43 protein-coding genes and 3 tRNA genes are annotated in these 46710 nt (G+C 56.7%); 16 read left to right on the plus strand and 30 right to left on the minus strand.

The window, feature by feature from the left end:
- Positions 1-1161 (plus strand): aldehyde dehydrogenase (NADP(+)) (locus GHO41_RS13320; protein WP_153433801.1); only part of this gene is annotated, 1161 nt, incomplete at its 5' end.
- Positions 1162-1164: 3 nt separating this feature from the next.
- Here the strand turns inward: GHO41_RS13320 and GHO41_RS13325 are convergent.
- The 3 genes from GHO41_RS13325 to GHO41_RS13335 form a co-directional block, all read right to left on the minus strand.
- Entirely contained in the window at positions 1165-1614 is a 450-nt protein-coding gene (locus GHO41_RS13325) for a hypothetical protein (RefSeq protein ID WP_153330413.1), read from the minus strand.
- A gap of 544 nt (positions 1615-2158) precedes the next feature.
- Positions 2159-3439, minus strand: coding sequence for a sensor histidine kinase KdpD (locus GHO41_RS13330; RefSeq protein WP_048368908.1), 1281 nt, complete (start codon positions 3437-3439; stop codon positions 2159-2161).
- Positions 3436-4122 (minus strand): response regulator transcription factor, encoded by a 687-nt coding sequence (locus GHO41_RS13335; RefSeq protein ID WP_048368907.1) that lies wholly within the window; start codon positions 4120-4122, stop codon positions 3436-3438. The genes GHO41_RS13330 and GHO41_RS13335 overlap by 4 nt, the downstream gene beginning before the upstream one ends.
- Before the next feature lie 230 nt (positions 4123-4352).
- Between GHO41_RS13335 and bamA the strand changes: the two genes are divergently transcribed.
- On the plus strand, positions 4353-6719 hold the full coding sequence (gene bamA / locus GHO41_RS13340; protein WP_153376062.1) for an outer membrane protein assembly factor BamA: 2367 nt from the start codon (positions 4353-4355) through the stop codon (positions 6717-6719).
- Between the two features lie 21 nt (positions 6720-6740).
- Here the strand turns inward: bamA and GHO41_RS13345 are convergent, their stop codons facing one another.
- Together GHO41_RS13345 and GHO41_RS13350 are read right to left on the minus strand one after the other, a co-directional pair.
- A complete protein-coding gene (locus tag GHO41_RS13345) occupies positions 6741-8087 on the minus strand; it encodes a glutamine synthetase family protein (RefSeq protein WP_153391414.1) in 1347 nt (448 codons plus the stop codon).
- 16 nt (positions 8088-8103) lie between these two features.
- Entirely contained in the window at positions 8104-8661 is a 558-nt protein-coding gene (locus GHO41_RS13350; protein ID WP_048368902.1) for a helix-turn-helix domain-containing protein, read from the minus strand.
- Positions 8662-8978: 317 nt separating this feature from the next.
- Between GHO41_RS13350 and GHO41_RS13355 the strand changes: the two genes are divergently transcribed.
- Positions 8979-9053, plus strand: a tRNA-Gln gene (locus GHO41_RS13355).
- 139 nt (positions 9054-9192) lie between these two features.
- Here the strand turns inward: GHO41_RS13355 and GHO41_RS13360 are convergent.
- From GHO41_RS13360 to GHO41_RS13410, 11 genes are all read right to left on the minus strand, one after another.
- On the minus strand, positions 9193-10269 hold the full coding sequence (locus GHO41_RS13360) for an alkene reductase (protein WP_153433802.1): 1077 nt from the start codon (positions 10267-10269) through the stop codon (positions 9193-9195).
- Positions 10270-10415: 146 nt separating this feature from the next.
- Positions 10416-11558 carry a cell division protein FtsQ gene (locus GHO41_RS13365; RefSeq protein WP_178126510.1) on the minus strand — a complete coding sequence of 381 codons (1143 nt, stop codon included), beginning with the start codon at positions 11556-11558 and terminating at the stop codon, positions 10416-10418.
- Positions 11559-11569: 11 nt separating this feature from the next.
- Positions 11570-12985 (minus strand): MBOAT family protein, encoded by a 1416-nt coding sequence (locus GHO41_RS13370; protein WP_153433804.1) that lies wholly within the window; start codon positions 12983-12985, stop codon positions 11570-11572.
- An 18-nt stretch (positions 12986-13003) separates the two neighbouring features.
- Positions 13004-13657, minus strand: a complete 654-nt coding sequence (locus GHO41_RS13375) for an alginate O-acetyltransferase AlgF (RefSeq protein WP_153433812.1) — start codon at positions 13655-13657, stop codon at positions 13004-13006.
- A 17-nt stretch (positions 13658-13674) separates the two neighbouring features.
- Positions 13675-14340 carry an SGNH/GDSL hydrolase family protein gene (locus GHO41_RS13380; RefSeq protein ID WP_153433805.1) on the minus strand — a complete coding sequence of 222 codons (666 nt, stop codon included), beginning with the start codon at positions 14338-14340 and terminating at the stop codon, positions 13675-13677.
- A 16-nt stretch (positions 14341-14356) separates the two neighbouring features.
- Positions 14357-18289: a cellulose biosynthesis protein BcsC gene (locus tag GHO41_RS13385; RefSeq protein ID WP_153433806.1), complete on the minus strand. Its 3933-nt coding sequence runs from the start codon at positions 18287-18289 to the stop codon at positions 14357-14359.
- Complete coding sequence (gene bcsZ, locus GHO41_RS13390; RefSeq protein WP_153329816.1) at positions 18265-19503, minus strand: cellulose synthase complex periplasmic endoglucanase BcsZ; 1239 nt, start codon at positions 19501-19503, stop codon at positions 18265-18267. The genes GHO41_RS13385 and bcsZ overlap by 25 nt, the downstream gene beginning before the upstream one ends.
- A 6-nt stretch (positions 19504-19509) precedes the next feature.
- Positions 19510-21798, minus strand: a complete 2289-nt coding sequence (gene bcsB / locus GHO41_RS13395; protein ID WP_153329814.1) for a cellulose biosynthesis cyclic di-GMP-binding regulatory protein BcsB — start codon at positions 21796-21798, stop codon at positions 19510-19512.
- Positions 21798-24020: a UDP-forming cellulose synthase catalytic subunit gene (bcsA, locus tag GHO41_RS13400; RefSeq protein ID WP_048368895.1), complete on the minus strand. Its 2223-nt coding sequence runs from the start codon at positions 24018-24020 to the stop codon at positions 21798-21800. The genes bcsB and bcsA overlap by 1 nt, the downstream gene beginning before the upstream one ends.
- Positions 24020-25588, minus strand: a complete 1569-nt coding sequence (gene bcsQ / locus GHO41_RS13405) for a cellulose biosynthesis protein BcsQ (protein ID WP_256678750.1) — start codon at positions 25586-25588, stop codon at positions 24020-24022. Before bcsQ ends, bcsA begins: the two co-directional genes overlap by 1 nt.
- Before the next feature lie 1028 nt (positions 25589-26616).
- Positions 26617-26693 (minus strand) — tRNA-Val (locus GHO41_RS13410).
- A gap of 184 nt (positions 26694-26877) precedes the next feature.
- On the opposite strand from GHO41_RS13410, the gene GHO41_RS13415 reads away from it, so the two are divergent.
- Positions 26878-28161 (plus strand): FAD-binding oxidoreductase, encoded by a 1284-nt coding sequence (locus GHO41_RS13415; protein WP_123750512.1) that lies wholly within the window; start codon positions 26878-26880, stop codon positions 28159-28161.
- Positions 28162-28371: 210 nt separating this feature from the next.
- Here the strand turns inward: GHO41_RS13415 and GHO41_RS13420 are convergent, their stop codons facing one another.
- Positions 28372-29040: a peptidase C39 family protein gene (locus tag GHO41_RS13420; protein ID WP_178126511.1), complete on the minus strand. Its 669-nt coding sequence runs from the start codon at positions 29038-29040 to the stop codon at positions 28372-28374.
- Positions 29041-29260: 220 nt separating this feature from the next.
- On the opposite strand from GHO41_RS13420, the gene GHO41_RS29830 reads away from it, so the two are divergent.
- Positions 29261-29428: a hypothetical protein gene (locus tag GHO41_RS29830; RefSeq protein WP_164488140.1), complete on the plus strand. Its 168-nt coding sequence runs from the start codon at positions 29261-29263 to the stop codon at positions 29426-29428.
- A 58-nt stretch (positions 29429-29486) separates the two neighbouring features.
- Here GHO41_RS29830 and GHO41_RS13425 read toward each other — a convergent pair whose 3' ends face one another.
- Positions 29487-30242 (minus strand): TerC family protein, encoded by a 756-nt coding sequence (locus tag GHO41_RS13425; RefSeq protein WP_048388577.1) that lies wholly within the window; start codon positions 30240-30242, stop codon positions 29487-29489.
- Between the two features lie 30 nt (positions 30243-30272).
- The gene (locus tag GHO41_RS13430; RefSeq protein ID WP_153329811.1) at positions 30273-30515 is read right to left on the minus strand and encodes a hypothetical protein; all 243 of its coding nucleotides are present in this window, start codon (positions 30513-30515) and stop codon (positions 30273-30275) included.
- Positions 30516-30651: 136 nt separating this feature from the next.
- Between GHO41_RS13430 and nhaR the strand changes: the two genes are divergently transcribed.
- Positions 30652-31554: a transcriptional activator NhaR gene (nhaR, locus tag GHO41_RS13435; protein WP_153433807.1), complete on the plus strand. Its 903-nt coding sequence runs from the start codon at positions 30652-30654 to the stop codon at positions 31552-31554.
- On the opposite strand, the gene GHO41_RS13440 is transcribed toward nhaR, so the two are convergent.
- A complete protein-coding gene (locus GHO41_RS13440) occupies positions 31555-32709 on the minus strand; it encodes an MFS transporter (RefSeq protein WP_153329807.1) in 1155 nt (384 codons plus the stop codon).
- Between the two features lie 365 nt (positions 32710-33074).
- Here GHO41_RS13440 and sstT point away from each other — a divergent pair, with 365 nt between their 5' ends.
- On the plus strand, positions 33075-34295 hold the full coding sequence (sstT, locus tag GHO41_RS13445) for a serine/threonine transporter SstT (protein ID WP_048368887.1): 1221 nt from the start codon (positions 33075-33077) through the stop codon (positions 34293-34295).
- 66 nt (positions 34296-34361) lie between these two features.
- Here the strand turns inward: sstT and GHO41_RS13450 are convergent, their stop codons facing one another.
- Complete coding sequence (locus tag GHO41_RS13450; protein ID WP_123750508.1) at positions 34362-34871, minus strand: DUF1993 family protein; 510 nt, start codon at positions 34869-34871, stop codon at positions 34362-34364.
- A 168-nt stretch (positions 34872-35039) separates the two neighbouring features.
- Here GHO41_RS13450 and GHO41_RS13455 point away from each other — a divergent pair, with 168 nt between their 5' ends.
- Together GHO41_RS13455 and GHO41_RS13460 are read left to right on the plus strand one after the other, a co-directional pair.
- On the plus strand, positions 35040-35681 hold the full coding sequence (locus tag GHO41_RS13455; RefSeq protein ID WP_048388584.1) for a YceH family protein: 642 nt from the start codon (positions 35040-35042) through the stop codon (positions 35679-35681).
- 188 nt (positions 35682-35869) lie between these two features.
- Positions 35870-36793, plus strand: coding sequence for an LD-carboxypeptidase (locus GHO41_RS13460; protein WP_153433808.1), 924 nt, complete (start codon positions 35870-35872; stop codon positions 36791-36793).
- 47 nt (positions 36794-36840) lie between these two features.
- Here GHO41_RS13460 and GHO41_RS13465 read toward each other — a convergent pair whose 3' ends face one another.
- Positions 36841-37659 (minus strand): shikimate 5-dehydrogenase, encoded by an 819-nt coding sequence (locus tag GHO41_RS13465; RefSeq protein ID WP_153433809.1) that lies wholly within the window; start codon positions 37657-37659, stop codon positions 36841-36843.
- Positions 37660-37878: 219 nt separating this feature from the next.
- Here GHO41_RS13465 and GHO41_RS13470 point away from each other — a divergent pair, with 219 nt between their 5' ends.
- The 3 genes from GHO41_RS13470 to GHO41_RS13480 all read left to right on the plus strand — a co-directional run bounded on the left by GHO41_RS13470 (position 37879) and on the right by GHO41_RS13480 (position 38897).
- Positions 37879-38223 carry a hypothetical protein gene (locus GHO41_RS13470; RefSeq protein WP_048368882.1) on the plus strand — a complete coding sequence of 115 codons (345 nt, stop codon included), beginning with the start codon at positions 37879-37881 and terminating at the stop codon, positions 38221-38223.
- Between the two features lie 172 nt (positions 38224-38395).
- Positions 38396-38590 (plus strand): hypothetical protein, encoded by a 195-nt coding sequence (locus GHO41_RS13475; protein WP_048368881.1) that lies wholly within the window; start codon positions 38396-38398, stop codon positions 38588-38590.
- 112 nt (positions 38591-38702) lie between these two features.
- Positions 38703-38897, plus strand: a complete 195-nt coding sequence (locus GHO41_RS13480) for a hypothetical protein (protein WP_082148659.1) — start codon at positions 38703-38705, stop codon at positions 38895-38897.
- Here the strand turns inward: GHO41_RS13480 and GHO41_RS13485 are convergent.
- Both GHO41_RS13485 and GHO41_RS13490 read right to left on the minus strand, forming a co-directional pair.
- Entirely contained in the window at positions 38845-39159 is a 315-nt protein-coding gene (locus tag GHO41_RS13485) for an AzlD domain-containing protein (protein WP_048388591.1), read from the minus strand. The two genes, GHO41_RS13480 and GHO41_RS13485, sit on opposite strands and share 53 nt — an antisense overlap.
- Positions 39156-39851, minus strand: coding sequence for an AzlC family ABC transporter permease (locus GHO41_RS13490; RefSeq protein WP_048368879.1), 696 nt, complete (start codon positions 39849-39851; stop codon positions 39156-39158). The genes GHO41_RS13485 and GHO41_RS13490 overlap by 4 nt, the downstream gene beginning before the upstream one ends.
- Positions 39852-40057: 206 nt before the next feature.
- Here GHO41_RS13490 and GHO41_RS13495 point away from each other — a divergent pair, with 206 nt between their 5' ends.
- Positions 40058-40576, plus strand: a complete 519-nt coding sequence (locus GHO41_RS13495; protein ID WP_048368878.1) for a Dps family protein — start codon at positions 40058-40060, stop codon at positions 40574-40576.
- A gap of 224 nt (positions 40577-40800) precedes the next feature.
- Here GHO41_RS13495 and GHO41_RS13500 read toward each other — a convergent pair whose 3' ends face one another.
- A complete protein-coding gene (locus GHO41_RS13500; protein WP_153433810.1) occupies positions 40801-41742 on the minus strand; it encodes a class I SAM-dependent methyltransferase in 942 nt (313 codons plus the stop codon).
- A 237-nt stretch (positions 41743-41979) separates the two neighbouring features.
- Here GHO41_RS13500 and GHO41_RS13505 point away from each other — a divergent pair, with 237 nt between their 5' ends.
- The 3 genes from GHO41_RS13505 (at position 41980) to pbpG (ending at position 44038) form a co-directional block, all read left to right on the plus strand.
- Positions 41980-42531, plus strand: a complete 552-nt coding sequence (locus GHO41_RS13505) for a DUF2975 domain-containing protein (protein ID WP_048368876.1) — start codon at positions 41980-41982, stop codon at positions 42529-42531.
- A gap of 9 nt (positions 42532-42540) precedes the next feature.
- Positions 42541-42750 (plus strand): helix-turn-helix transcriptional regulator, encoded by a 210-nt coding sequence (locus GHO41_RS13510; RefSeq protein ID WP_048368875.1) that lies wholly within the window; start codon positions 42541-42543, stop codon positions 42748-42750.
- A 349-nt stretch (positions 42751-43099) separates the two neighbouring features.
- Positions 43100-44038 carry a D-alanyl-D-alanine endopeptidase gene (gene pbpG, locus GHO41_RS13515; protein WP_048368874.1) on the plus strand — a complete coding sequence of 313 codons (939 nt, stop codon included), beginning with the start codon at positions 43100-43102 and terminating at the stop codon, positions 44036-44038.
- Between the two features lie 69 nt (positions 44039-44107).
- On the opposite strand, the gene GHO41_RS30355 is transcribed toward pbpG, so the two are convergent.
- From GHO41_RS30355 to GHO41_RS13535, 5 genes are all read right to left on the minus strand, one after another.
- A complete protein-coding gene (locus GHO41_RS30355; protein ID WP_256665494.1) occupies positions 44108-44236 on the minus strand; it encodes a hypothetical protein in 129 nt (42 codons plus the stop codon).
- Between the two features lie 168 nt (positions 44237-44404).
- Positions 44405-44890, minus strand: coding sequence for an Hsp20 family protein (locus GHO41_RS13520; protein WP_153433811.1), 486 nt, complete (start codon positions 44888-44890; stop codon positions 44405-44407).
- Positions 44891-45002: 112 nt separating this feature from the next.
- On the minus strand, positions 45003-45962 hold the full coding sequence (locus GHO41_RS13525) for a tRNA-dihydrouridine synthase (protein ID WP_153329790.1): 960 nt from the start codon (positions 45960-45962) through the stop codon (positions 45003-45005).
- 63 nt (positions 45963-46025) lie between these two features.
- The gene (locus GHO41_RS13530; RefSeq protein WP_048388601.1) at positions 46026-46460 is read right to left on the minus strand and encodes a thioesterase family protein; all 435 of its coding nucleotides are present in this window, start codon (positions 46458-46460) and stop codon (positions 46026-46028) included.
- A 173-nt stretch (positions 46461-46633) separates the two neighbouring features.
- A tRNA-Glu gene (locus GHO41_RS13535) sits at positions 46634-46709 on the minus strand.
- Position 46710: the final 1 nt, after the last annotated feature.

A 46710-nucleotide genomic window follows, 5' to 3' on the forward strand; every position in this document is an offset into this window, starting at 1 on the left:
GACCTGCGCCAATACCGCATCGGCGTCGGCCCGGTCGCCGTCTTCGGCGCCAGTAACTTTCCGTTGGCGTTCTCCACCGCAGGCGGCGACACCGCAGCGGCACTGGCCGCCGGTTGCCCTGTGGTGTTCAAGGCCCACAGCGGCCACATGGCAACCGCCGAATGGGTCGCGCAGGCGATTATTCGGGCTGCTGAGCGTACCGGTATGCCTGCGGGCGTGTTCAACATGATCTACGGCGCCGGGGTTGGCGCAACGCTGGTCAAGCATCCGGCGATTCAAGCAGTCGGCTTTACCGGCTCACTGTCGGGCGGTCGCGCTCTGTGTGACATGGCGGCAGCACGCCCGCAACCGATCCCGGTGTTTGCCGAGATGTCGAGCATCAACCCGGTGGTGTTGCTGCCAGAAGCCTTGCAACAGCGCGGCGAACAGATCGCCAAAGAGTTGGGTGGCTCGGTGATGCTCGGCGCTGGTCAGTTCTGCACCAGCCCGGGCCTGGTGCTGGGGATTGCCTCACCAGCGTTCAGCGCCTTTGTCGATGCGCTGGGCTCGTTTTTCAGCGCCCAACCGGCGCACACACTGCTCAATGCCGGTGGCCTGAAAAGCTATGTCAAAGGTCTCAGCCATTTGGCTTCGGTCGAAGGCATTCGCCATCTCGCAGGTTCGCAACAACAGGGCAATCAGGCGCACCCGCAGTTGTTCCAGGCCGATGCCAGCCTGCTGATCGGCGGTGCCGAGGTGCTGCAAGAAGAAGTCTTTGGCCCGACCACCATCGTCATCGAAGTGGCCGACAAAGCGCAGTTGCTGCAAACGCTGCACAGCCTGCACGGTCAACTCACGGCCACGCTGATCAGTGAACCCGCTGACTTGCAAGCCTTTGCCGAAGTGGTGCCGGTGCTTGAGCACAAGGCTGGCCGCTTGCTGATCAACGGCTACCCGACCGGGGTTGAGGTGTGTGATGCCATGGTCCATGGCGGGCCTTATCCGGCGACATCGGATGCCCGTGGCACATCGGTCGGCAGCCTGGCCATCGACCGTTTCCTGCGTCCGGTGTGTTTCCAGAACTACCCGGACAGCCTGCTGCCCGATGCGCTCAAGAACGCCAACCCGCTGGGGATCCAGCGCCTGCTCAACGGTCAGCCAAGCCGTGAGGCGCTGAACTGACGCTTACTGGTCAGCCGCGTAAATAACCGTTTGCGCGCTGTCCGGGGCCACGGACTTGAGGGTGAAGTAGGTGTCACCCTCATCCGTGAGAATCTCGTACTGCACCTTGCCGGGTACGCGATTCGCCATGCTGACGTGCTTAATGATTTTCAGCACGCGCTGGAATTTCACATTCTGGGTGCCGTTCTGGGCGGGGCCGGTGAGCACGTTGACGGTCTGAAACCAGTCTTGATTCTTCTTGTGCGACACCAACGTATCGGTCAATGCCTCAAAGCGTTCAAGGCGGGTAAACCCCCACAAGGTTTGCTCTGCCGACGCCTTGCCCTGGGCGTTTGAGCCGGTAAACACAAACAGATTAATGGCCGGATTGTCTTCGCAAAAAAAATCGTAGGGCACCAGCCCATCGACCATTTTCTTGCCCGCGACAAAGCCTTTTTTATGCACCAAAAACATGTTCACCTCCACTCAATGGCATCACCAAAACCTCAGACAGTGCTGAGCGGGAAGTCTACGGGGGCAAGGCGTACAGAGCCGTCAAGGCTATGTAATATCGTGTAAAGATCACAAAACCTGTAGGAGCGAGCTTGCCTCGCGATCTTTTGATCTTGGCTCTTTTTTCGGCCGCTGCGCGCCCGGACGTAGCCTCGCAAAGCTCGTCAACTGCTACGGGGTGTACGCGATACAAACTGTAGGAGCGAGCTTGTCTCGCGATCTTTTGATCTTGGCCCTTTTACGGCCGCTGCGCGCCCGGACCTAGCCTCGCAAGGCTCGTCAACTGCTACGGGGGGTGTTTGCTCGCAGCCTTCGTGCCTTGTCAGCGACTACAGGGTGTACGCGATTCAAACTGTAGGAGCGAGCTTGCCTCGCGATCTTTTGATCTTGGCCCTTTTACGGCCGCTGCGCGCCCGGACGTAGCCTCGCAAGGCTCGTCAACTGCTACGGGGGTGTTTGCTCGCAGCCTTCGTGCCTTGTCAGCGACTACAGGGTGTACGCGCTCCTACACGGGGTCTTTGGGCAGGCTGATTTCTACGGTGAGGCCGCCCGAGGGCTGGTTGTAGGCGACGATGGTGCCGCCGTGCATTTCCACCGAGCGTGAAGCAATTGCCAGCCCCAACCCAAAACCGCCACCGGGTTCGCTGGCGCCGCGCTCGAAGGGCTGGAAAATGCTCTTCAGGCGCTGTTCTTCAACCCCCGGCCCATGGTCGGTAATCTGCACCTGCAAGCTGTTGCCCGCCAGACTGGTCTGGGTGGTTACCCGCACACGCGTGCCGGGGCGGGTATGGCGAACGGCGTTGCGAATCACGTTTTCAAAACAGCGATACAGCAGTTCACCGCTCACCCGACTGACAAAAGGTGGCCCCGCCTGCAAGGTGACTTCGCAGTCTTTGACCCCGGCCTCAAACTGCGCATCTTCAACGATCAATCTGAGCAACTCGATGATGTCGACCAGCTCCCGCTCGATGCTGTCGGGCCGCCCCTGAACGCGGGCCAGGGTCAGCAGCGCTTCAATCAGGGTGTCCATGCGTACCGACTCGCGCTCGATGCGCTCGACCATTTCTTTGCGTCCGGGGTCTTGATGCAATAGCCCGATCGCCACTTGCATGCGGGTCAGCGGTGAGCGCAATTCGTGGGAAATGTCATGCAGCAAGCTCTGTTGCGCCTCGACCAGCAGCCTCAGTTGGTTGGCCATGCGGTCACAGTCTTCGGCCAGGTCGACGATTTCATCACGGCGCCCGCCCATCATTGGTTTGACACGCGTACCGAATCGGCCCTGGGCTACGTCACTCATGGCGCGGCGCAAAAAGGTCAACGGCCAGGTCAGGTAAAAGGCCATGTAACCGCTAAATAACGCGCTCATCACCGTGCCGATAATCAACGGCATCAGGCCCGGCCCTTCGCCAAACTCCGGCCCTGGTTCGCCGTGTTCACCCGGCGCGCGGGTCGAGCGGATAAACAGTTCGATGCCTTCTTTGCTCAGCACCGCGCGCTCAAACACCGGGTGCAATACGGGTGACCCGGCCAGCAATTGCCCGCTGCTGTCATACACGCCAATGGCTTGATCATCGGGGTGGCGCCAGACCGTGAGCAGTTGCATGCCCGACTCGACACCAAAGGTTTCAAGCAGGTGGATTTCGCTGGTCAAGATGGTGTCGAGATGCGGGTCCCCCGGTTTTGATTTGCTCAGGATCACAAAGCCCATGCCGACAAAAAACGTCAGCGTGGTGGCCAGCCAGAACGCCAGAAACAGCTTCCAGAACAGTCGACTCGCTTTCATTATTCAGCGATCAACAAGTAGCCCAGGCCGCGCACGCTCTGGATCCAGGCTTTGGCATCAGGACGCGGGCCGAGCTTTTGCCGAATGCTGCTGATGTGCACGTCGATGCGCCGGTCGTAGCGGGTCAACGGGCAGCCCAGGGCATTGAGCGACAAATCTTGCTTGCTAACCACTTGCCCGGCGCAGCGGGCCAGTTCTTCGAGCAGGCTGAACTCCGTACTGGTCAGGCCCAGCTCATTGCCTTGCCACAACGCCTGGCGTTTGCCGGGCCAGAGCACCAGTTGGCCGGTTTTGATCGCTTCGGTGGCGGTCTGATCAGGGGCGGGATTGACCCGACGCATGATCGCCCGCAAACGCGCCACCAGTTCACCCGGCGAGCTGGGTTTGGGCACGTAGTCATCCGCGCCCAGCTCAAGGCCGGTAATGCGGTCAATGTTGTCACCACGGGCGGTCAGCAACACCACCGGCACCTGGCTGCGCGCACGAATGCGCCGCAGCACTTCGATCCCCGACAACCGGGGCAACATCACGTCCAGTACAACAATGCTGTAGCGACCGGACAACGCCTGGACTTCGCCCTCTTCGCCGCTGTGCACGGCGGTCGCAGCAAAACCTTCGCGCTCCAGATATTCACTGAGCAGTGCAGTCAGTTCCTGGTCATCGTCGACGAGCAATACACGGATCATGGCGAACTCTTGCAAAGGGGGGCCAGGCATTATCGTAGCTGAACCGTGCAGCGTCATCGCGTAACGCCAACCTTTACCTAACTTGACACTGGGTTAACCGCACCAAACGCCCCGAGCTTTTATGCTGGCGCTCCACCCGCTTGCGTGGCTCGCGGAGCATGGCGTCTGCTCGAGCCATCCGCACGCCCGCCAGCGCTGCTTGTCGATGTGTTCTGGAAATAAAGATCTTGATGAATTTTCCGCGCCTGCTCTGCTCGGTTGCACTGCTGCTCAATGCCACCCTTGCACATGCCCAGGGTTTCAAAATTTCTGATATTCGAATCAACGGCTTGCAGCGGGTTTCCGCCGGTAGCGTGTTCGGCGCCCTGCCCTTGAATGTCGGCGAAGAAGCGGATGATCAGCGCTTGGTAGAATCCACCCGCGCACTGTTTAAAACCGGGTTTTTCCAGGACATTCAGTTGGGTCGCGATGGCGACGTTCTGGTCATTACCGTGGTTGAACGCCCGTCTATTTCCAGCATTGATATAGAAGGCAACAAGGCCATCTCCACCGACGACCTGATGAAAGGCCTCAAGCAATCGGGGCTGGCCGAAGGCGAGATTTTCCAGAAGGCCACCCTTGAAGGCGTACGCAACGAGTTGCTGCGCCAGTACGTGGCCCAAGGCCGTTACTCGGCCTCGGTAGACACCGAAGTCGTCTCCCAACCGCGTAACCGCGTGCAGTTGAAGATCAAGATTGACGAAGGCCAGGTGGCGGCGATCAAGCACATCAACGTGGTCGGCAATAGCGTGTTTGATCAGGCAGAGCTCGACGACCAGTTCACCCTCAAGACCACCAACTGGCTGTCGTTCTTCAAGAACGATGACAAGTACGCCCGCGAAAAGCTCACCGGTGACCTTGAGCGCCTGCGTTCTTATTACCTGGACCGCGGCTACATCAACATGGAGATCATCTCGACTCAGGTCTCGATTTCGCCTGACAAAAAGCAGGTGTTCATCACCGTCAATATCAATGAGGGTGAAAAGTACACCGTGCGCGACGTGTCCTTGCGCGGCGACCTGAAAATCCCCGAGGAGCAGATCAAAGCCTTGTTGCTGGTGCAAAAGGGCCAGGTGTTCTCGCGCAAACTGATGACCACCACCTCTGACTTGATTACCCGGCGCCTCGGCAACGAAGGCTATACCTTTGCCAACGTCAACGCCGTGCCAACACCGAATAAAGACGACCACACGGTTGATATCGTGTTTGTGGTCGATCCGGCCAAACGCGCGTACGCCAACCGCATCAATTTCCGCGGCAACACCAAGACCGAAGACCAGGTGCTGCGCCGTGAAATGCGCCAGATGGAAGGTGGCTGGGCCTCGACCTACCTGATTGACCAGTCCAAGGTGCGCCTTGAGCGTCTGGGCTACTTCAAGGAGGTCAACGTTGAAACACCGGCCGTGGCGGGTGTCGACGATCAGGTGGACGTGAACTACACCGTTGAAGAACAGGCCTCGGGCTCGATCACTGCCAGCGTGGGCTTTGCCCAGAACGCCGGATTGATCCTCGGCGGCTCGATCACCCAGAACAACTTTTTGGGCACGGGTAACTCCGCCAGCCTTGGCCTGACCCGCTCCGAATACCAAAGCAAATACAACATCGGCTTCACTAACCCCTACTTCACCCCGGACGGCGTGAGCCTTGGCTACAACGCGTTCTACAACAAAACCGACTACAACGATTATTACGACGATGGCGTGTCGTACTACTCGATCAACAGCTACGGTGCCGGGATCACCCTGGGTTACCCGATCAACGAAACTTCACGCGTCAGTTTTGGCCTGACTGCGCAGCACGACGAACTCAAGCCCGGCACTTACAGCGCCGATGAGATCTATGACTTCATCCAGCGCGACGGCAAATCCTTCACCAACTTCAAGGCCAACCTGGGCTGGTCGGAATCGACCCTGAACAAAGGGATTCTGGCGACACGCGGTTACTCGCAAAACCTCAACCTGATGGTCACGGTGCCCGGCAGCGACCTGAGTTTCTACAAAATCGATTACAGCGGCCAGACCTTCCTGCCGCTGACACAGTCCACCTCGCTGCGTTTTCATACCAACCTGGGCTACGGCAATGGCTACGGCTCAACCGACGGCCTGCCGTTCTATGAAAACTACACCGCAGGCGGTGAAGGTTCGGTGCGCGGCTTTGAAAGCGGCACCCTCGGCCCACGCAACACCCCGGCCACCGGCAAGTACGCGAGCATGGGCCAGGAGTACTACACCGACCGTAAAACCGACGCGCTGGGCGGCAACATCATGATCACCGGCGGCGTCGAATACCTGTTCCCGATTCCCTTCATCAAGGACAACAAATCGCTGCGGACCTCGTTGTTCTGGGACGTCGGTAGCGTGTATTCAGACAAGTGCTACTTGAGCACCACCACCGGCTGCGACGGCGTAGACCTGAGCCAGATGGCCAGCTCGCTGGGCGTGGGCGTGACGTGGTACAGCCCGATGGGCCCGCTGAGCGTCAACCTGGCCTTCCCGGTGCGCAAACCGACCGATGCCGAAACGCAAATCTTCCAGTTCTCGCTGGGGCAAACGTTCTAACCCGCCCAGCGAGAACGTTATTTACATAAACCAGCGGTACTCCCGCGCGCTGATGTCTTGCATAAACGCCAGATGGTCCTGGCGTTTGTTTTCGCAATAAACGTCGACGAACTCGGCCCCCAAACCTGCGCGCAACTGCGGTTGGGGCTGCATGGCGCGCACGGCTTCGAGCATGTCCAGCGGGAAGTCGACGCCGCTGTTGCGGTCTTCGTTAAGTGGCGCAATCGGCTCTTTGGCCGATTCAAGCCCGTGCTCAAGCCCCACCAAAATCGCCGCCAGCACCAGGTACGGGTTGGCATCGGCGCCCGCCAGACGGTATTCCACCCGCAGGTTTTTGCTGTCTGACTCGGGAATCCGCAAGCACGCGTCGCGGTCTTCAAAGCCCCAACTGGCGCGGGTGGCGATGTTGGTGGTGCCGCCCAGACGGCGAAAGGCGTTGTGGTTGGGGGCAAAAATCGGCATGCACGCAGGCAAGAGTTCCAGACAACCCGCAATGGCATGGCGCAGCGGTTGCTGTTGATTGGCCGCCAGCAGGTTGTTGCCCGCCGCGTCATACAGGCTGACGTGCACATGCATGCCGCTGCCCGGCTGATGCAGGTAGGGTTTGGACATAAAACTGGCCCGGTAACCGTGCTTCATCGCAACACCCCGGGTGCTGCGGCAGAACAGCGCTGACCAGTCGGCGGCACGCAAACCATCGTCAAGGTGGCCAAAGTTGATTTCAAACTGGCCCGGGCCCAGTTCGGCGGTAATGACCGTGGCATCGATACCCTGGATTTGCGCCGCCTCAACCATTTCATTGAGCACCGGGGCAAAACGCGACAGGCGCTCGATGTGCATGTTGGGCTGGTCATCGGTGTCGTCGGTGAACGGGTCACGGGCAAATTGCGGCAGGCCATCACGCAGGTGCTTGTCGAAGAGATAAAACTCCAGCTCAAACGCCACCACCGGATGAATGCCTTTGCTGGCCAACCGGTTAAGCACTTGCGCGAGGACTTCACGCGGCTCGAATTCGATGGGTTTTGCCGTCCCGTCAGAGGTAATCAGCATTTGCCCCAGCGGCTGGCCTTCCCAAGTCACCGGCTTGAGTGTGCCGGGCACCAGACGGCGCACGGCATCAGGGTCGCCATCGTTAAAGCAATAATCACCGATCTTGAACAACCCGCCCTGCGCCCCCAGCAACACACAGTTTTGCGGCAACTTGAGCGCGCTGCCCCCTGCGACTTTTTCCAGCATGTCGATCGGATAACGTTTGCCGTAAAAATGCCCCGGTATGTCCAGGGAAATCAGGTCGACATACCGCACATCCGGGTAGCGCTGGCGAAAGGTCCGCACTTCGGCCAGCAGGTCAGAGCACGCAGCATCCATCGTATTCATCCTTAAATCAGGTGTAGACCCACAGCACGCGTGTGAGCTGCTCGGTCAGGTTGGCGTAACGGCACAAAGTGTTGCTGTCGAACTGAAAGCTGTCGCCGGCGCGCAAGGTCACCGGGTCTTCGTCGTCGCCCAGCCATAAGGTCAGCTCGCCCTCCAGCACATAGCCGCCCTGCTCGGAGCTGTCGAGCATATGCCGCTCGCCGCTGGTGGCACCCGCCTCCAGCAAACTTTCGAGCATGGAAAACGATGCGCGGATTTTCGGCGAAACCAGAATGTCGGTGATGCCGTTGGCCAGGTACAAGGTGCGGCGCTCGTCCGGCCGGGTAACCCAGGACAAGGCTTTGGGCTTGGGCATGTTGTAGAAATAGGTGGTCGGCACGTCCAGCGTTTCGCTGATGGCGGTGAGATCTGCCACCGTCGGCCGCGACAGACCGCGTTCGACCTGGGACATAAAACCCACCGAGCGGCCAATTTTGTCGGCCAGTTCCGTGAGGGTGACTTTTTTATGCTTGCGCAGATCGTGAATGAGGATCGCCAGCGCAGCGATTTCTTCTTGTTTATTCACGCCCTGATTCCACACAGGCTGGAAGGCACATTTATACCGCCATGAAATTTATTTAGCTTAATTTCATGAAAAATTACTCGGTAAATTTCACAAGCGCAAGGTTATTTTTTGACCAGACAACCGTTGGCTGGGGCAAAAAACCTCTCGGCATGCCCTAAAAAAGCACTAAGCGGCTGTTTTTACGTGATTTTTTTCATTCAGGGGGTTCACAGGTCGAGAAAATGTCGATATATTCTCGCCCACTCTTACAGCAGATCTTAAAGACCTCGCAGTAAGCAGCGTCACACAGAGTGCAAGGCACTCTTCGCAACAGATACAGGGGCGTCGCCAAGCGGTAAGGCAGCAGGTTTTGATCCTGCCATGCGTTGGTTCAAATCCAGCCGCCCCTGCCATTTTCCAGTGTTATTCAGCCGCCAGGCACCCAACGAATAACTAAAAAAAATTCGCAATACCTGTAGTCGCTGCCGAAGCATGAGGCTGCGAAAACCGTTTTATTTACCTCTTCTCGCAGCCTTCGTGCCTCGTCAGCGACTACAACGTCGGGTAGTCGATATATCCGGCAGCGCCCCCGCCATACAGGGTGTTCGGATCCAGCTCAGCCAGAGGCGCACCGGTTTTCAGGCGCTCGACCAGATCCGGATTGGCAATAAATGGCCGCCCGAAAGCGAACAAATCTGCCTTGTTTTCTGCCAATTGCTGCTTCGCCAGCGCCAGGTCATAGCCGTTATTGGCGATGTAGGTGTTTTTGAAACGTCGACGCAACCCGGCATAGTCAAAGGGCGCAACATCACGCGGTCCGCCGGTCGCACCCTCCACTACATGCAGATACACCAGGTCGAGCGCCGATAACTGGTCGACGATGTAATCAAACTGCGCCTGCGGATCGCTGCTGGTTATCCCGTTGGCCGGGGAAACCGGCGAAATACGGATACCGGTACGCTGCGGGCCGATCTCGCTGGCCACCGCCGACGCCACCTCCAGTAACAAGCGGGCACGGTTGACGATGGAACCGCCATAGGCGTCGTCACGCAGGTTGGCGCCGTCTTTGGCGAATTGGTCCAGCAAGTAACCGTTTGCGCCATGGATCTCGACCCCGTCAAAGCCTGCCTTGATGGCATTGGCGGCGGCCTGACGAAAATCGTTGATGATGCCCGGCAGTTCCTCAAGCTCCAGCGCCCGAGGTTCAGAGACGTCCACAAAACTGTTATTGACGAAGGTTTTACTCTCGGCCCGCAGCGCAGAAGGTGCTACCGGGGCATCGCCATCGGGTTGCAGGTCTACGTGGGAGATCCGCCCCACATGCCATAACTGGGCAAAGATCCGCCCGCCCTTCGCATGTACGGCATCGGTCACTGCACGCCAGCCGTCAATTTGCGCCGGGGAATAAATACCGGGCGTGTCCTGATAGCCCTGCCCTTGCTGAGAAATTTGCGTGGCTTCTGAGATCAGCAAACCGGCCGAGGCCCGCTGGCCGTAATACTCTGGCGCAAACTCACTGGGCACAAACCCTTTACCCGCACGGTTACGCGTCAGCGGCGCCATCACGATGCGGTTGGCAAGCGTAAGGTGCCCAAGGGCGTAAGGCTCAAACAACGTCTTTTCGGTCATGGCTGCGGTCCTTTTGAGGAATGGCGAAGGACTGTGAGCATAGACCGCGGCGCCTCATGCTGCCGGTGCCAGTAAAAGATCTTTACGACTGCTTCGCAGCCGAACGTAGCCTCGCTGAGCTCGTCAACTGCTACGGGGGTTGTTACCTACTTGGCCCACTCAATTGTTTCGCTGTAAGGCGTCTGGATGTCGCGCTCGGGGATTTCCCAGATCACCAGTTTGGGCGGGGTGTCTTTGAAGGCCGGGTTGTTGAAGTAGGTGTTCGCACCACCGGAAAACTCGCCGCCATCCTTGGAGAAGTTGCCCACCGGCGCGGCCAGCGCCTGTTGCAGGAAACCCAGGAAGTTGGAGTTACGCGAAAAGGAGGTGCCGATCAGCGCGATGTTGGGCAGGTTGTCGTCGCCAAACAGGTCATCTTCGCTGGCCGCCCCGCTGCTACCTTCGGTCTTTTTCTCGCTGAATTCGCTGGCCGCCACTGTTTCCGGGGCGGGCTGGGCGCTCACCGGCAACCAATCAAGACCCGCCAGGTGCACCAGGTCGCCCGGTCGGCGGGCCGGGCTTTGCACGGTGCGCTCGTAGTCTGTGTGCGGGGTGGCGTTGATGCCCATGGCCTGCACGTGCTGGGCAATCGCTTTGGCAGCCGCCGATGAGCCCACTTCGCTCCAGTGAGTGTCAGTGCGCAGAAACGCCTCGGCGCCCAACGGTTGCAGGGTGGGCGCCAGGTCGATGGCCTTGACGCCCGCCCTGTTCAACGCCGCGACCCAGGCAACCGCGCGGTCCTGCAATTGCGCCGGGCGACGCAAATCGCACAGTTGTGAAGCGCCAATCCGGCTCTTGTCCGGTACCACCGCTACCAGCAGTTGAATCCCGCGTTTGGCCAAGCGCTGTTGAATGTCGACCACCGCTGCCGCTTTGGTGTTGGCATTGTCCTGGGCGTGACGGTTGATGCGCATTTCGTCGGTCAGGAATAACCAGCCGTCACAGCCCGGACGCACCCGCGCGCCGGTGTCATGGAAGGTCAGCCAACTGGCCGCGCGTTCCAGATCAGCGGCGCGTTCCGGCATCGCCGCCATCGATAATTGCTTGGCGATTTTATGAGTCACCTCGCCGTGCAGCACTTGGTCCTGGGTGAGGTTGGGCGGCAACAGTTGTACCTTGCCGCTGACCATTAACCAGACAACCGAAGCAAAGCTTGCCAGCAAAAACGCGGCGAATACCCAGCCGGAGAGCTTGCTGATACGGGCCGTGAATTCACTCGGCATAACCGCTTTTGGAGATGAGTCAGGCATGGGCTCGGCCATCAGAACTGGAAGTACAGGAAAGGCACCGCTTCACGGCTCGCGATCAACGCGAACGAGAGCAGAAAACCCGCCACCGGCCACACGGCCGCTATCGGTGCATACAGCGCTGAGCCGCTGAAGCGTTGCTCATACCGGCTTTTAAAGGCCGGCGCGAGGATGCAGGCGATCCCCAGCAAAGCCGCCAGGCCATGGGCCGAACGCAGGGTCACGGCCAGCGCGTCGCCCAGTGCAAAGTCGTGCAAACCAATCTGCCCCGCGTACATGTTCAACGCCGAATGGAAGTCCGGCGCGCGGAACAGCGTCCAGGCCATAAACACAAACAACAGGGTCAAGGTGTGCGCCAGCACCGGCGGAATACTCGGCAAGGTCGAGCGTGACCACAGGCGGTCCACACACAATGCAATACCGTGCGCAGCGCCCCACAGCAGGTAATTCCAGCTGTCGCCGCCATGCCACAGACCGGCGATGGCCATGGTCAGGAACAGGTTGCGATAGGTTTTCCAGGCGCCATTGCGGTTGCCACCCAAGGCGATGTACAGGTAGTCGCGCAACCAGCTGGACAGCGACATGTGCCAGCGGCGCCAGAAGTCTTGAATGCTTCGGGCCAGGTACGGCTGATTGAAGTTTTCCGGGAAGTGAAAGCCCAGCATCAAGCCCAGACCGATGGCCATAGCGCTGTAGCCGGCAAAGTCGAAAAACAGTTGCAGCGAGTACGCCAGGCAGCCGATCCAGGCATCGACAAAGGACGGGCTGTCCAGATGAAACGCCACGTCCACCAACGGCGACAGGGTGTCGGCCACCAGCACTTTCATGCACATGCCGATCATGAAACGGCGGGCACCCAGCGAGAAGTTCTGCCAGTCGAAGTAACGCTTGACTAGCTCGCGGCGCACCCAGTCGTAACGAATAATCGGCCCTGCAATCGAGTGGCCGAACATCGAAATGTAGGTGGCGTAGTTCACAAAGCTGCGCTCGACCGGCACGGTTTTGCGGTGCACATCCACCAGATAAGAGATCGCCTGCAGCACGATAAACGACAGCCCGGCAGGCAGCGCCACGCGCTGCCATTCCAGCGGCATGGCACCCGGATAGGTGATCCACTCCATCCAGGTGGCCGCAAGGATGTTCGCGTACTTGTACCAGCAGAGCACGGCGGTGTTGAACACGATCAGGGCGACCAACAACCGCACACGGCCCTTCGAATCTTCCCGCGAGCGGTCAATCAGCAGCCCGCCGACCCACGCGACCACGGTCAACGCCATGTGCAACGCGAGAAACATCGGGTTCAGCCAGCCGTAAAACAACCAGCTGCCGATCAACAAAATAACGTTACGCCACTGCGGCTTGCCCAGCGCATAGATGAGCAGGAACGCTGGCAGAAATAACGTCAGAAACTCGAGAGAGGCGAAGACCATGGCGGCGGCAGAATCCGATCAGTGGGATAGAGTGTCCGTTGCGTGCAACAACCGCGGCCCGTTGGCAGACGGCACCAACATCACGCTGTAACGCTCGCCCGCCTTGAGTTGGCCCAGATCCAGCGCAGCGCCGACATTGGCATTCGCGCACACCAGTTGCACCGACAATTGCACCGGATTGATCAGGCGGCGCTGGGCGGTGTTGACCGGGACAGACTTGAACAACTCAGCGTTGCGGCCCGCAGCAAGCAGCGCGGCATCGGCACACGACGCATCAACGTTAAAAAACGCCAGCGAGGCCTTTAAAGCGTTGAAGTCATTCTCGGGTTCGCGCACCACCGCCTGCTGAATACCCGCACCATCAGGTACTGCAAACACCGTCACAAATTCACTGGGCTCGATCTTCAAATCGATGGGCAACTTCTGCCCGCCACTGACCAGCGTGCCCTTGATCGGTTTGCTGGAGTCCACGGGAAACAACAGCGACACCGGCTGCGCCGTCTCCAGACGCAGCGGCGCCTGCCCAGGCTGAGCAACCACCTCCAGCGGCGCAGGGCTGGCGTTGACGAAGCGTATGAATGCCGAGTCTGCACTTGGCCCTGTCGGATACAGGGCGAACTCTGCAGCCATTAGCGTCGTACTGACCCCCATCGCTGCAATAGTGGTAAACATGGGAAATAAACGAGTCACTATTTAGCCCCTTTATTGCCGACAGCGTCCGCGGGTAATTTGCCCAACGCCTCACCAATTGCATTAGCCCAGGACTTATAACCGGCCACAGTAAAATGCTGCCCATCTGTAGTGACCCATTGACCGGGCTTGGAGAACTGCAACGAGTCGATATAAGTGCACGGTGCAACGTTGGACGCCAGAAATGCCGACATCAGCTTGGTGCGTGGATCGTTCTTTTTGTACTGGCCGCCCTCCTTACCCCATGCAGGACCTACCCATGCGCACTTGGCACCGTTCGCTGTAATTTCTTTGACCAAATTTGAAACGTTCTGCCATGCCCAGGCCTTCGGAAAAACCGGGTTGTCATAGGAAGCCATCGTATCTCCAATCACCAGCACTACCAGATCAGGCTTGTCAGCAGCAATCAAGTCCTTGATAGGGGTTGTCGTCGCATCGCGTCCCTTGATCACTATTTTGCTATTGCCTTTTTCTTCGGCACCGCAATCGACTTTTTTCGTGACCAGCCAATCCCCGGCACTGGCACCGCAGGCACCAATCGAATGCACATTAGCACCCTGCTGGGTCAAGTTGGCATGCAACGGCTCCATCAAATGGTCCGCCAGACTCATGTGGCTTTCTCCAAGCACCAATAAGGTCATACCAGCAAGAACAGAAGAAGGCATTGAAGGCTCCAGATAATTAATTTGAATAAGGGGAACGGTAAGGACTTACCGGTAGTTCCATCGCACCATTCATGTCCTCAAACATGTAGCGCAGGTACAGTGCGCCTGTGTATTGCTTATAGTCTTGCGCGTTATCCAGTCCCAGGTTGCCACCCAGGAAAAAGTTTGAGCCGAACTTGTATTCCCCAGCCGCACTCAAACTGTAGCCGATGCCGGTTTTGTTCTGGCCTGAATAGCGCTTGCCGCTGGCTGCTTGCAGATTCTTGTCATTCGGGAAGTAGTCCGCAGCATCTTGTTCAAAGTGTTGAACACCCACCGAACCTTTTAGCTGATAAGTCAAACGGTCATTACGCTGAGACCATGTGACCGGTACACCGAGAGCAAAGTAACTCTGGGGGCTGAAATAGCCACCATGCCCATATGTAAAAAAATCCTGATTGTTTTCAAAACTCAAACTGGTAGCACTTAAGCCGAGAGTCAGCTTGGAGTCTTCGACATTTTGCAGATACCAGTACACTCCGCCGCCCAATTCCGTGCGACTGTTGGATTCAACATTGTGTCCAACCAGCTTGTGCCACGAACCATAGCCATAGGCACCGACTTCCTGGTCGTCATAGCTCAACTGCCCGCGCCCGCCGTTGGCTGTAACCCCACCCCATGACTGCCCCGTCCGGCCATCAGTAGTACCGGCAAATGAGGTCACACTATCGACGACAGGGCGCCGAGAGACGTTGACGCCGTATCGAACATTAGAGTTGCTCTCAAGCGGGCGATCGACGCTAACACCACCAGCCATCGTGCTGTACTTGAAGCCCATTGGAGTGGTCCCGATATCGGCTTTGATGCCTTCATCCGGGCGCGCGTAGCCCACACTCACACCCACACCCTGATCGCGCTGCGAGCCAATACCGTCGGCCGATTCGCCACCGCTGCCAAAACGCTCGGCAGCATCAGTGCCTACTCGGCCGGCAGTCAGTGAAACAGGGGTTACGCGAACAGAGTAACGATCATCCCCGACCGGAATATTCACCTCAAGAGGCGCTTCGACGTCTGTTAGCTTACTCAAGCCGGATTCACTGTCATTGCTGCGGATCGTAACGCCTTGGGTAACGTATCCACTGCGTTCCTGCAGGATACTGTCCAAAGCGCGCTGAGCAGAGCTGACTTGCTCTACAGCAACGTTGACCGTCCCTGAAGGCGCAAATGGGTTAGCTGTATCGCCGCCCAGACGAACACCAGGGACCACAGCAACTGTCGAGCCTGCCGGCGCCCTGCTGCGTGTTAACGGGTCGGCATACAGGTCCGCCGGTAACGGCACTGAACTGGACGACGTATATGAGGAGGACTCCAGAAGCGCCTGCGTCGGCGCAGGGATAGTATCCAGCGCTGCGCGCCCCTCTTTAAAACGCTGCGAAGATGTGCCAGCAAAAGGGTTACCAGGTGTATTGGACGTTGCCATCTGAGACGCCAGGCTACGTTTTTGCTCGCTCTGCTCAATGCCTACGGCTTTGCGTAGCAAATCGGTTGCCTTACTGCTTTTACCCATGCTGCGATAAATACGTGCCGCCTGCTCCAATGACTGCGGATCGAAGTTTTGCAGCTTCTCATACTGCTCCAGAGCCCGTTCGGCATAACCGTTGTCATGCGCCAATACAGCTGCATCGGCCGCATTGAGGAGCATCTGCGGATCATTGGGCTGACGCTGCAACAAAGGCTTGTATAACTCGAAAGCTTTGGCATTGTCACCGCTGGTGGCGTACATACGGGCCAGGGCTGAAACAGCACCGACATCATCGGGACGCGAGGCCAGAGCCGGCGCGAGGGTCTCGTAAGCACCCGCCAGGTCACCCGCTTCGCGCAGCAAATCAGCTTGGCGAATCCGATATTGATAAAGCACATCATCGTAGCGTTTGCGGGTGGCAACACTCATACGCTGGTTTTGTAAACCACGCAGGATTGAGTTGACCTGCGCATCATTGCCGGTTTTCAGCAGCAGGTTGGCATACTGCAGCATGAGATCGGCAGACGGGGTTGGCGTCTGATTGATGACGTCACGCATCATGGTCAACGCCCGCTGCGAGTCTCCCGCATCCACATAAGCGGAAGCCAAAGTTGCCATGCGATCAGGGCTGCGGGTGGCCATTGGTTGCAAGCGGTCAAGCAAAGCCAGCGCTTCTTGTCTCTGGCCCCGACGAGCCATCGCAGCTGCAATCTTGATCTGCACTGTCAGCGTTATCTGATCAGCCAACTCGTTCATATCAGCAGTGCGACGACCAACCGGGATTCGGCTGATAGCAGCTTGCGCGGCATCCCACTGCTCCATCTCAACAGACAACAAAGCACTGGTGTAGAGTGCATCGACATCTGTCGGGTGCGCCTTGAGGTAACTGTCGATCAGATCACGCGCTTTCTGAGGTTCGCCGGTCTTAAGGTAAAGCCTTGCCAGGTCAAACCGGGTCCATACGTTATCAGGGTCATCGTTGACCGCTTGCAACAGAGCTTGTTGTGCCCCGCGAGTGTCACCTCGTTGCTCGGCAATTTTTGCCTTCTGAGTAGACCGCAGTGCACGCAAACGCCCTCCCCCGCCAACCTCAGCCTGCTGGGCGGGAGTCAGGGTATCAAGCAGGCGCAGCGCTTCATCAGCCTGGCCTGATTGCGATAGCACATTCACCAAGCCCTGCACAGCCTGGGCATTACCACGCTGCGAGGCCAAAACCTGACGGTAGTTGGACTGCGCGGCATCCAGCTGGCCGTTTTGAGCTTGTACATCTGCTAGCGCCAACCGCGCCTCAAACCCCTTGGGGTTAAGGCGCATCGCTTGTGCAATGCTTTGCTGAGCCTTTGCAGGCTGGTTCTTCGCCTCGCCCCGCGCCTGTTGAAGCAATGCCCAGTAGCGCACGTTGTCGAGTGCCGGTTTCCAGCGTGAGCCACCATTGGCAATAGCTCGGTTGAGCAGTTGCTCAGACTCAGCAAGACGATTCTGTTGCTGGCGAACCACTCCCATGCCGCCAAGTGCGTCGGGGTCGTTAGATTTATTTTTCAAACGAGCAGAAAAAGCTTGCTCTGCACTAGCCTGATCGTTCTTTTCAAGCGCCTGTAATCCACGCGCAACCAATGGATCCGGTTGCCAAGCCACGGGCCGGCTTGCTGCGACGGATTGAGACTTGCCTTTGTTTAATAAATCGCGAATCCCCTGATCATCAGGATGGACTTTCAGAAATTGCTCGAAAAGAGGCACTTGTACTGCGTTCGGCGGCCCCATCCAGACCAATGCGAGACGCCAGCTTTCATCCGCATCACCGCCAATGTCCACTCGAGTCGAGAGTTTCGCTAATGCCCGAATCCCCTCAGCTCGACTGTCTTCATGGCGAACAAGGTGCTTGGCATAAAATAGCGCTAGAATCGGCTCGTCTGGCGTTTCACGCAACAAACGCTCAAAACCTTTGCGCGCTTCGGGCCAACCGGTCGGATTGAAAGCCAGGTTAGTGTAATACTCTCGTCCGACTTGCCCCTCTGGGGTTCGCCCTGCAAAAAGCTTTCGGAACGTTTCGGTTGCCTGATCACGCTGATCACTATCAGCAAAGCGTCGCGCTTCAGCGAGCAATGCAATATTTTTCGGATCAGTAAGGGCAATATCCTGCTCAAGCTGCGCTGCTAGCCAAGGCCGGGGCGACAATGCCTGCAAACGGGTAAGGTATTGTTTCGCCTGCTCAGGCTTGTTCATTTTGAGAGAGACCAGCCCCATGCCATACAGTGCGTCCACTTGCTTGGCATCAAGTCGTAGTACTTTCTCCCACGCCTCAGCAGCGCGTGGGGCATCAGAGCGCGCTTGCCAGTATTGACCCTGCTCGATCAACACTTTTTGCACATCACTGTTTTCAGCATGGGCCGTTGCGCCAATAACAGCAGTCATTAGGCCGATAACTAGCGAGTTTCTGCGCGAACGCATGGCGTCTCCCAAGACATTTTTAATGTTCCATCATCACGAAACTGATAACGCTTTTCTGCCCATCCAAGCGCGAACAGGCTAAGCATAGTGTTGTAATACAACGGTTCGCTGCCTGAGTTTCCACCGTTAAGCAACGCGGCGTTTAGCGACTCTTCTACTCGACGCCGCTGTATATCCGCTAACCAGGGTTGCCCCTTCGCTTCAAAATAGGGGATCAACGCCGCAGAAAACCCGAAAGGCCCTTGCCCCTTGAGTGCCCCGCTCTGGGTCTGAACATTCTCAGGTGGGAAACCTGTTGACCCCGTACCAAGAGACATTCCGTTGAGGCTAGACAGGAGTGGCCCCGCCAGCGGATCAGACTTAGGGGTCATACCGGCCCACAAGTAGACTCGGATTGCGTCATAGCTACCGATGTCACCCTTGACCGGATCGACGACAAACAGGCCTTCTTTCGGCCCTGTTGCCCTATAACCGACCCAGTCAGCAACATAGCCTTCAGGACTCGAGGCCTTAACCATTTTCACGGTGTTTTCGGCAACCTCTTTCCACGGACCGTTCGGTGCTTCTTTGGCGAGGCGGCGCAAAAGTGGAATCGGCAAATAACTGGCGTTAAGACGCCAAAGATGATCAGGCTGGACAAACCCCTCAGGGCCGGGAATCACCATTTTGCCCAGCCCAGGAAGACTCATCACCAACTTCGACTCAATAGTTTTCAGCAAGCGCAGAGCATCATCGTGATAATCCGGACGCTGCCATACCCTGGCAGCTTCGAGCAATGAATAAGCCATCCACAAGTCGGCATCAGAGGCTGAATTGGCGTCCTGCAATTGCCACTGTTCATCCTTTCCACGCCCCCACAACCATCCTGGCAAACGGATATTTATGTCAGCACCTGCCAAATTGGCAGTTGTCCATTTCCACAGTGACTCAAATCTTTGAGGATCATTCGCAACCAAGGCAAACAGCATTCCATAGGATTGCCCTTCAGAGGTGCTGTGATTGGGCTCGACGCTTGACTCGAGCATCCGCCCATCATCCTGCACATAACGTGCTGCATAGGCTTGCCACAATGGCCAACTTTCATTCTTGCACACTGAATTACCTGCCAAAGCAGGACTCAAGCTAACGGCAGCAAGAAGACCGCCCAGCCAAGAGAATACGGTGCGTCTACTGCGCAAAAGTGAGTTCAATGCAGAGCTGGAAATAACCTTCATGGCAGATCAGTCACCTAACCGTTTGTTGGCACGTGCACGCAATGCCAGGTAAGCCAGCCCGCTGAGCACCACCACGCCCAGGCCAGTCAGCACCAGCACCCACAGCACGTGGCGCGACATCAACCATTGCAGGTATTTGATCGTGCCTAGGTTGCCGACGTAGTAATCCTCGTCAGCTACCAGCGCCTCCACGGCTTTATCGCGAACCACCACCAGGCTACCCTGGACCGACTGGTTGTAATCCTCCCCGCCAATCAGGGCATTGGTCGCATCGGCCAGGCCGTCAGGGCCGCCCCCTGCGATCACCACCACACTGCGACCGCTCTTGAGCGGCGACTCAAAGCCCGTCAGGTAAGTGCTGCGCGCACCACCAGAGAACGCCATCGCCAGCTTGGTTTTACGCAAGTTGGCTTCCGGATCCGGGCTGAACCAGTCGCGCACGCGCATCGGCAGGTCAGACAGATGGAATTTCTGCTGGCCATTAGCATCGTAAGCCGGCAGGCGATCGGCCCATAGAGACAGCAACGGCTGGTTGTTGCCCGAGGCAAACACCAGCAGGTCTTTATCTGCGGCGCCCGCCACTTTGTCGGCTTCAATCACTTGCACGCCAACCGCCGGGTAACCGGTGGATTGGCCAAAACGGCCGAGCACGGTCAGGAACGCATTCAGTTCGGCAACGCCTGGGTGATCAGGCAGCACCACCGCAGTTTCTGACAGGTCAGCCATGCGGGTGAACGGGAAGCCGGCGTCTTTGAACACGCCCAAGTTAGGCATCGCGATGAAATGGTCGTAACCGGTCAAGTCCAGAGTCGACTCGGGGTCGATGGAGCCGCGCATGTTGTCGATGATGATGTCGCGGCATTCGCCCTGCTTGATGTAATCAAACATGTAGCGCAGTTGCAGGCGTGATTGCAGTGCCACCGAGTTCAGCGGCAAACGCACGTTGGCCTCGCGCTCCAAATTGCCATTGTTAGCTTTAAGCGAACTCAACACACTGCTGTCGAGCTTTTCTTCTGATGGCAGGCTCTGTGATTGAATCAACGCTTCATTGAAGCTGATGATAAATGACGAGTTGTTAGATTTCTCTTGCGGTGTGTAACGGTATTTAAGGTCCAGAGGGGCCCCATCATCTCGCCAAGTAAACAAGTCAGGGGGAAAGTTCAATGGCACGACGATATCGCCAGGATTGTAACCGGATACATTAAACTGCTGCTCGGGAAGAAGTTCGCCGAGCTTGACCTTGCGATCTGTTGGCAACCAGTTTGGCGCATCGTAAGGCTTGCGCGGTTGCACTACTGCAAGGCTGTCAATAACCACACTGTTGCCCGACAACGCCTGACTTCCCAAGACCAGCGCTGTGGCTGCGCGCTTGACTTCTGCGCTGTCACGACCAGTGATGAGCAATAACTTGCCATTCGGGTCATTGGGGTTGGTCATGATATTGATGCTAGGGCCCTTGGCTGCTGGCAAGCTCACCCCATCCAGTTGCAGCTCACCCGGTCCGCTAAGCAGAACCACGGCATTACCGCTGGCTGGGATCTGGTTAAAGGTTGACGAAAACCGGGCACCGCGGTAACTGGCCAGCGCACCAAACCAGGACGACAGCGCACCAGCTGCCTCTAATGTGGTGTTGTCCGGTGAAGCTGCAAATACAAATGGCAGGTTTAATGGCAACGCGTCACGGCGGTCAAAAAATGGCAGCGGTAAAATCGACAGATCGTTGGGTAATGCCAATGGCGATATATCAAGGCTCAAATTGGTGCTGTTGTTTATCTTGGCCCACAAACTGGTGTGCTGAGGATCCTCGCAACTCATGGTGTAGTGGCCGATAAACTGAAGACTCAATCGATTGAATTCGGTGATCAGATGCGCCGGAATTTCGATTGTCTGCTGCTGGGGCTGTCCGGCCTTGTCTTTAGGCAAAGGTAAGCTCGCTGCCACCTCGTCATTGATCAGCACGTTGATTTGCGACAACTCCGCCAGCAATGCAGGCGAATACGAATACTGCAAATTCAACTTGGCGCCAGTCACAATAGAATCTGCGCGCACATTGAAGCTGACGCTGTCCGTCGAATCTACACCACGCAACGTCATTGGATAATTTCGTCCCAATTGTTTGAGCGTAACGGTGTAGCCCTGCGGACTGGCCACTGCAGGCGCAACTGAAGTAGCAGGCGCAGCAGCAGTTTCGGCGAATACAGTGCCGCCACTCAACGCCAGCCAGGCGCATGCAATGCCTGCCAGGGTGCGACGCGGGTCGCGCAGATTACTGAAAGCGAAAGACTTTGATTTCATCATTTGTCCATTACGTTTTCTGGAGTGGAGGGGCCGACACGACGACGCTGAAAGAACTGTCGTGCTTCCATGATCGTGGCTTGAAAAAGTGCATGAATACCCCGCCAACCAATGCGGGTAACAGCGCGCAAAGCAGTCAGAGGAGTATCGATTTGGCCATGCCCCCATGTAGAAGCCCAGGTATCAGCACGTGAAAACGTCAGACGAATCAGTTCGCTTTGCTGGCGCAACGTCAAGTGATCAAACTGCAGACCGAGCAAGGAGCCGCGACTGAACACAATGCTTGCCGGGAACACACTGGGATGATCATCTCTATACAACGAAAGCTTGACCCGCGCCCCTTGAGGCACGCTAAAGCCTTCAGGCAAACGCAATCCCATGCCCTTTTGTGAAAAGTCCTGAGTGACGCCCTCTATTGAACGACCATCGTCCAAGGTCAACAACGCCGGCAACTCGGCTGCAACCCGCGGCTCTGAACGCACCTGACGGGTTTCACTGGCTACCGCCACGGCAGCGCTGGTGATGATCAGGTTATAGACCGTCCAAACCAAGTTAATCAGCAAGGTCGTAACAGCACCCTCATCGCCTGTTGCAAGCTGCACAAAACCGAAAATCATGCCTGCAACGTTGAGCGCTAGAAGCACGATATAAGGCCGGGCCAGCTTCCAGTCGAAAAAAGTTTGATCGATGATCCCGCCTTTGTCGGTAACGTTGAAACCACCGAACTTTGGGTTTACGAGCGCCATCAGTACCGGACCCATGATGTACCAGGCCAGGACGGTCTCATACACCTCGTTCCAGAACGAATGACGGTAACGCCCTTGGATAGCCGAGTTGGTCAAACTCGCATGAAAAATGTGCGGCAACGCATACGCCGTGATCATTAACCCTGTTGCATGGAAAATCTGAGCATCGAAAAACAGATATGCCAGTGGCGCAGTCAGGAACACAAGCCGCGGCAAGCCATAGAAAAAGTGCAACATTGCGTTGAGGTAGCATAAGCGCTGCCCCAGTTTGAGACCCTTGCCGAACAACGGGTTATCCGTCCGAAAAATTTGCGCCATCCCTCGCGCCCAACGAATCCGCTGGCTGATATGTCGCGACAGGCTCTCTGTGGCCAAACCGGCTGCTTGAGGAATAGCCAGATAAGCTGTGTTGTAACCGGCACGGTTGAGCTTCAACGCTGTGTGGGCGTCTTCAGTTACGGTTTCTACTGCCACGCCACCAACTTCCAGCAATGGCTCACGGCGCAGCACTGCACAAGAGCCACAGAAGAAGGTTGCGTTCCACAGATCGTTTCCGTCTTGCACCAAGCCGTAAAACAGCTCACCTTCGTTGGGTACAGAGCGGAAGGTGTTGAGGTTTTTCTCGAATGGATCCGGAGAAAAGAAAAAGTGCGGCGTCTGCAGCATCGCAAGCTTGGGGTCCTTGAGAAACCAGCCGATACTGATTTGCAGGAACGAGCGTGTTGGCACGTGGTCAGCATCAAAAAATGCCACAAATTCGCCACTAGTGACTTTAAGAGCTTCGTTAAGGTTGCCAGCCTTGGCATGACGGTTGTTGTCACGAGTAATGTAGTTGACATTGATCTGGGCGCAGAACTCGCGGAAGTCCTCACGCCGACCATCGTCGAGTACATGCACGCGAAGCTTGTCCTTGGGCCAGTCAATTGCTTGGGCTGCAAAGATCGTCAGCTTTACGATATCCAGAGATTCGTTATATGACGGGATAAATACATCTACAACGGGCCACTCGCTGGGCGGCCCCTTGATCAAAACCGGTTGACGACGCAATGGCCAGGCTGTTTGCAAGTAACCGAAGACCAACACAACCAGCGCATATAGTTCAGCCAGCACCAACCCATAACCGAAGGCCATGTCGACCCAGCTCTCAAAGCCCAGGGTCGACGTGACGCGCCAATACATGTAGCGCAACGACGCCGTCAATGAAAGGCCGATCAAGATCAGGACCGTAAGGCGACCCGGGATCTTGCGCAAAATCAGCGCCACCATGAAACAGCCCAAACCAAAGATGCACTGCGCATACAACTCAAAAGGCGTAATGATAATAAAGATGGCAAGCAAGCAGCTTAAGAGGGTCACACCTATGCCCAGAGTTCGACGTAATGCCGTCGGCCACCGCTCAATACGATCAGAAAATGCCTGGGCCCAACGCTGCGTGCGTGTAGACGGGGCTCCGGATTCTGGAGTTGTTGTTATCATCAACCTTCAATCCCTTGAACAGGTGTAGCTTCGAATCTGGCCTTTAGCTGTTTTGCGAGATTCAACACGTCTTCACACGCCGGCGAAGGCTCAACCGTTGAAAAAGGGTTTCGTCCATAGGCAAGCGCTTCACCCAAGGTATGATCCAGGGAAATAACCGCCATCAACTGCGCCCCAAGGCGTCGCTTAAGAACCTGGAGCATATCCCGTGAAAACTCACGGCTGGCATCGAACTGATTGACTAAGTAGCTGCAACGTGAATACGCCGGACGAGCATCGCTCTCGCCCAACACGCCATCGATCTGATCCAGGGCGATGAAACTCGACGCATCAGCCGTCGTCACAACAAGTACTTCATCCGCCACATCCAGGGCCTGCATCAATGCTAGGTTGTTGCCGGTCGCTGTATCGATCACCACTACATCGTTTTCATCCAGATTCATGCTGTCTAATTGGCGAGCCAGCCAATGGCGGTCTTCGGTCATGTCCTTAATCAGTGAACTCCGCTCGTCTTCGCTCAATATGCCGTAGGGCAACAGCAAAGCATCGTTAAAAGCGCGTTGCCACCTCTCGCTCCAGTTGAGCCCTGCCATGCTGGAGCTACCGAAACCGGACACGCTGTGTTCGACCCCTAGGTGATATTGCAACGCGTTTTGCGGATCAAGATCGATTGCCAGCGCTCGCCCCCCCTTAAGCCGCAAACTGCTGACCAGACCGGCACTCAGAGTGGTCTTTCCGACCCCACCCTTGAGCGAAATCATCACCACAATGTGCGCCTTGCACTTGGCGGGACGACCACGGGCTGCCGCTTGACGCAACGCTTCCTCAGCTAGGAGTTGTGCCTCTGCCTGACGGGCCAGCACTACTTCAGCGAGCAGGTTGCGCAACTGGCCAGGTGCAGTGACAGGAGGAACTGCTGGCAAAGCCTGCTTTTGTTCTACCAGCAACACATCAGAGCGCCCGGATTCTGACGCTTCTTCGGCCGCAAGCAGTTGGCCAGCAGCCTCTATAGCCGGTCGCTCCTGAGCGATTTCAGACAACAGATTACGCAGTTGGCTTGGCGCAGTAACAGAAGTCACTGCTGAAAACGACTGCTCCTGCGGCGTTCGGAACTCAACTGACTGCTCGAATTCAGCCCCTGTAGCAGACGCCTCAAAACAATCACCAGCATCAATAACTTCTGCCAACGCAGTGGGCTCAGCAGTACTCGAAGTCGGCACTGGTAATGCAGCGGCTTCAACTTCAAGCAGTTCAGACGCGAGACAAGCCTCAACAACCGGCAAGCAATCGCCCACTACGATAGGAGCAGACGATACTGAAGATACTTCATGCAGCGAGGAGTGCACGTCAACCTGCACAGGCTCGATAAGCTCTTCGAGCACTTCAGCTACAGGATCAAGTGGGACGTTACCAGGAACGGGGGCAAGCTCTGAGCCAGACGGCATTTCTTCCTGCTCCTGAGCCGACTGAGCCTCTTTGAAATCGACCTGACTATCGAACTCGTGATAACTCTCAGCACTTGCTCCGAATCGACCAAAAAGATTCGATATGTCATCTGTACGAGTCATAGACATTTCCCGTGACGCTGACTTTCTAAAAAGGACATCCGCAACGCCACTTTATATACATCAAGATAAGCCACCAAAATGATATCGTCAATATTTTGGATAATCCAGCAAAAAAAGCTGCATCACCAAGTTAAAACAACTGGCATCGTCATTTTTTTGGCGTTTTTGGTTTTTCATTACCGACACAATCAAGATCAAACAATCACCAAACGCATCCCGCTCGCTTGAACCCACCAATTGAAGGCCTCACGACAAGTTTTTTAAGCCATGCAATAACTTCACAACCTTTCTAGTGCGCCACAAAAAACGATACCTGACTGACGGATAGCCACTTGAGCAATTGTTGTACCACCCTCTCCATCTCACGTTAACGCCCGCATACTTAGAACAATTCGACCACAATCATTTGAAAAGACTAAAAAACTTTGATTACCGCAGCCTCCAGCTCAAATGAACATCAGCCATCGCGGATACCGCCACCTGTTTGGCATAAATTTTTTTGACCTCCATTTATTGTAGCAGCGCACGGTGAGCCCTCCAGCGCACCAGACCACAGACAACTACCTACCAACCTGCGCACAGATTTCGCCTCAGGTCGCTTAGCGGCCAACTTTGCCCCCCCCCACGTAGAATCCAGAGTAATTAGCTATAAGAAGACCACCCGCCTTACCTTCTAAAGCAATTACTTGCCATAAATTGTCGCTCAATATGAGCCGCGAATTACACCCACTCAAACATACCCCGCCACCAAGCAGACTCACCCCAAAATGCAAACCGGGCAGCACTTAACCCGAAAAAACTTTGACCCGAATGCCAAGCCCATAACGCACCTGCCGAGCTCTAATTAAGGGATAAATGGTTTGATCACGTCGACAAGGACAGAATCTGTATAGCATCAGAGCCACATAACAACCCTTGAGCTATCGGCTAGCCTGATGCATTTAAGGAGGACGCTAAATTTTAGACAACAAAAAAGGGCCCACCTTTCGGTGAGCCCTTCTAGACCGCCCAGCAGAGCGGATTTTGTTTGGTAGGCGCGATTGGACTCGAACCAACGACCCCCACCATGTCAAGGTGGTGCTCTAACCAACTGAGCTACGTGCCTGCTGTGGGGTCGCATTCTATAGATTTGCGGAGGGGTGTCAACACCTTTTTTGCAGCTAACCCCATGAATAGTCGAAATTTTTATTTTCACCCCGAAAATACTCAGTTGGCGCTGGCTGGCGGGCGAATTTCAACTGAGGTAGCATCGGGCGCACTCGTAAAAAATATAAAACAGAGGTTGCAGAATGGCGAACACACCTTATCCCCAGTCCTACTATGCGGCTTCGGCTAACCCGGCGCCGGAGCGCCCTGCCCTGCAGGATGAGGTTGAAACGGATGTCTGTGTGATCGGCGCCGGTTATACCGGACTGTCGAGTGCTCTGTTTCTGCTGGAGCACGGCTTTAAGGTCACTGTGCTTGAGGCGGCCAAAGTAGGTTTTGGCGCGTCAGGACGTAACGGCGGCCAGATCGTTAACAGTTATAGCCGCGACATTGATGTGATTGAACGCACGGTCGGCGCCAAGCAAGCCCAGCTGTTAGGCCAGATGGCCTTCGAAGGCGGCAAGATTATTCGTGACCGCGTTGCCAAGTATCAGATCCAGTGCGATTTAAAAGACGGTGGTGTGTTTGCCGCGATCACCAGCAAGCAAATGGGTCACCTCGAAGCACAGAAGAAGCTGTGGGAGCGCTACGGCAATACGCAACTAGAGTTGCTCGACAAGCGCCGGATTGGTGAAGTGGTTGCTTGTGACCTCTACCAGGGCGGCCTGCTGGACATGAGCGGCGGGCATATCCACCCTCTGAATCTGGCGTTGGGCGAAGCGGCAGCGGTCGAATCCCTTGGGGGCACGATTTACGAGCAGTCGCCCGCTGTGCGCATCGAGCGAGGTGCCAACCCGGTGGTGCATACGCCACAGGGCAAGGTCCGCGCCAAGTTCATTATCGTGGCGGGCAACGCGTATCTGGGCAATCTGGTGCCTGAGCTGGCGTCCAAGTCCATGCCGTGTGGCACGCAGGTCATTACCACTGAACCGCTGAGCGAGGAGTTGGCCAAAACGCTGCTGCCTCAGGATTACTGCGTCGAGGACTGTAACTATTTGCTCGACTACTATCGCCTGTCCGGCGACAAGCGCCTGATCTTTGGTGGTGGTGTGGTGTATGGCGCGCGCGATCCGGCCAACATTGAAGCGATTATTCGGCCGAAGATGCTCAAGGCGTTCCCGCAGCTCAAGGACGTAAAAATTGATTACGCATGGACAGGCAACTTCCTGCTGACGCTGTCCCGTTTGCCGCAGGTTGGGCGCATTGGCGACAACATCTATTACTCCCAAGGTTGCAGCGGGCACGGGGTGACGTATACGCACCTGGCGGGCAAGGTGCTGGCCGAAGCGCTGCGCGGGCAGGCTGAGCGCTTTGATGCGTTTGCTGACTTGCCGCACTACCCTTTCCCCGGCGGGCAATTGTTGCGTACACCGCTGACGGCGTTGGGTGCCTGGTATTACAGCTTGCGTGACAAGTTCGGGTTTTAACGGGCTAAACCAAGGGCTCGCGATCTTTTGATTTTGGCCGTTGTACCGAGCGGGAGGGTTTGCGGCCGCTGCGCTGCCGATCGCAGCCTTCGTGCCTCGTCAGCGACTACAGGGCTTGTGTACGCCACACCCTGTAGGAGCGAGCTTGTCTCGCGATCTTTTAAAAGATCAAAAGATCGCGAGGCAAGCTCGCTCCTACAGGGTATTTGGCTATTGCAGGGCTTTGATGGCTTTGCTCGCTGCTTGCTCCTGGCCCAAGCGGGACAGGTCGTTAGCCGCCTTTAACCAGCGTTCTTTGTCGACATTCACCGGCAGTTGGTCCGGGGCCAAAATCAGCACGGCCCAGCTGCCGGCATCTTTCCAGCTGGATTCAAACTTGCTGAAGTCCATGACCCGGCGCCGATCCATGCCCGCACGCAACAATACGGTTTGTTTGTTGCGGTCATAGCCCGCCAGCACTGCATAACGCGGTTCGCTCCAGACTCGCCCCTCCATAAAGCGCACCATCACCGGGTAGCCTGCGGCAACCTGGGTCAACAGCGCTGTGAGCGCAGGATCCAGCCGGTACACCATCAGCCCGTATTGCCCGGCCAGTTGCTCCATATTGCTTTGCAACGAAGCTTCGGCCTCTTGCAGTTTGAGTGGTTTGGTCAAAAGGCCCGGGGTGATTCTGATGCGCTGCTCACCCAGCATGCTGGCCAGCACCTGCGGGCCGCTTTGATGGGCGTTACCGCGAAAAAAGGGCACGCCGTTAAGCTCAACCCGCTCTGGCAGGTGACGCATTTGCGCCTGGTCAACACTGGCACACCCCACAACAGTCACCGCCAATGCGGCCAGCAGCCACAGACGCAGCCCTTTCAATCCACTCAGTCCCTGCATACGCCCTCGCTTTGAATGAACGCCAGACCGCAAGGTCTGCCATGGTCGACGATCATAGGGCGCCAACAGGGTCTGGTATAGCCTTAAAGCACAGTGAAAGGTCCTACATAGAGCCAATCAGTTGGTGCAGCACGACCTTTGGTCAATAGACTGAAACACTGCTCAAGCTAGACTGTCATCTGAAGTGTGTTTATGCCCGTCGTGGGCAAAGGAGGCACTTATGAGCCCGACATTGACCATTATCTTGCTGATCACCGGGTGGCTGGCCGTTGCCGCCGCCATGCTCTGGGGCCTGATGCGCATCAGCCGTCATCATCATCCGCAACCCCAGCCAGAACCCAAGCAAAAGCCCGCCCAACCGGCCGCTACCACCGCCAACGCGCACTAAATGCAAAAAAACCGTCCACCCTGACAAGGATGGACGGTTTTTAAGTGGCAGCCTGCGCTTACTTGGTCACGACAGCCTGACGTTTTTCCCGAGCGCGACGCGCGAGAATGTTCAGGGTTTCTACGGTGGCGGAGAACGCCATCGCCGCATACACGTAGCCTTTTGGTACATGAGCGCCAAAACCTTCTGCGATCAGGGTCATGCCGATCATGATCAGGAACGCCAGCGCCAGCATCACCACAGTCGGGTTTTCGTTGATGAACTTGGCCAGAGGCTCCGAAGCCAGCAACATCACCATCACCGCCACCACGACCGCAATCACCATGATCGGCAAGTGCTCGGTCATACCGACCGCCGTCACGATACTGTCGATGGAGAACACCAGGTCCAGCATCAGGATCTGACCGATCGCAGCGGCAAAACCTACAGCTACTTTGGACGACACGCTCTCGGCCTTGTCCTCGGCGTCAGGGGTCATGTTGTGGTGAATTTCACTGGTAGCTTTCCAGACCAGGAACAGGCCACCGGCGATCAGAATCATGTCCTTCCAGGAGAACGCCTGCCCCAAGACTTCGAATACCGGCGTGGTCAACTGCACGATGTAAGCGATGGTGCTAAGCAAGCCCAGGCGCAGGATCAGCGCCAGGCCGATACCGATACGGCGGGCCTTGGTACGAAATTGCTCAGGCAGCTTGTTGGTCAAGATCGAGATAAAGATCAGGTTGTCGATCCCGAGTACCACTTCCATCACGATCAGCGTGGCCAGTGCAATCCAGGCCGTAGGGCTGACCGCCAGTTCTAAAAGGTATTCCATAGGTGTGTTCTGACCCTTCTGTAAGACAACTTAAATAGTGTGCGATGTTTCTTTATTTTCTTCAGCCGGTGGCTGCTGTTCAATCAAGCGCCCGCCGGTTGCGTCGTTGAGCGCCTGCTCAGCCGCCTTGTGGGTGTCATCAATGGCCTGCTTGGCAGCCTCAGCGGTTTTGCTGAGCATCTGCTGCGCGGCTTTTTCTGCCTGATCACAACCGCCTATCAGCAATAAGGTGGACGCCAACAGCGCGGCATAACCTGCTTTTTGAATCTTCATCGTGACATGTCCTCTTTAAACCTGCGGCCAGCAACGTGGCCTGCGAATAACGCGCGATTTTAGAGAGCTAGACACTTCAGGAAAATTCGTATTTTTAAGCGTTATACTTCGATTTTTACGAAGTGTTGCCAATCATATGCTCAATTACCGCCAACTCCATTACTTTTGGGTCGTTGCCAAAACCGGCAGCATCGTGCGCGCCTGCGAGCAATTGAACCTGACCGCACAAACCATCAGCGGGCAAATCAGCCTGCTGGAAGACACCTACGGCCTGCCCTTGTTTCGACGGGTCGGGCGCCAACTGGAGCTGACCGAAACCGGGCGCCAGGTGTTGCCCTATGCCGAACAGATCTTCCAGGTGGGCGCCGAGCTGGAAAGCATGCTGCGCATGGCGCCCAAAGAGCAACAATTGATCTTGCGGGTCGGGGTTGCTGATGTGGTGCCCAAGTCGATTGTGTATCGGCTGATCGCCCCGACCATGGAGCTGGACAAACCCGTTCGCATTACCTGCCGCGAAGACAAGCTCGACCGGTTGCTGGCAGATCTGGCGATTCAACGGCTTGATTTGGTCATTTCCGACAGCCCGATGCCTTCTCATCTAGACATTAAAGGCCTAAGCCAAAAGCTTGGCGAATGTGGAATCAGTTTTTTTGCCACCGCAAGCCTCGCCCAAGCGTATGCAGAACACTTCCCGCAGAGCCTGCAAGACGCACCCATGCTGATCCCGGGCCCGGAAACAGTGATCCGCACGCGCCTGTTGCGCTGGCTGGCCGAACTGAAAATCCAGCCTAGGATTGTCGGTGAATTCGATGACAGCGCGCTGATGCAGGCGTTTGGCCAATCAGGCACCGGCGTGTTTATCGCACCCAGCGTGATCGCCGACGAGGTCATGCGCCAATTTGACGTTGAGCTGATCGGCCAGACCGAGGCCGTCACCGAATCGTTTTATGCCATTACCGTCGAGCGCAAGATCCTCCACCCCGGCATCGTGGCGATTACCGAGGGGGCGCGACGGGAGCTGTTTACTGAAAGCCGCTGATCAGGCGCAGGCCGCCCGCGGCTTCATCGCCATTAGCAGCGATGCAAGGATGATCGATACCAGAATAAAACCGGCGCCGGCGAAGCCCAGGCTGCCCAGCCCGTAGGTATCAATCACATGCCCGCCAAACAGCGCGCCAAGGCCGATCCCCAGGTTAGCCCCGGCAATGTTCAATGATGCGGCAAAGGCCGGTGCCTGCGGCGCGGCTTTCATCAGCCGAACATGGCTGACCAGAAACAGCGCTGCCTGGGTCACCCCCCAAACACCCATCGCGGCCGCCAGCCCCAGCGTGGAGTGAATGCTCGGCACCAGCGCCACCATGCCGCCAATCATAAACGCGCAAAACACCATCGACGCAATCAGCGGATGGCGGTCTACCATGCGCCCGCCCAGCGAATTGCCAATCAGGCCAACAGCGCCAAAGCCCATCAGGCACCACCCCACCAGCGTGCCGTCAAACCCGGCCAGGCGCTCCAGGATATCGGCCAGATAGGTGTAGGCCGTGAACATGCCGCTGAACACCAGCACTGACAGCACGATATGCCCGATCATCAGCGGGCTGCGCAGCAGGCCAAACTGTGAACGCAAGGTGACGCCCTCTTTGACGCCTTTGACTGCCGGTAAATACACCCACAGCAGCAAGGCCTTGGCCAGGGCGATCACGGCCAGAATTGCGAACGCACTGCGCCAGCCCCAGGCATCCGAGATCAACGTCCCGACCGGGATACCAAACACCGTCGCACAGACAATCCCGAAGCCGATCTTCGCAATCGCCCGGCCCGCGTACTCAGGGCCGACAATGTTGACGGCGGTTTCGCTGGCCAGCGCCCAAAACACCGGCAAGCCCAGCGCAGGCAGCAACCGCGCAAACGCCATGACCCAAATATTCGGCGCCAGCGCGGCCACAGTATTGGCAAAGGCAAACATCAGCAAAATGCCGATAAACAGGCGCTTGCGCTCAAAGCGGGCGAAGTAGGCCGTCAAAAACGGCCCCAGCGCTGCCACGGTGAAAGCGAACAACGTGACCAGCAAACCGGCCTGCGACACGCTGACCTCAAGGTCACGGGCGATCGCGGGCAACAGTCCGACAATAATGAACTCGGTGGTGAGCACGGTGAAACCGGCCGCAGATAGCAGCAGGATGGGCAACAGCATGAATAACTCCAAAGACGACAACGCCAGCGAAAGCCCGAAAGGCCCGCTGATTTAAAGAAAGTGGGGGATGCGCAATGGTAACAGAATGCTTCTGCATGATGGGGAGTTGGCCCATAGACCTACGCGCTAAGGTGCGGCAGATCGCCCTTACGTAGGAAAGCTCCTACTTCTGTATGGTAAAGTCCGCCCCCCGTTCTGACCTTAGTCAGACAAGCGTGCTCAGCACGCATGACTGAATCCGCCCCCTACTCTGCTTAACTCAACACGTTTAAGCGCGGCTGCTGGTTGTTATTGCCAGCCGGCTAAAGATTGAGTCAACGCCAGAGTCTTTGAATGCGCCACCCACAACAACTAGAGACACTCCTATGACTGATGCTCCACCTACCCTGCTGCAAACGCTCAAACGCACCAGCCTGGTGACCCAAATTGTCATCGGTCTGATTGCCGGCATTTTGCTGGCCTGGCTGGCACCTGCTGCGGCACTCTCGGTGGCCTTTGTCGGCAAGGTGTTCGTCAGCGCCCTGAAAGCCGTGGCGCCGATTTTGGTGTTTGTGCTGGTCATGGCCTCGATTGCCAACCACAAACAAGGGCAAGTCACCCACATCCGCCCAATCCTGGTGCTGTATTTGATCGGTACGTTTGCCGCAGCAGTTGTCGCCGTGATCGCCAGCACGCTGTTCCCGTCCAGCCTGATTCTGCTCACCGAAGACATCACCGTGTCCGCTCCCGGGGGCATCAGCGAGGTCTTGCAAAGCCTGCTGTTGAGCGCGGTGGACAACCCGGTCAGCGCCCTGATGAACGCCAACTTCATCGGCGTTCTGGCCTGGGCGATTGGCCTTGGCATTGCTGTTCGCCATGCGGGCGAAACCACCCGCACCGTACTCAATGACTTGTCCAACGGCGTGACCTTGATCGTGCGTGTGGTGATTCGCTTCGCGCCATTGGGCATTTTCGGCCTGGTCAGCGCGACCCTCGCCACCTCCGGTTTTGGCGCCCTGCTGGGCTACCTGCACCTGCTCACTGTGCTGATCGGCTGCATGCTGTTTGTGGCCCTGGTGGTCAACCCGCTGATCGCTTTCTGGAAGCTGCGCCGCAACCCGTACCCGCTGGTGTTCATGTGCCTGCGTGAAAGCGGGATCACCGCGTTCTTCACCCGCAGCTCGGCGGCCAACATCCCGGTCAACATGGCGCTGAGTGAGCGTCTGGGCCTGCATGAAGACACCTACTCGGTGTCGATCCCATTGGGCGCAACCATCAACATGGCAGGTGCAGCCATCACCATTACCGTCTTGACGCTGGCAGCCGTGCACACGTTGGGGATTGAGGTGGATGTGCCGACCGCGATTCTGCTCAGCGTGATGGCGGCCGTGTGCGCCTGTGGCGCTTCGGGTGTTGCGGGGGGCTCGCTGCTGTTGATTCCGTTGGCGTGCAGCCTGTTTGGTATCCCGAGCGAAATTGCCATGCAGGTGGTGGCGGTCGGTTTCATCATCGGCATCCTGCAGGACTCCGCTGAAACCGCACTCAACTCGTCAACCGACGTGCTGTTTACCGCTGCTGTGTGCCTGGCCGAAGAAGAACAGGCCTAGGGCTTACAGAACAGGAGCACCCGCGCGGGTGCTCCTGAGTCTGTCACGCGTGGCTTGGCGCAATGCTTAGAACGCGCCCATGTAGTCACGCTTGCCGATTTCAACGCCGTTGTGGCGCAGAATCGCGTAAGCGGTGGTCACGTGGAAGAAGAACTGCGGCAGGCCGTAGGTCAGCAGGTAAGCCTGGCCGGTGAAGCGTTTTTCTTTCGGCGTGCCCTGACGGGTAATGATTTCGATCCCTTCCTTGCCATCGATTTGCGCAGGCGTAATGCCGTCAACAAACGCCAGCACCTTGCTGATCAGGGCTTGCAGGTCAGCAAAGGTCACTTCGCTGTCATCGTATTTAGGCAGCTCGATCTCAGCCAGACGGCCCGAAACACCCTTGGTGAAATCAACCGCGATTTGCACCTGACGCACCAGCGGGAACATGTCCGGAGCCAAGCGTGCTTGCAGGAACACACTCGGGTCAATGTTCTTGGCTGCGGCGTGAGCTTCAGCTTTGCTCAGCACACCGCTCAGGGCGTTGAGCATTTGTTTGAATACAGGAACAGAAGCAGCGTACAGAGAGATAGTCATGAAAGTCTCGACAGTCTGTGGGCGGAAAGTGAATGTGCGGCGATTATAGGCATACGCCGCGTAAGAAGCGGCTTGTCTTTTAGTCAGTGTTGAACCTATAAGGGGCGGATGACAATTGGGTGTGATCGCAACACACTGATCTCCTTTTAAACGCACAAGGAAAGCGTGATGAGCACTGAACACGACAGCGACACCGGAGCTCGGCTTAACAGCACTGAAATCCGCATCCTCGGTTCCTTGATCGAGAAGCAGGCCACCAATCCGGAAACCTACCCCCTGACCCTCAATGCGCTGGTACTGGCCTGCAACCAGAAAACCAGCCGCGAGCCGGTAATGAATCTGACCCAAGGCCAGGTGGGCCAGAGTTTGCGTGCGCTTGAAGGCCAGGGCTTTACCCGTTTGGTCATGGGCAGTCGCGCCGATCGTTGGGAGCATAAAGTCGACAAGGCATTGGAGCTGGTCCCTGCCCAAGTCGTTCTGCTGGGCCTGCTGTTTCTGCGCGGCCCGCAAACCCTCAACGAATTGCTCACCCGCAGCAACCGCATGCATGACTTTGAAGACACAGAACAAGTCCAGCATCAGCTCGAACGGCTGATTGCCCGTGATTTGGCACTGCTCATTCCACGTCAGTCAGGCCAGCGCGAAGATCGCTATACCCACGCACTGGGCGACCCGGCAGACATCGAAGCAATCATCGCCGCCCGCCAGCAACCCGCCGAGCGCAGCCCTTCAGGTGTGTCCCTTGAGCGCTTTGAAGCACTCGAAGCACGCATTGCGGCACTGGAAGCGCGTTTGAGCGAACTGGAATAGCACCCTGCATAGCCCCCATCAGATGCCGCGCCGTTCAATCCGGCATCGGGGGCTCTTATAAAAAAGCCACTCATTATCAGGAACCTTCCCGCGCGTTAAAGCGACTCGTCTTTAAATACATCCGATGATCGAGGACTAGGCTAAACACTTCATATCGTTAAACGACGGCGTCATGGAGTGTTTCAGTAATGACCTTGTGTTCAATAACACCTAAAAACCTTAAACCCGGCAGCCGGATCGCCATCGTCTCCCCGGCCGGGGCTGTGTCTAATCCAGACCTGCTGACGCACACTCACAACATGATCATTGAGCAGGGCTATACACCTGTTTACGGTGAGTTTGCGCTCGCCAGACATGCGCATCATTACACCTATGCGGGCACCCCCGAACAACGACTCAGGGACTTGCAGTGGGCGCTGGACGACGACTCGATTGATGCCATCTGGGCAACCCGTGGCGGCTATGGCAGCGTTCAACTGCTGGAGCAGATCGACCTGAGCCGTTTCGTACATAACCCCAAATGGTTAATCGGCTACTCCGACATCACCTTCTTGCAGAGCCTGCTGGCAAGGCACGGAATTGAGTCGGTACACGGCCAAAACATCATCAGCACGCCAACCCCGTCAGCCGATTCTTATCAGAATATTTTCAACCTCTTTAAAGGCATCAAACCGACGTACCAACTGGACAATAATCTGCTCAATGAGCAGGGCTCGGCGTGCGCCACCCTGATTGGCGGAAACATGACCGTCGTGACCGCACTCTCTGGCACCCGCTTTAACTTCAATTACGACAACGCCATTCTGTTTCTCGAAGAAATCGGTGAGAACGCTTACTACAAGATTGACCGCTACCTTAAAAGCCTCGAACAGACAGGGGCTTTTGAAAAGATTAAAGGCCTGATTATTGGCGGCATGAAAAACATCGCGGATGACACCTCGCCGCACAGCCCCATTGCTCAATCAATCATTGCCGAACGCGTGGCCCAGTATTCCTTCCCGAAAGTGTTCGGGTTTCCCAATGGCCATATCCCGGACATGCGTCCACTGATCATCGGCGCCACCGTGAGCCTGCGTGTTGACGAAAATGGTGTGCGACTGGCGCACCTTTAAGCGCTAAGCGCCATAAAGGCCGAATCTCGGCCTTTATGGCTCAACCATCAATTGCGGGCAAACGCCACCGCTGCCTGGAACTGCTCCGGAGTTGGGCGCACGCCGGTGTACAGGGCAAATTGCTCAACCGCCTGGATGGCAATCACTTCCAGCCCCGTAATGACCCGCTTGCCTTGCTCACGGCCACGGATAATCATGGGCGTTTCAACGGGGATCGCTACCACATCAAACAGGATCTCGGCCTGATCGATCGCCTCAGCAGCAAACGCCAGATCATCGGCTTCAGCCCCGCCCGCCATGCCAACCGGCGTGACGTTGATGAGCATTTGCGGCCGTTGCTGGCCCAGTTCTGCCTGCCATGAGTAGCCGAGATTTTTCGCCAGCGCAGAACCCGTGACCTCGTTACGGGCCACGATCACGCCATTGTGATAGCCGCCATCGCGCAAGGCTGAAGCCACGGCCTTGGCCATGCCGCCGCTGCCACGCAAGGCGAACGTGGTGTCCTTGGCAACCTGGCGATCACGCAGCAATTGCGCAATGGCGATGTAATCAGTGTTGTAAGCCTTCAGGTGCCCGTCTGTGTTGACGATGGTGTTGATCGACTGAATGGCCTGCGCCGAGGCGTCGAGTTCGTCGACCAACGCAATGCTCGCCTCCTTGAAGGGCATCGACACCCCGCAACCGCGAATACCTAAAGCCCGGATGCCGGTAATGGCCCCGGCGAGGTCTTTGGGGCTGAAGGCTTTGTAGTAAAAGTTCAGGCCCAACTGTTCATACAGATGATTATGAAAACGCAGTCCGAAATTCCCGGGTCTGCCTGACATCGAGATGCATAGCCGGGTGTCTTTGTTCGGATTCATTTGCATGTTCATCTCCTCGTGCTTTCGGATAAACGGCTCAAGCCGCCGCGATAAATTTGCCGGATCATAGCGCTCGCTGAAACGTGTCAGCGAGCCCAAGACCTTACACAAACTTTACCGAAACATTTTGCAATTTTTTCTAAAAAGATTGTCTCAATGTTATCCCCGCTATTTCATATGGCCTGGTGCAGGCCAAGACGCGGGGTTGAAAGCAGAGGAATCGTCATGATGCGTACCTTCCCCAAAGTTGCTTTGCTGATCGGCGCCCTGGCTGTCGCTGGCCAGGCATCCGCCCATGGCGGTTGGGGTGCTGGCCCGGCGCTGGTTGGCGCAGTGGTCGGTGCTACGGTTGTTGGCTCGATAGTCGCCAGCCAACAGCGCCCGGTTTACGTAGAACACCCGGTCTATGTGCAACCACAACCGGTTTATGTGCAGGCACCTCCGGTGTACTACCAGGCGCAGCCAGTTTACGTACAACCACAACCGGTTTATGCACCGGCCTATTACGGCCGACCACAACCGGTGTACTACGGTCCACCCCGCGGTTATTACGGCCCACCACGCTGGTAATCGCAGTCAACACCCCAGCGGCAGGCTTGTTCAGTTGCCGCCAGGTTTGAATTGAGGTTGCGATTGTCACGCACTGGACACAGTATTGGCAGAAACTACGGCATCAGCATGCACACACTTTCGACGCTCTGGCCGTGACACTTCGCACACCATAAAAACAAGGACGACCTGTATGCCGACACAAAACCCGCACCGCACTGTAGGCCTGTGCACTTCCACCAAGGTCTACAACACGCTGACCGAACTCAAACAGCTTGAAGGCCACCGCGCCGCCAAGCTGGTTTCTCTGCTGGCTCAACACCTGGTTAGCCAGGGCTTGTTGAGTGACCATGAAGTGATGCAAATGCTGGATCAAGTCGTCGACTAAACTGCCTGGAAACAACCTCACCCGCATCAATGGCGACTATCACGCGTAATGATTTTTTGCGCATGGGCCCAAGCCTTAAAGTGGCGCCATTGTTTGATAGCAGGAGGTTCCTATGCCAAAGGTCCATATCATGTCGGTTGTCGGCAGCGCAGTCCCCGAACCGCTTCGCGCGGACGGTCTGCTGGCGTGCTGGTATGTGGTCATTGACGGTGTTCCCGTCAGCGGCCCGTTCAAATCACGCGCCGCAGCGCAAGTTATAGCCACCAGCGAAACAGATAAAACAACGCCACACTTAACACGACACTGAGCAACACATTGCGGGTCCAGAGCATCAGCCCTATCGCACACACAGCCGCCAGCAGGTACGGGTTGGTGGGGCTCAGATCAAGGGCGTGATCCTTGATAAAAATGATCGGCCCGCAAATCGCCGTCAACATGCCCGGCACCGCAAACCCCAGAAACTCCCGAACCCCGCGGTTCAAGCGAATCGGCAAGCGCGGCTCGAGAAACAGATAGCGGTTAAAAAACAGAATCAGCGTCATCCCGCCAATAATCAGCCATACCGTCATGCGAAGTACGCTCCAAGCCGTTTGCACAGATACCCGACGGTCATACCCGCCAACCCCGCCAGCACAATCGCCGACTCCCATTGCCAATAACTGAACAGCACCACGCTCAATAACGAGACGGCGACGCAAATCAGCGTTGGCACATTGCGCACAATCGGCGTGATCAGGGCAATGAACGTCGCGGCAATCGAGAACTCCAGCCCCAATTGATCCAGCCCCGGAATGCTTTTACCGACAATCACCCCCAGGCAGGTAAACAGGTTCCAGCCCACATACATGCACAGGCCAACGCCCAGGGCGTACCAGCGGTTGAAGGTTTTTTGGTCATACGGGCTGACCAGTGCAAAAAACTCATCGGTCAGCAAAAAGCCAAGACTGGCGCGCCACTTGGCCTCCATGGGCGCGACGATGGGGCGCAAATGCATCGCATAGAGGATGTGTTGCGAAGTCAGCAGCAGCGTGGTGATCAAAATGGACAGCGCACTGGCGCCCCCTTTGATCATGCCAATGGCCACCAATTGAGCCGCCCCGGCAAACACAAAAAGCGACAGCCCTTGGGCTTGCATCGGTGTCAATTGCGCATCAATCGCCGTCGAACCGGCTAAAAGTCCCCAGGGCGCGCAGGCCAGGGTCAAGGGCAGACAAGCAATCGCGCCGCGTGTAAAAGCGACGCGAGGAAGCGAAGTAGGCATCAAAAAACATCCCGGCAGTAAGCAGCGACAAAGGGTCGCAACTTGGTCAGTGAAAGTCTTGAACGATCTTGCTCTTCGTCAGGTCGTAACGTTTAGCCGCCCTTATTGAGCCGCCCGGCGGGTTTGACGAACCACTGTTCGTGGTCTTTAGTCAGCCCCACTATTCATTCGTTTAAGCCTATTCACAGCCAACACGAGGAACGACCATGAAAGACCTGAAATCCGCCAAGGAAAGCAGAAAGGCCGATCTGCGGACACCTTCGGCGCTGAGCGAAGAAGCACGCATCAACATTGCTGCAGAAGTGAATGCATTGCTGGCCGACACGTTCGCCATTTACATGAAAACCAAGAACTTCCACTGGCACATGTCCGGTCCGCACTTCCGTGACTTCCACCTGCTGCTGGATGAGCAATCTGATCAGATTTTTGCCACCACCGATGCCATTGCCGAGCGCGTGCGCAAGCTGGGGCGCACCACAATCCGCTCGATCGGGCATATCAAAAATCTCCAGCGCCTGCTGGACAACGATGCTGATTTCGTGACCCCGGAAGACATGCTCGCCGAACTGCGCGAAGACAACATCCAGCTGGCCGCCTACATGCGCGCCACCCACGAGCTGTGCTCTGAGTCGGGTGACGTGGCCACCACCAGCCTGCTCGAAAACTGGATCGACGAGGCCGAACGCCGCGTCTGGTTCCTGTTTGAGTCGTCGCGCACTCGCTAACGTGTGAGCCGCGGGAGGCCACCGTCCTCGCCGATATTCCCTCTCCTTCGGGCGAGGGAATATCAGATCAAAAGATCGCGAGGCAAGCTCGCTCCTACGGGGCCTGCAGATTCACCCGGCTCATGAATTTTGTTTCACAGTGGTCACAACAGGCGGCTTGTATAGTGACCCCGCTCATTCAATGAACCTTGGCCCGCACTCTCCCGCGGGCTTTTTTTTGCCTGTCACACGCCCTGCTTGAACACCAGCGCTTTAAGCCCGCACTCGGGATCGGCATCCGGAAACTCCGGCGGGTTTTCCAGCCGTAGCTCAAAGCGCAGGCTCGGCGCCTCAGCGGTCACGCCATTGATCAAAAATTCGGAGCCCAGCGAAGGATCGTTCATGCACGCCAGTACCGTGCCGTTTTCAGTGAGCAATTCCGGCAAGCGCCGCAGCACGCGCTGGTAATCCTTGGTCAGCAAAAAACTGCCCTTCTGGAACGAAGGCGGGTCGATGATGACCACATCGTAAGGCCCCAGGCTTTTGACCTTCCCCCAGGACTTGAACAACTCATGCCCAAGGAAGCTCACCTTGCCGGTGTCATGTCCGTTTAGCCGGTGGTTGTCCCGGCCACGGCTCAGGGCCGCACGTGACATGTCGAGGTTCACCACATGCTCAGCGCCGCCTTCAATGGCTGCGACAGAAAACCCGCATGTGTAGGCAAACAGATTCAACACCCGCTTACCCTCGGTATTCTCCCGCACCCAGTTACGGCCATAACGCATATCCAGAAACAGCCCGTTGTTCTGCTTGCGGCCCAGGTCCACCTGATAACGCAATCCGCCTTCTGTGAGCGTCCACTCGTCCACCGGCTCACCCGCCAGCCATTCAGTATCACTTTGCAACGTGTAGCGATGCTGCATCACCAGCGTGTGGGCGCCACAGGCTTGCCACACCGGCGACTGCACAATCGTCAGCAGCATCTGCTTCAGGGCTTCAAGCTGGGCGGGCTCCGGCTCTTTGAACAACGAGACCAACACCACACCTTGCAGCCAGTCCACCGTCAACTGCTCCAGGCTCGGCCAGCAGCGGCCGCGCCCATGGAAAATACGCCGTGTTTCAGCAGGCGCAGCCTCCAGGGCGGTCATTAAATGCAGGTGCAAGGTGGTTAACGCTTCAGGGGTCATCAGGCTGGCCGGTCAATTTCAAAGGCCGGCATTTTACACAATTGCGCAGTAGCACTTAAACAACACACCCCTGCCCGGAATTCACGCAGACATCAAGCTGCAATCTGTCGCCATAAAATTATCGTTTTACAATCATTTATTATCGAATTACGATACAGCCACTGCACAGGCCTACCCGGAAGGACTGCGCAGCCTCCGGACACTTAAATCGATGACTACGCATAAAAGGATTGTTCGATGACAACAGATCTCCTGGCCAATCGCAGCCGGATCTTGGCGACCGCCACATTGGTACTGGTGGTCAGCATGCTGCTGGCCAATATCGCTTACTGGATTTTCCCTGACGCGCTCGGCAGTTTCATGGGCGGATTCAACTTGACCGCGATGATCGGCCAATTGAACGCCAACATCTCGCTCATGCCCTGGTGGCAAGCGGCCGGCGGAATCGTCCTGTCCAGTATCCCGCTGCTGATACTGGCAAAAGGTTTACTGGCGCTGCGCAGCCTGTTTCTGGCCTACAGCAAAGGCGAATACTTTTCGTCAGAGTCGGCAGACCTGCTGGGCAAAGTGGGCAAGAGCGTGTTGCTCTGGGTACTGGCCAGCCTGGTGCTGACACCGGTGATGAGTGTGTGGATTACCTTCACCCGACCTGCAGGCGAACGGTTGCTCAGTATTAACTTTGAGCCGTCACATATTGTTGCGTTATTTCTCTCAGCCTCTCTTATGATCATCGCTCGCAGCTTGTCCAACGCGTGTTCGTTGGCAAGAGAGAATGAGCAGTTTGTTTAAGAGGGCACGATGCCGATAGCCATAAAACTGGACGTCATGCTGGCCACACGCAAGATGAAGTCCAAAGACCTCGCGCAAATGATCGGGATAACCGAGCAGAACCTTTCACTGCTCAAACAAGGAAAAGTCAAAGGTATAAGGCTGGCCACCCTCGAAGCCATCTGTGTCGCTCTGGATTGCCAACCCGGCGACTTGCTGCATTTTCAACCGGAGCCGTAACCCGCCCCTCCCTGGCACCTAAACTGCAAAACGCCCATGAGCCTGACACCTCATGGGCGTTTTGCGTTTTAAAGCCCCTTGATTCCCCGCTGCAACGTCTGTTCAGCCAGCCAACAGCATTGCGCTGCTAGGCTCGTGCGATGCACGCTTCACGGGCTTGTGAAGCAGCAAAATCCTCACCGGCACGGCGCACAATACCCAGGCTCACCTACCGCGTGAAATTTCTCTGCTAACCCCCTGCAAATACAGGCATTTCTAACGTTATTAATCCATACTCAGAAAATGTAACGTTATATGTATACCAACGGTTGCCGTTCAGAATTCCCTAACCATCATTGAGTCAATCTGCGTGAAAATTCATCTTTCGATTTTGAGCCTATTTTTAGTTCTCACAGGCACAGCCGCTCCTTCAATCGCCGCAGCGACGGAAGGCACCATGTCACCCCGAGACATGTCGAAACTGCACATTGCTTCTGGCAGCGCGCTGCTGATCGACCTGCAAACCAATAAAGTCATTTACGCCAGCAACCCGGACGTGGTCGTGCCCATCGCATCGGTTTCCAAACTGATGACCGCGATGGTGGTGCTGGACGCCAAGCAATCGATGGACGAGTACATCTCGGTCAATATCAGCGACACCCCGGAAATGAAAGGCGTGTTCTCGCGGGTCAAGCTGGGCAGCGAGTTGTCACGTCACGAAATGATGCTGATCACCCTGATGTCCTCGGAAAACCGCGCTGCAGCCAGCCTGGCGCACCACTACCCGGGCGGCTACGTGAAGTTTATTGCTGCCATGAACGCCAAGGCCAAGAGCCTGGGCATGATGCACACCCATTACGTTGAGCCTACCGGCCTGTCGCCGCGCAACGTCTCGACGGCCCGCGACCTGAGCAAGCTGCTCGCCGCCGCGCGCCACTACCCGATGCTCAGCCAACTGAGCACCACCAAAGAAAAATCGGTGACGTTCCGTAAACCCAACTACACCCTGGGCTTTCACAACACCGACCATTTAATCAACAAAGACAAATGGAACATCAAGATCACCAAAACCGGCTTCACCAATCAGGCGGGCCACTGCCTGGTGCTGGTGACTGAGATGGGCAATCGCCCTGTGTCATTGGTGATTCTGGATGCATTCGGCAAATACACTCACTTTGCCGATGCCGGGCGTATCCGTAACTGGGTTGAAACCGGCAAAGCCAGCAGCGTGCCTGACGTAGCGCTGCGTTATAAAGCCGACAAAAACCTGCAACAGCATCAACCTAAAACGGCGCATGTCGCCGAGTAACACGGCACTCGCTAAAGAACAGGCACCTGCCCGGGGAGAGAGTCGGAGCAAGTGCCTGTGTGTTGCCCGTTAACGCTTGGGTGAAGGCTTGGGCGTTTTCTTGATGGTTTCGACGGTGGTTTCTTTCGGGCGGCGCTTGGCCTCCTCCAACGGAATAAACAGACCCGTTTCTGAATCACGTGCGCGTTTGTTTTTCATCTAAAGCTCCAGTCAAAGCCCCGAGGTTGAGGCCTGTCCTGGCAGACTAGTTGAAGCTTTGGGCCCTTTCGGGCATAGAAACACGCGCTTGCATATCCGTTGCAATCTCCCCCTCCTCCTGCAAAAAAGAACCCCGCCTATAAGACGGGGTTCCAGCACTGACTCACATCAGTTTTGCAGAGCAGGCTGTTGATCCCCACTGTTGATCGGGATGCGTTTGGCTTTTGCTTCTTCGGGCACCACCCGCTGCAGGTCGATGCTCAGCAAGCCATTGCTCAAGTTCGCGTTTTTGATCTCGATGTGGTCATCGAGACGGAAGGACAGTTTGAATGCCCGTTGCGCGATGCCCTGATGCAAGTAGGTCACGCCTGATGCTGGTTTTTCAGCGCTGCTTTCGGTGTTGTCACCGAAGGTTTCACGTTTGCTGCCGCTGACGTTCAACACACCTTTTTCAACTTGCAGGTCCAGATCGTTCTGGGTGAACCCTGCCGCCGCGATCACGATGCGATAGCTGTCATCACCGTGCTTTTCGACGTTGTAGGGTGGATAGCCAGCGCTGGAGTCGTTGCGCAGCGCGGTTTCAAACAGATCACTAAAACGGTCAAAACCGACAGAATTACGGAACAGTGGCGCCAGAGAAAATGCGGTGTTCATAATTTAGCCTCCTGATTTCAGCGAGATTTTGTCTTAGCGACCCGGTTTCGGCATCGCTTAACCCCTAAGTAGGGATCAGCAAAATCATTTCAAGAGGCTTTTTTGAAATTTTTTACGCGCCTTCCACAGGCGGGTTGTTGACCAGATGCCGAACCTTTTCACAGTCGGTTTCGCGGCGCATGGCATTGAACAGCACCACCGCTTCAGGGTAGTTGCGCGTCAACATGGCCAACCACTGCTTGAGCCGCCCCGGCGCCGAACGCGGCGTCAGTTGCGCCTCAGCTTGCGCCCAGAAGTCGCGGATCATCGGTTGTAAATCCGCCCAGGTCATTTCAACCACCTCTTCGCCCGCCCGCGCAGCGGCGATTTGCCGGGCAAGGTCCGGGCGCGACACCAGACCGCGACCGAGCATGATGTCTTCAGCCCCGCTGATTTCGCGGCAACGGCGCCAGTCTTCAACCGACCAGATATCGCCATTGGCAAACACCGGCACCTTGACCGCCTCTTGCACCTGGGCGATGTACTCCCAATGCGCAGGCGGCTTGTAGCCGTCCATTTTGGTCCGTGCATGCACCACGATCTGGCTGGCGCCCCCTTCAGCCAGGGCAATCGCGCATTCATTGGCGCTGTCGGGCGTATCGAAGCCCAGGCGCATCTTGGCCGTCACCGGGATATGCGCCGGCACCGTACGGCGCACCTGCAGCAAAATCGCATGCAGCAGCTCAGGCTCTTTGAGCAGCACCGCCCCGCCACGGGACTTGTTCACGGTCTTGGCCGGGCAGCCAAAGTTGAGATCGATGACCTCGCTGCCCAATTGGCAGGCCAGCGCCGCGTTGTCCGCCAGACACGCGGGGTCAGAACCCAGCAGTTGCACGCGCAGGGGCACGCCAGCACGGGTTTTGGCACCGTGTTGCAGCTCAGGGGCGAACTTGTGGATATAGGCTTCGGGCAACAGCCGTTCAGTGACCCGAATAAATTCGGTCACACACCAATCAATACCGCCGGTGCGGGTCAGGACATCACGCAGGATGTTGTCGACCAACCCCTCCATCGGCGCCAAAGCAATTTGCATGGGTGACTCTCATAAAAAAACGTGCGCAAGTTTACGGGGTTATGTGATCAACCGGTATCTCGTTCAAGGCGCCACGACCGCCGAACCGTAGCCTTCCAGAAACTCCGGCGGCAGGCGTTTGGGCTTGCCCGTCGACAGTTCGATACAGACAAACGTGGTTTGCGCGCGCAGCAAGGTCGCGCCATCACTTGGCCGGATCAATTGAAAGTGCCGGGTCAGACGCAGGCGCTTGTCAAAATCGACAATCCAGGTCGCGAGCTGCAGCTCATCCCCTTCATAGGCGCTGGCCAGATAATCGATTTCGTGGCGCGCCACCGCCATGGCCCGGTCGAGCCTGCGGTATTCGGTCAAATCCAGCCCAAGGCGCTGGGAGTGGCGCCAGGCGCAGCGCTCCAGCCAAACCACATAGGCGGCGTTATTGGCATGGCCAAAACCGTCGATGTCTTCGCTCTGCACCTGCAGATCAATGATGAACGGCGTCGCCAGATCCCAATTCATGCCTGTCTCCCTGCCTACAAATAAAGCGCGCAGTGTAACGCACCCGGTCTGCGCTGAGGCAGGCCCGGACTGATGGCAAAGGCAAAAGGAATGGAAATGGCCGAACGCCAGAAAAACAAAAGGGCCATTCAATTAATGAATGACCCTTAAAAATCCCGCAGAGCGGGTAATCGTGGCGTCCCCTAGGGGACTCGAACCCCTGTTACCGCCGTGAAAGGGCGGTGTCCTAGGCCACTAGACGAAGGGGACA

The sequence above is a fragment of the Pseudomonas sp. FSL R10-0399 genome (genome assembly GCF_009600165.1).
Lineage (GTDB): Bacteria > Pseudomonadota > Gammaproteobacteria > Pseudomonadales > Pseudomonadaceae > Aquipseudomonas > Aquipseudomonas helleri.

Bases quoted from the DNA above. Each gene is read 5' to 3' on its own strand.
- GHO41_RS13485 (WP_048388591.1), bottom strand. From the start codon at position 39,159: ATGACGGTATGGCTGATTATTGGCGGGATGACGCTGATTCTGTTTTTT.
- GHO41_RS13490 (WP_048368879.1), bottom strand. From the start codon at position 39,851: ATGCCTACTTCGCTTCCTCGCGTCGCTTTTACACGCGGCGCGATTGCT.
- GHO41_RS13525 (WP_153329790.1), bottom strand. From the start codon at position 45,962: ATGCAAATTGCTTTGGCGCCGATGGAGGGGTTGGTCGACAACATCCTG.
- GHO41_RS13480 (WP_082148659.1), top strand. From the start codon at position 38,703: ATGCCAAAGGTCCATATCATGTCGGTTGTCGGCAGCGCAGTCCCCGAA.
- GHO41_RS13460 (WP_153433808.1), top strand. From the start codon at position 35,870: ATGACCTTGTGTTCAATAACACCTAAAAACCTTAAACCCGGCAGCCGG.
- GHO41_RS13420 (WP_178126511.1), bottom strand. From the start codon at position 29,040: ATGCAGGGACTGAGTGGATTGAAAGGGCTGCGTCTGTGGCTGCTGGCC.
- bcsZ (WP_153329816.1), bottom strand. From the start codon at position 19,503: ATGAAGGTTATTTCCAGCTCTGCATTGAACTCACTTTTGCGCAGTAGA.
- GHO41_RS29830 (WP_164488140.1), top strand. From the start codon at position 29,261: ATGAGCCCGACATTGACCATTATCTTGCTGATCACCGGGTGGCTGGCC.
- GHO41_RS13455 (WP_048388584.1), top strand. From the start codon at position 35,040: ATGAGCACTGAACACGACAGCGACACCGGAGCTCGGCTTAACAGCACT.
- GHO41_RS13365 (WP_178126510.1), bottom strand. From the start codon at position 11,558: ATGCCTGACTCATCTCCAAAAGCGGTTATGCCGAGTGAATTCACGGCC.
- GHO41_RS13520 (WP_153433811.1), bottom strand. From the start codon at position 44,890: ATGAACACCGCATTTTCTCTGGCGCCACTGTTCCGTAATTCTGTCGGT.
- GHO41_RS13335 (WP_048368907.1), bottom strand. From the start codon at position 4,122: ATGATCCGTGTATTGCTCGTCGACGATGACCAGGAACTGACTGCACTG.
- GHO41_RS13425 (WP_048388577.1), bottom strand. From the start codon at position 30,242: ATGGAATACCTTTTAGAACTGGCGGTCAGCCCTACGGCCTGGATTGCA.
- GHO41_RS13465 (WP_153433809.1), bottom strand. From the start codon at position 37,659: ATGCAAATGAATCCGAACAAAGACACCCGGCTATGCATCTCGATGTCA.
- GHO41_RS30355 (WP_256665494.1), bottom strand. From the start codon at position 44,236: ATGAAAAACAAACGCGCACGTGATTCAGAAACGGGTCTGTTTATTCCG.
- nhaR (WP_153433807.1), top strand. From the start codon at position 30,652: ATGCTCAATTACCGCCAACTCCATTACTTTTGGGTCGTTGCCAAAACC.
- bcsQ (WP_256678750.1), bottom strand. From the start codon at position 25,588: ATGACTCGTACAGATGACATATCGAATCTTTTTGGTCGATTCGGAGCA.
- bcsB (WP_153329814.1), bottom strand. From the start codon at position 21,798: ATGAAATCAAAGTCTTTCGCTTTCAGTAATCTGCGCGACCCGCGTCGC.
- GHO41_RS13375 (WP_153433812.1), bottom strand. From the start codon at position 13,657: ATGTTTACCACTATTGCAGCGATGGGGGTCAGTACGACGCTAATGGCT.
- GHO41_RS13500 (WP_153433810.1), bottom strand. From the start codon at position 41,742: ATGACCCCTGAAGCGTTAACCACCTTGCACCTGCATTTAATGACCGCC.
- GHO41_RS13415 (WP_123750512.1), top strand. From the start codon at position 26,878: ATGGCGAACACACCTTATCCCCAGTCCTACTATGCGGCTTCGGCTAAC.
- sstT (WP_048368887.1), top strand. From the start codon at position 33,075: ATGACTGATGCTCCACCTACCCTGCTGCAAACGCTCAAACGCACCAGC.
- GHO41_RS13450 (WP_123750508.1), bottom strand. From the start codon at position 34,871: ATGACTATCTCTCTGTACGCTGCTTCTGTTCCTGTATTCAAACAAATG.
- GHO41_RS13380 (WP_153433805.1), bottom strand. From the start codon at position 14,340: ATGCCTTCTTCTGTTCTTGCTGGTATGACCTTATTGGTGCTTGGAGAA.
- bcsA (WP_048368895.1), bottom strand. From the start codon at position 24,020: ATGATAACAACAACTCCAGAATCCGGAGCCCCGTCTACACGCACGCAG.
- GHO41_RS13430 (WP_153329811.1), bottom strand. From the start codon at position 30,515: ATGAAGATTCAAAAAGCAGGTTATGCCGCGCTGTTGGCGTCCACCTTA.
- GHO41_RS13325 (WP_153330413.1), bottom strand. From the start codon at position 1,614: ATGTTTTTGGTGCATAAAAAAGGCTTTGTCGCGGGCAAGAAAATGGTC.
- GHO41_RS13505 (WP_048368876.1), top strand. From the start codon at position 41,980: ATGACAACAGATCTCCTGGCCAATCGCAGCCGGATCTTGGCGACCGCC.
- bamA (WP_153376062.1), top strand. From the start codon at position 4,353: ATGAATTTTCCGCGCCTGCTCTGCTCGGTTGCACTGCTGCTCAATGCC.
- GHO41_RS13510 (WP_048368875.1), top strand. From the start codon at position 42,541: ATGCCGATAGCCATAAAACTGGACGTCATGCTGGCCACACGCAAGATG.
- GHO41_RS13370 (WP_153433804.1), bottom strand. From the start codon at position 12,985: ATGGTCTTCGCCTCTCTCGAGTTTCTGACGTTATTTCTGCCAGCGTTC.
- GHO41_RS13440 (WP_153329807.1), bottom strand. From the start codon at position 32,709: ATGCTGTTGCCCATCCTGCTGCTATCTGCGGCCGGTTTCACCGTGCTC.
- GHO41_RS13530 (WP_048388601.1), bottom strand. From the start codon at position 46,460: ATGAATTGGGATCTGGCGACGCCGTTCATCATTGATCTGCAGGTGCAG.
- GHO41_RS13360 (WP_153433802.1), bottom strand. From the start codon at position 10,269: ATGACCGAAAAGACGTTGTTTGAGCCTTACGCCCTTGGGCACCTTACG.
- GHO41_RS13345 (WP_153391414.1), bottom strand. From the start codon at position 8,087: ATGGATGCTGCGTGCTCTGACCTGCTGGCCGAAGTGCGGACCTTTCGC.
- GHO41_RS13470 (WP_048368882.1), top strand. From the start codon at position 37,879: ATGATGCGTACCTTCCCCAAAGTTGCTTTGCTGATCGGCGCCCTGGCT.
- GHO41_RS13495 (WP_048368878.1), top strand. From the start codon at position 40,058: ATGAAAGACCTGAAATCCGCCAAGGAAAGCAGAAAGGCCGATCTGCGG.
- GHO41_RS13385 (WP_153433806.1), bottom strand. From the start codon at position 18,289: ATGCGTTCGCGCAGAAACTCGCTAGTTATCGGCCTAATGACTGCTGTT.
- GHO41_RS13475 (WP_048368881.1), top strand. From the start codon at position 38,396: ATGCCGACACAAAACCCGCACCGCACTGTAGGCCTGTGCACTTCCACC.